At 25.0% G+C, this 57,671-nt stretch carries 53 protein-coding genes, 3 tRNA genes, 1 other RNA gene and 1 pseudogene (2 of these 58 cut by a window edge); 38 read left to right on the forward strand and 20 right to left on the reverse strand.

Annotated elements, in window-relative coordinates:
• From BUMPG002_RS00265 to cysE, 3 genes are all read left to right on the forward strand, one after another.
• A protein-coding gene (locus BUMPG002_RS00265) for a rhodanese-like domain-containing protein (RefSeq protein WP_025368709.1) crosses the window boundary here: on the forward strand, positions 1-113 show its 3' end. 322 nt of this gene lie to the left of the window's left edge; only the last 113 of its 435 coding nucleotides appear in the window; the start codon falls outside the window, past its left edge; it ends in the stop codon at positions 111-113.
• 75 nt (positions 114-188) lie between these two features.
• On the forward strand, positions 189-635 hold the full coding sequence (gene secB / locus BUMPG002_RS00270) for a protein-export chaperone SecB (RefSeq protein WP_025368710.1): 447 nt from the start codon (positions 189-191) through the stop codon (positions 633-635).
• A 98-nt stretch (positions 636-733) separates the two neighbouring features.
• Positions 734-1,558, forward strand: a complete 825-nt coding sequence (gene cysE / locus BUMPG002_RS00275) for a serine O-acetyltransferase (protein WP_025368711.1) — start codon at positions 734-736, stop codon at positions 1,556-1,558.
• A gap of 93 nt (positions 1,559-1,651) precedes the next feature.
• Here the strand turns inward: cysE and rpoD are convergent, their stop codons facing one another.
• From rpoD to rpsU, 3 genes are all read right to left on the reverse strand, one after another.
• Positions 1,652-3,493, reverse strand: a complete 1,842-nt coding sequence (gene rpoD, locus BUMPG002_RS00280; RefSeq protein ID WP_025368712.1) for an RNA polymerase sigma factor RpoD — start codon at positions 3,491-3,493, stop codon at positions 1,652-1,654.
• Between the two features lie 125 nt (positions 3,494-3,618).
• Complete coding sequence (gene dnaG, locus BUMPG002_RS00285) at positions 3,619-5,358, reverse strand: DNA primase (RefSeq protein ID WP_025384560.1); 1,740 nt, start codon at positions 5,356-5,358, stop codon at positions 3,619-3,621.
• A 75-nt stretch (positions 5,359-5,433) separates the two neighbouring features.
• Entirely contained in the window at positions 5,434-5,649 is a 216-nt protein-coding gene (gene rpsU / locus BUMPG002_RS00290) for a 30S ribosomal protein S21 (RefSeq protein ID WP_009874014.1), read from the reverse strand.
• 178 nt (positions 5,650-5,827) lie between these two features.
• On the opposite strand from rpsU, the gene tsaD reads away from it, so the two are divergent.
• On the forward strand, positions 5,828-6,832 hold the full coding sequence (gene tsaD, locus BUMPG002_RS00295) for a tRNA (adenosine(37)-N6)-threonylcarbamoyltransferase complex transferase subunit TsaD (protein WP_025368714.1): 1,005 nt from the start codon (positions 5,828-5,830) through the stop codon (positions 6,830-6,832).
• Positions 6,833-6,867: 35 nt separating this feature from the next.
• On the opposite strand, the gene ribB is transcribed toward tsaD, so the two are convergent.
• Positions 6,868-7,506 carry a 3,4-dihydroxy-2-butanone-4-phosphate synthase gene (ribB, locus tag BUMPG002_RS00300; RefSeq protein ID WP_025368715.1) on the reverse strand — a complete coding sequence of 213 codons (639 nt, stop codon included), beginning with the start codon at positions 7,504-7,506 and terminating at the stop codon, positions 6,868-6,870.
• 241 nt (positions 7,507-7,747) lie between these two features.
• Positions 7,748-8,695, reverse strand: a complete 948-nt coding sequence (gene rfaE1 / locus BUMPG002_RS00305; RefSeq protein WP_025368716.1) for a D-glycero-beta-D-manno-heptose-7-phosphate kinase — start codon at positions 8,693-8,695, stop codon at positions 7,748-7,750.
• Between the two features lie 215 nt (positions 8,696-8,910).
• Between rfaE1 and BUMPG002_RS00310 the strand changes: the two genes are divergently transcribed.
• The gene (locus BUMPG002_RS00310) at positions 8,911-10,149 is read left to right on the forward strand and encodes a tRNA CCA-pyrophosphorylase (protein WP_025368717.1); all 1,239 of its coding nucleotides are present in this window, start codon (positions 8,911-8,913) and stop codon (positions 10,147-10,149) included.
• A gap of 40 nt (positions 10,150-10,189) precedes the next feature.
• Here the strand turns inward: BUMPG002_RS00310 and BUMPG002_RS00315 are convergent, their stop codons facing one another.
• The 5 genes from BUMPG002_RS00315 to cysK form a co-directional block, all read right to left on the reverse strand.
• On the reverse strand, positions 10,190-10,990 hold the full coding sequence (locus BUMPG002_RS00315) for an undecaprenyl-diphosphate phosphatase (protein ID WP_025368718.1): 801 nt from the start codon (positions 10,988-10,990) through the stop codon (positions 10,190-10,192).
• Between the two features lie 82 nt (positions 10,991-11,072).
• Positions 11,073-11,576 carry a PTS glucose transporter subunit IIA gene (gene crr, locus BUMPG002_RS00320; protein ID WP_025368719.1) on the reverse strand — a complete coding sequence of 168 codons (504 nt, stop codon included), beginning with the start codon at positions 11,574-11,576 and terminating at the stop codon, positions 11,073-11,075.
• 54 nt (positions 11,577-11,630) lie between these two features.
• On the reverse strand, positions 11,631-13,337 hold the full coding sequence (gene ptsI, locus BUMPG002_RS00325; RefSeq protein WP_044006119.1) for a phosphoenolpyruvate-protein phosphotransferase PtsI: 1,707 nt from the start codon (positions 13,335-13,337) through the stop codon (positions 11,631-11,633).
• Positions 13,338-13,488: 151 nt separating this feature from the next.
• On the reverse strand, positions 13,489-13,746 hold the full coding sequence (locus tag BUMPG002_RS00330; protein WP_025368720.1) for an HPr family phosphocarrier protein: 258 nt from the start codon (positions 13,744-13,746) through the stop codon (positions 13,489-13,491).
• 132 nt (positions 13,747-13,878) lie between these two features.
• Positions 13,879-14,847 (reverse strand): cysteine synthase A, encoded by a 969-nt coding sequence (cysK, locus tag BUMPG002_RS00335; RefSeq protein ID WP_025368721.1) that lies wholly within the window; start codon positions 14,845-14,847, stop codon positions 13,879-13,881.
• 237 nt (positions 14,848-15,084) lie between these two features.
• Between cysK and ligA the strand changes: the two genes are divergently transcribed.
• Entirely contained in the window at positions 15,085-17,094 is a 2,010-nt protein-coding gene (ligA, locus tag BUMPG002_RS00340) for an NAD-dependent DNA ligase LigA (protein WP_025368722.1), read from the forward strand.
• A gap of 7 nt (positions 17,095-17,101) precedes the next feature.
• Here the strand turns inward: ligA and BUMPG002_RS00345 are convergent.
• A tRNA-Lys gene (locus BUMPG002_RS00345) sits at positions 17,102-17,174 on the reverse strand.
• Between the two features lie 16 nt (positions 17,175-17,190).
• A tRNA-Val gene (locus tag BUMPG002_RS00350) sits at positions 17,191-17,266 on the reverse strand.
• Between the two features lie 188 nt (positions 17,267-17,454).
• Here BUMPG002_RS00350 and gltX point away from each other — a divergent pair.
• Together gltX and BUMPG002_RS00360 are read left to right on the forward strand one after the other, a co-directional pair.
• On the forward strand, positions 17,455-18,864 hold the full coding sequence (gene gltX, locus BUMPG002_RS00355) for a glutamate--tRNA ligase (protein WP_044006120.1): 1,410 nt from the start codon (positions 17,455-17,457) through the stop codon (positions 18,862-18,864).
• A gap of 78 nt (positions 18,865-18,942) precedes the next feature.
• Positions 18,943-19,015, forward strand: a tRNA-Ala gene (locus BUMPG002_RS00360).
• 140 nt (positions 19,016-19,155) lie between these two features.
• On the opposite strand, the gene fliE is transcribed toward BUMPG002_RS00360, so the two are convergent.
• Complete coding sequence (fliE, locus tag BUMPG002_RS00365) at positions 19,156-19,467, reverse strand: flagellar hook-basal body complex protein FliE (RefSeq protein ID WP_025368723.1); 312 nt, start codon at positions 19,465-19,467, stop codon at positions 19,156-19,158.
• Positions 19,468-19,732: 265 nt separating this feature from the next.
• Here fliE and fliF point away from each other — a divergent pair, with 265 nt between their 5' ends.
• From fliF to fliR, 12 genes and pseudogenes are all read left to right on the forward strand, one after another.
• Positions 19,733-21,388 carry a flagellar basal-body MS-ring/collar protein FliF gene (gene fliF / locus BUMPG002_RS00370; protein WP_025368724.1) on the forward strand — a complete coding sequence of 552 codons (1,656 nt, stop codon included), beginning with the start codon at positions 19,733-19,735 and terminating at the stop codon, positions 21,386-21,388.
• Positions 21,385-22,380: a flagellar motor switch protein FliG gene (gene fliG / locus BUMPG002_RS00375; protein ID WP_025384561.1), complete on the forward strand. Its 996-nt coding sequence runs from the start codon at positions 21,385-21,387 to the stop codon at positions 22,378-22,380. The genes fliF and fliG overlap by 4 nt, the downstream gene beginning before the upstream one ends.
• Positions 22,373-23,041: a flagellar assembly protein FliH gene (locus tag BUMPG002_RS00380; protein ID WP_044006121.1), complete on the forward strand. Its 669-nt coding sequence runs from the start codon at positions 22,373-22,375 to the stop codon at positions 23,039-23,041. The genes fliG and BUMPG002_RS00380 overlap by 8 nt, the downstream gene beginning before the upstream one ends.
• A 5-nt stretch (positions 23,042-23,046) precedes the next feature.
• Positions 23,047-24,408, forward strand: coding sequence for a FliI/YscN family ATPase (locus tag BUMPG002_RS00385; RefSeq protein WP_025368726.1), 1,362 nt, complete (start codon positions 23,047-23,049; stop codon positions 24,406-24,408).
• A 29-nt stretch (positions 24,409-24,437) separates the two neighbouring features.
• On the forward strand, positions 24,438-24,881 hold the full coding sequence (locus BUMPG002_RS00390) for a flagellar export protein FliJ (protein ID WP_025368727.1): 444 nt from the start codon (positions 24,438-24,440) through the stop codon (positions 24,879-24,881).
• 8 nt (positions 24,882-24,889) lie between these two features.
• Positions 24,890-25,222: a hypothetical protein gene (locus tag BUMPG002_RS00395; RefSeq protein ID WP_025368728.1), complete on the forward strand. Its 333-nt coding sequence runs from the start codon at positions 24,890-24,892 to the stop codon at positions 25,220-25,222.
• A gap of 83 nt (positions 25,223-25,305) precedes the next feature.
• Complete coding sequence (locus BUMPG002_RS00400) at positions 25,306-26,049, forward strand: flagellar hook-length control protein FliK (RefSeq protein WP_025368729.1); 744 nt, start codon at positions 25,306-25,308, stop codon at positions 26,047-26,049.
• 108 nt (positions 26,050-26,157) lie between these two features.
• Positions 26,158-27,459 (forward strand): flagellar motor switch protein FliN, encoded by a 1,302-nt coding sequence (gene fliN / locus BUMPG002_RS03220; protein WP_079172787.1) that lies wholly within the window; start codon positions 26,158-26,160, stop codon positions 27,457-27,459.
• A 17-nt stretch (positions 27,460-27,476) separates the two neighbouring features.
• Positions 27,477-27,761: pseudogene (fliO, locus tag BUMPG002_RS03280) on the forward strand (flagellar biosynthetic protein FliO); the annotation flags it as partial.
• Between the two features lie 120 nt (positions 27,762-27,881).
• Complete coding sequence (gene fliP, locus BUMPG002_RS03285; protein WP_025384562.1) at positions 27,882-28,616, forward strand: flagellar type III secretion system pore protein FliP; 735 nt, start codon at positions 27,882-27,884, stop codon at positions 28,614-28,616.
• A gap of 66 nt (positions 28,617-28,682) precedes the next feature.
• Positions 28,683-28,952 carry a flagellar biosynthesis protein FliQ gene (fliQ, locus tag BUMPG002_RS00420; RefSeq protein ID WP_025368731.1) on the forward strand — a complete coding sequence of 90 codons (270 nt, stop codon included), beginning with the start codon at positions 28,683-28,685 and terminating at the stop codon, positions 28,950-28,952.
• The gene (fliR, locus tag BUMPG002_RS00425; RefSeq protein ID WP_025368732.1) at positions 28,952-29,725 is read left to right on the forward strand and encodes a flagellar biosynthetic protein FliR; all 774 of its coding nucleotides are present in this window, start codon (positions 28,952-28,954) and stop codon (positions 29,723-29,725) included. Before fliQ ends, fliR begins: the two co-directional genes overlap by 1 nt.
• A 163-nt stretch (positions 29,726-29,888) precedes the next feature.
• Here the strand turns inward: fliR and rpmG are convergent, their stop codons facing one another.
• Positions 29,889-30,056 (reverse strand): 50S ribosomal protein L33, encoded by a 168-nt coding sequence (gene rpmG / locus BUMPG002_RS00430; RefSeq protein WP_025368733.1) that lies wholly within the window; start codon positions 30,054-30,056, stop codon positions 29,889-29,891.
• A gap of 19 nt (positions 30,057-30,075) precedes the next feature.
• Positions 30,076-30,306, reverse strand: a complete 231-nt coding sequence (rpmB, locus tag BUMPG002_RS00435; protein ID WP_025404216.1) for a 50S ribosomal protein L28 — start codon at positions 30,304-30,306, stop codon at positions 30,076-30,078.
• Between the two features lie 286 nt (positions 30,307-30,592).
• Between rpmB and BUMPG002_RS00440 the strand changes: the two genes are divergently transcribed.
• On the forward strand, positions 30,593-33,499 hold the full coding sequence (locus tag BUMPG002_RS00440; protein WP_025384563.1) for a hypothetical protein: 2,907 nt from the start codon (positions 30,593-30,595) through the stop codon (positions 33,497-33,499).
• 25 nt (positions 33,500-33,524) lie between these two features.
• On the opposite strand, the gene ppa is transcribed toward BUMPG002_RS00440, so the two are convergent.
• Positions 33,525-34,064: an inorganic diphosphatase gene (gene ppa, locus BUMPG002_RS00445; RefSeq protein ID WP_025368736.1), complete on the reverse strand. Its 540-nt coding sequence runs from the start codon at positions 34,062-34,064 to the stop codon at positions 33,525-33,527.
• A gap of 219 nt (positions 34,065-34,283) precedes the next feature.
• On the opposite strand from ppa, the gene pmbA reads away from it, so the two are divergent.
• Positions 34,284-35,624, forward strand: a complete 1,341-nt coding sequence (gene pmbA / locus BUMPG002_RS00450; RefSeq protein ID WP_025384564.1) for a metalloprotease PmbA — start codon at positions 34,284-34,286, stop codon at positions 35,622-35,624.
• A gap of 95 nt (positions 35,625-35,719) precedes the next feature.
• Here pmbA and rnpB read toward each other — a convergent pair.
• An RNA gene (rnpB, locus tag BUMPG002_RS03160) (RNase P RNA component class A) lies at positions 35,720-36,106 on the reverse strand.
• 20 nt (positions 36,107-36,126) lie between these two features.
• The gene (gene rsmI / locus BUMPG002_RS00455; RefSeq protein ID WP_044006123.1) at positions 36,127-36,987 is read right to left on the reverse strand and encodes a 16S rRNA (cytidine(1402)-2'-O)-methyltransferase; all 861 of its coding nucleotides are present in this window, start codon (positions 36,985-36,987) and stop codon (positions 36,127-36,129) included.
• 111 nt (positions 36,988-37,098) lie between these two features.
• Between rsmI and BUMPG002_RS00460 the strand changes: the two genes are divergently transcribed.
• The 4 genes from BUMPG002_RS00460 (at position 37,099) to dapE (ending at position 42,587) form a co-directional block, all read left to right on the forward strand.
• Positions 37,099-38,325, forward strand: a complete 1,227-nt coding sequence (locus BUMPG002_RS00460; RefSeq protein ID WP_025368739.1) for a beta-ketoacyl synthase N-terminal-like domain-containing protein — start codon at positions 37,099-37,101, stop codon at positions 38,323-38,325.
• Positions 38,326-38,357: 32 nt separating this feature from the next.
• On the forward strand, positions 38,358-39,308 hold the full coding sequence (gene tal, locus BUMPG002_RS00465; RefSeq protein WP_025368740.1) for a transaldolase: 951 nt from the start codon (positions 38,358-38,360) through the stop codon (positions 39,306-39,308).
• 48 nt (positions 39,309-39,356) lie between these two features.
• A complete protein-coding gene (gene tkt, locus BUMPG002_RS00470) occupies positions 39,357-41,354 on the forward strand; it encodes a transketolase (protein ID WP_025368741.1) in 1,998 nt (665 codons plus the stop codon).
• 102 nt (positions 41,355-41,456) lie between these two features.
• Positions 41,457-42,587, forward strand: coding sequence for a succinyl-diaminopimelate desuccinylase (gene dapE / locus BUMPG002_RS00475; protein WP_025368742.1), 1,131 nt, complete (start codon positions 41,457-41,459; stop codon positions 42,585-42,587).
• Between the two features lie 393 nt (positions 42,588-42,980).
• Here the strand turns inward: dapE and dapA are convergent, their stop codons facing one another.
• Both dapA and aroC read right to left on the reverse strand, forming a co-directional pair.
• Positions 42,981-43,865: a 4-hydroxy-tetrahydrodipicolinate synthase gene (gene dapA / locus BUMPG002_RS00480; protein WP_025404217.1), complete on the reverse strand. Its 885-nt coding sequence runs from the start codon at positions 43,863-43,865 to the stop codon at positions 42,981-42,983.
• 620 nt (positions 43,866-44,485) lie between these two features.
• Positions 44,486-45,550 carry a chorismate synthase gene (gene aroC, locus BUMPG002_RS00485; protein ID WP_025368744.1) on the reverse strand — a complete coding sequence of 355 codons (1,065 nt, stop codon included), beginning with the start codon at positions 45,548-45,550 and terminating at the stop codon, positions 44,486-44,488.
• Between the two features lie 256 nt (positions 45,551-45,806).
• On the opposite strand from aroC, the gene smrB reads away from it, so the two are divergent.
• From smrB to metG, 12 genes are all read left to right on the forward strand, one after another.
• Positions 45,807-46,340, forward strand: a complete 534-nt coding sequence (smrB, locus tag BUMPG002_RS00490) for an endonuclease SmrB (protein ID WP_025368745.1) — start codon at positions 45,807-45,809, stop codon at positions 46,338-46,340.
• 283 nt (positions 46,341-46,623) lie between these two features.
• The gene (gene hisG, locus BUMPG002_RS00495; protein ID WP_025368746.1) at positions 46,624-47,523 is read left to right on the forward strand and encodes an ATP phosphoribosyltransferase; all 900 of its coding nucleotides are present in this window, start codon (positions 46,624-46,626) and stop codon (positions 47,521-47,523) included.
• Positions 47,524-47,529: 6 nt separating this feature from the next.
• Positions 47,530-48,834 carry a histidinol dehydrogenase gene (gene hisD / locus BUMPG002_RS00500; protein WP_025368747.1) on the forward strand — a complete coding sequence of 435 codons (1,305 nt, stop codon included), beginning with the start codon at positions 47,530-47,532 and terminating at the stop codon, positions 48,832-48,834.
• Positions 48,831-49,916, forward strand: coding sequence for a histidinol-phosphate transaminase (hisC, locus tag BUMPG002_RS00505; RefSeq protein WP_025384565.1), 1,086 nt, complete (start codon positions 48,831-48,833; stop codon positions 49,914-49,916). Before hisD ends, hisC begins: the two co-directional genes overlap by 4 nt.
• A gap of 13 nt (positions 49,917-49,929) precedes the next feature.
• Positions 49,930-50,991: a bifunctional histidinol-phosphatase/imidazoleglycerol-phosphate dehydratase HisB gene (gene hisB, locus BUMPG002_RS00510; RefSeq protein ID WP_025368749.1), complete on the forward strand. Its 1,062-nt coding sequence runs from the start codon at positions 49,930-49,932 to the stop codon at positions 50,989-50,991.
• Positions 50,991-51,581 (forward strand): imidazole glycerol phosphate synthase subunit HisH, encoded by a 591-nt coding sequence (gene hisH / locus BUMPG002_RS00515; protein ID WP_025368750.1) that lies wholly within the window; start codon positions 50,991-50,993, stop codon positions 51,579-51,581. The genes hisB and hisH overlap by 1 nt, the downstream gene beginning before the upstream one ends.
• Positions 51,582-51,585: 4 nt before the next feature.
• Positions 51,586-52,326: a 1-(5-phosphoribosyl)-5-[(5-phosphoribosylamino)methylideneamino]imidazole-4-carboxamide isomerase gene (gene hisA / locus BUMPG002_RS00520; protein WP_025368751.1), complete on the forward strand. Its 741-nt coding sequence runs from the start codon at positions 51,586-51,588 to the stop codon at positions 52,324-52,326.
• Positions 52,305-53,081 (forward strand): imidazole glycerol phosphate synthase subunit HisF, encoded by a 777-nt coding sequence (gene hisF, locus BUMPG002_RS00525; protein WP_025368752.1) that lies wholly within the window; start codon positions 52,305-52,307, stop codon positions 53,079-53,081. The genes hisA and hisF overlap by 22 nt, the downstream gene beginning before the upstream one ends.
• Positions 53,075-53,716: a bifunctional phosphoribosyl-AMP cyclohydrolase/phosphoribosyl-ATP diphosphatase HisIE gene (gene hisIE / locus BUMPG002_RS00530; RefSeq protein ID WP_025368753.1), complete on the forward strand. Its 642-nt coding sequence runs from the start codon at positions 53,075-53,077 to the stop codon at positions 53,714-53,716. Before hisF ends, hisIE begins: the two co-directional genes overlap by 7 nt.
• A gap of 350 nt (positions 53,717-54,066) precedes the next feature.
• Complete coding sequence (gene gndA, locus BUMPG002_RS00535; protein ID WP_025368754.1) at positions 54,067-55,479, forward strand: NADP-dependent phosphogluconate dehydrogenase; 1,413 nt, start codon at positions 54,067-54,069, stop codon at positions 55,477-55,479.
• A gap of 204 nt (positions 55,480-55,683) precedes the next feature.
• On the forward strand, positions 55,684-56,265 hold the full coding sequence (dcd, locus tag BUMPG002_RS00540; protein ID WP_025368755.1) for a dCTP deaminase: 582 nt from the start codon (positions 55,684-55,686) through the stop codon (positions 56,263-56,265).
• A gap of 85 nt (positions 56,266-56,350) precedes the next feature.
• Positions 56,351-57,671, forward strand: partial view of a methionine--tRNA ligase gene (metG, locus tag BUMPG002_RS00545; protein WP_025384566.1) — the 5' portion only. 326 nt of this gene lie beyond the right edge of the window; only the first 1,321 of its 1,647 coding nucleotides appear in the window; its start codon is at positions 56,351-56,353; its stop codon lies off the right edge, out of view.

Raw genomic sequence — 57,671 nt, forward strand, 5'->3', positions numbered from 1 at the left:
ACAAATACATAAGAGAATTTATAAAATCTGGTTTTAACGATATTTTTGTCCTAAAAAATGGTATATATAATTGGAATTTAGATTATTTACCATTAGTGACTAAAGAAAAATAATTTTAAATGAGCAATAGTCTAGTATTATTTTTCATTTATGAACACGTATATTCTTATCAATCTTATAGAGATATTATGTCAGAAACAAAAATAAATAAAAAATTTTTTGAAATTCAACGTATTTATATAAAAGATGTTTCTTTTGAAGCACCAAATACGCCCAATGTTTTTCACTTAAAATGGGAGCCTATTGTAAAATTTAATTTGAATACTTTTTCTAAAAAAATAGAAAAAAATATTTTTGAAATTATTTTACAAATTAAAGTTATTGTAAAAATTAAAGAAAAAATAGTATTTTTATGCGATGTAGATCAAGCAGGTATTTTTTTTATTTCAGATTATAATGAAAAAAAAATAAATTATTATTTATATTCTTATTGTCCTAATATTTTATTTCCTTATGCCCGTGAATGTATCTCTGGTTTAGTATCTCATGCTAGTTTTCCACAGATGAATATTATGCCTATTAATTTTGATGATATTTATAAAAATCATATAAAATTTAAAAAAAATAGTGTCTAGGCGTAAAAAAATAAAACAATACTTTTAATTTTTTATTCCAGATAAAAAATTATATTTAATTACATTTGAAGTACCATAAATATTATTTGGAGAAAACTATGTCTTTTTCAGAATCATCAAAAATATGGAATAAAATAGTTTATCAAGTATCTTGTTCATTAAAAAAAGAACCAATTTTGTCAGATTTTTATCAAAATAGTGTTCTTCAGCATAATAATTTGCTTGATTCTTTAAGTTATATATTAGCAAATAAATTGTCTACATCTAGTATTTCTGAAAAAAAAATGCAAATTATTTTTCATGATATATATATACATAATTCTTCCCTATTAAATTTCATCGTTAAAGATATCAATGCTATATTAAGTAGAGATCCAGTAGTAACAGATTACTTGACGCCTTTATTATATTTAAAAGGCTTTCATGCATTAGAAGCTTATAGATTGAGTCATCATCTTTGGAATACGAAAAAAAAATCATTATCTATATATTTACAAAATAGGATATCTACTGTATTCTCAGTTGATATTCACCCGGCTGCCTGTATTGGTTCAGGTGTAATGTTAGATCATGCTACTGGTATCGTTATTGGGGAAAGTGCAATTATAGAAGATAATGTTTCAATTTTTCATTCTGTTACTTTGGGTGGAACTGGTAAAAACAATAGTAAAAATAGACATCCTACTATTAGAAAAGAAGTCGTTATTGGTGCTGGAGCAAAAATATTAGGGAATATTGAAGTAGGTTTTGGCGCAAAAATAGGTGCTGGTTCCATAGTTGTAAAGAATGTTCCTTCGAATGTAACAGTAGTAGGAATACCAGCAAGAATTGTTAACTCAATAGGTAATAATAAGTTTTCTTCTAAAGAAGAAAAAAATAACTTATTCTATATTCATGGATTTCAGTATGGTGATGGAATTTAATTTATTTTTTTACTTCTATAAAATAAAAACTTCTGTTTTTAAAAAAACATTGAGAAATACTAGTACAGAAGTTTTATTTTATGTTAAATCAATTTAATCATCTAAAAAACTACGCAATATTTCTGATCTACTTGGATGACGTAGTTTTCTAAGTGCTTTTGCTTCTATTTGACGTATTCTTTCTCGTGTTACATCAAATTGTTTTCCAACTTCTTCTAAAGTATGATCAGTATTCATATCAATTCCAAAACGCATACGAAGGACTTTTGCTTCACGTGCAGTTAGACCTGATAAAACGTCATGTGTTGCTGATCTCAAACTTTCAGATGTAGCGGAATCTAGAGGTAGTTCTAAGGTGGTATCTTCAATAAAATCACCTAAATGTGAATCATCGTCGTCTCCAACAGGTGTCTCCATAGATATTGGTTCTTTAGCTATTTTTAATACTTTCCTAATTTTATCTTCAGGTATAAGCATTTTTTCAGATAGCTCTTCTGGAGTAGGTTCTCTACCTATTTCTTGTAACATTTGTCTAGAAATTCGATTCAATTTATTAATAGTCTCAATCATATGTACTGGAATACGAATAGTACGTGCTTGATCAGCAATAGATCTAGTAATTGCTTGTCGAATCCACCAAGTAGCATATGTAGAAAATTTATAACCTCGACGATATTCAAATTTATCTACTGCTTTCATGAGACCAATGTTACCTTCTTGAATTAAATCTAAAAATTGCAATCCTCTATTTGTATATTTTTTTGCAATAGAAATCACTAATCTTAAATTAGCTTCTACCATCTCTTTTTTTGCACGTCTAGCTTTCGCTTCACCAATAGACATCCTTTTATTAATATCTTTTACTTGTTCAATGGTTAAGCCGGTTTCTTCTTCTATTTCAATAAGTTTTTGCATACTGCTTAAAACAGAATCTTTTATTTTAATTAAATTTTTAGACCATGGTTGATTTTTATTTTGTTCTTTTATAAACCAACTATTATTAACTTCATTTCCTGAAAAAATTTTTATAAAATTTTCTTTAGGCATATTGCATTTTTCAACACATAATTTCATAATAATTTTTTCTTGTTTTCTAACTCTTTCCATCATATTACGCATATTATTAACCAAATGATCAAATTGTTTTGGAACTAATCTAAATTGTTTAAAAACTTCTGAAAGATGATAAATTTCTAATAACGAATCTTTATGTGTTCTTTTTTTGTTTTTAATAGTATTATTTGTATTGTGGTATTGTATTCGTAATTCAGAAAATTTTTCATTAGCTAGTTCTGGATCAATACTATGATCATCTTCGTTATCATCTTGATTATTTTCTTCATCTTCTTCAGAACTTTGTTCCTCATCTAATAGTTCTGAACCTATATGAATAGCAGTAGGAGAAAAAATTTCTTCTGCATTTGGATCGACGAAACCTGTTATAATATCAGATAATCGTATCTGTCCAGTTTTAATACGATCGTATTGTTCTAAAAGATAAGTAATAGCTTCTGGATATTCTGATACTGAACATTGTACTTGATTTATACCTTCTTCAATACGTTTTGCTATATCAATTTCTCCTTCTCGTGTTAATAATTCTACTGTTCCCATTTCTCGCATGTACATACGAACAGGATCAGTAGTTCTTCCTAGTTCTGATTCTACACTAGATAATACTTGTGTTGCTGCTTCAACTGCATCTTCATCCGTATCTGTATTTATTTCATTTAAAATTAAATCATCAGCATCAGGTGCTTCTTCAACTACTGGGATTCCCATATCATTAATCATCTGAATAATATCATCAATTTGTTCAGAATCAATAATTTCTTCTGGTAAATGATCATTAACTTCAGCATAGGTTAAATACCCTTGTTCTTTACCATGCGTAACAAGTAGCTTCAGTTGCGATTGTGGATTTTGTTGATCCATAAGGCGGTATCCAAATTCTGTTAATTTTATAAAATTAATTGACTATACTGTCAATAATGAATAATAATAAAATTATTTTAAATTTTAAAATATATATTTCATAATTAAATTATTAATAGAATTAATTATTTATTTTTTGATAATGCTTTATTAATAGACCAAATTTCTTTTTTTTCAGTCAGTGTTAATCCTGTTTTTCTCTCTTTTGAAATGAGGTACTCCTGTCTTTCTTGAAGAATTCTATCATATATATTCATTAATAAATCTAAAAACATATTTTGAATTTCTTCTTGAACAATCATATGATCCCAACTAGATAAAATTTTTAAAATATTGATAATTTTACTATTTCTGTATAATTCTAATAATTGTCCTGTACTAATATTGGGATTATTAATACATGTCTGCAATATTTCTAAAAAAATAGGCAATCCTTTTAACTTGAAGTTTTTAAATTTTATTACTGAAGGTGCAACTTTAGATAAGATTGGATTTTGTATAAGTAATGCGATAAGAGTTCGCATAGAAGTTCTTTTAATTTGGAATTGTTTTGATTGTTCATTCTTTTTGATTTCTTTTTCATACAAAAATTTTTCAAATTGATGATCATCTAAAATTCCTATCATTCGAGCTAATATTTGACGTAAATAAATTCGTACTGTATCACTAGAAATATTATTTATTAATGGTAGAGCACGTGAGCTTAAATAAAATTTATCATCATTAGATGATAAATTAACATTTTTTAAAAGACATCTGAAAAAAAACTTTGGCAGAGTAATTGCATTATCAATACGTTTTTGAAATGCTTCTGTACCTTCTTTTCTAATAATTGAATCAGGATCTTCATTATTAGGTAATAATATAAATTTTAATGTTTTTTTATCAGTAATATGTGGTAAAGATTTTTTTAATATTCGCCAAGCTGCATTTTTTCCTGCATCATCACCATCATAGCAGTATATAACGACATCAGTATTTTGAAACAGAATTTGGATGTGTTCGTTTGTTGTTGCTGTTCCTAATGAAGAAACTACATAATTAATATTATATTGTGTTAAAGTTATCACATCAATATAACCTTCAACAACTAATAAATATTTAGGTTGATTACATTTTTTTTTAACCTGATATAATCCATAAATATGCTTTCCTTTATGAAAAATATCTGTTTCAGGTGAATTAAGATATTTGGGAAAGATATTATTTATTGCTCGACTTCCAAAACCTACAATTCTACCGTGATGATCTTGTATGGGAAATATTATACGTCCTTGAAAGCGATCATATTTATATCCTTTTTCGCTAATAGAAATTATATTGTAATGTAATAGTTTTTGTTCTAATTTTTTACTTATATCTAGTTTTTTGTAAAAATTTTTCCACTGTAAACTAGAAAATCCAATGAGAAAAAAATCAATCATTTTTTTATTAATCCCTCTTTTAGCTAGATATTGATGAGCTAAATTAGTAAAAATTATATTTTTTTGATATAATTTACACATTTTTTCCATTAATAAATATAAATTTTGTTTTTTATTATAATGATTGTTTTTTTTTGTATTTTCAAATGGTATTTGCATACCATGAATCATAGAAAGTTCTTCGATACTTTCTATAAAACTTAAATGTTCATAATTGATTAGAAAATCAATAGCATTTCCATGTGCGTTACATCCAAAACAATAGTAAAATTGTTTTTCATTACTTACAGTAAAAGATGGAGTTTTATCATGATGAAAGGGACAGTTAGTTTGATAGTTTTTGCCGTATTTTTTTAATTTTATACGTGTATTAATCAGTTCTACAATATTAGTGCGAAATAGTAGTTCAGTAATAAAAGATTTAGGTATTTTTCCAGACATATAATTTTACATTATAGAATTCATTTCCGTTCTTAAAAAAGAACGGTTTTTAATATTTTTATTTTTTTCATATATTTAGTACATACGTATTCGTCTTGCATTTTCTCGTGTGAGTTTTTTTGCAAGTCTTTTAACTGCAGAAGCTTTTGCTCGTTTACGTTCAGTAGTTGGTTTTTCATAAAATTCTCTTCGACGAATTTCAGCTAGAATTCCAGCTTTTTCACAAGAACGTTTAAAACGGCGAAGTGCTACATCAAATGGTTCATTTTCACGGACTTTTATTATTGGCATTTAAGATTTACCTTAATAAGTTATCTTTATTAAATAGAAAAAATTCTAAAATATTTTTTAGGATAATAGATCTTATATTAATCAATGTGATATTATAAAGTATAATTTTTTACATTTACTATGATTTTTCAGAAACTCTTTATTAATTTAAAAAATTAGAATATAGGTGTAAATAATTATGAAGATCTTGGGTATTGAAACTTCTTGTGATGATACAGGTATTGCCCTTTATGATAGTGATAAAGGATTATTAATAAATAAAATATATAATCAAAAAAAATTGCATAATATATATGGAGGAATAGTTCCTGAATTAGCATCTCGTGAACATATGAAAGCAATAATTTCTTTATTAAAACAAACATTTAGAAAAAAAAATATGATTGAAGATATTAATCTTATTGCATATACTGCAGGACCTGGTCTAGTAGGTTCTTTATTAGTAGGTGCTACATTTGCATGCTCTTTGGGTTTATCTTTAAATATTCCAGTTCTTCCAGTAAATCATATGGAAGCACATTTATTATCACCTATGTTAGAATTTAAATCAATTAAGTTTCCATTTATTGCATTATTAGTATCAGGAAAACATACTCAAATTATTGCTGCTTATGAATTAGGTAAGTATGAAATACTCGGAAATTGTCTAGATGACGCAGCAGGTGAAGCATTTGACAAGACTGCAAATCTATTAGGATTGTCATATCCAGGTGGTGTTCAATTATCTAAATTAGCTTCTCAAGGAATTAAAGATTATTTTTATTTTCCTCGACCTATGATTAATCATCCAGGTCTAAACTTTAGTTTTTCTGGATTAAAAACTTTTACAGCTCAAATTATTAATAAATGTGGTCAAAGTATACAAGAAAAAGCTAATATTGCAAGAGCTTTTGAAGATGCAGTAATTGATATATTATTAATTAAAACTAAAAAAGCTTTAAAAGAAAAAAAATGGAAACGTTTAATTATAGCAGGTGGTGTGAGTGCGAATTATCTTTTACGAAAAAAATCAGAACAAATGATGGAAAAGTATTTTAATGGAAAAGTATTTTATTCTAGTGTAAAATTTTGTACAGATAATGGCGCGATGATTGCATATCTTGGTTTTTTACGTTATTTAGAAGCTAGAGACTCTCAATTAGAAATTTTAGTAAAACCTAAGTGGTCTATTAGTGATTTATAGTTATTTTTTTAAAAAAATTAATTTTAATAACTATTTTATGTATTTTTAACATAAAAAATGATGTCTTGTATAGTTAAAACTTGCATATTATTATTTTTAGAAAATTTTATTATTTCATTAGTACGAGCCATAGTTCCATCTTTGTTAGTTAATTCACATATTACTCCGGCTGGTTTAAAACCTGCTAATGAAACAATTTCGATAGCAGCTTCTGTATGCCCGGCTCTTGCTAAAATTCCACCACTGTCAGCTCTTAATGGAAAAACATGTCCTGGCCGATTTAAATCACTAGGTTTAGCATTATCAGCTATCGCTGTTTTTATAGTCGTAAGTCTGTCCTGAGCTGATACACCAGTAGATACACCTTTAGAAGCTTCGATTGTGACTGTGAATCCTGTACGATATTTACTAGTATTTTTTTTTACCATCATAGGTAAATTAAGTTTTTTTCTTCTAGATTCTGTGATACAGAGACATACGATGCCGCTACCATATCGAATGGTTAGAGCCATTTGTTCTACTGTCATATTTTCACATGCAAAAACTAGATCTCCTTCATTTTCGCGTTTTTCATCATCTAAGATGATAATACCTTGACCGGATTGTAAAGCAAATATTGCTTTTTTAATTCTTTCTATAGGTGTTCCAAATTCGTATAAGAGCGTTTGATTCATTCCTACAAACCTTCTGAATAAAATACATTATTGAAAAATAGAATTTTTAGATAAATGATATTTATAGTTAATATCGAATCCTTAAAATATTTTTTATAAAAATATTTATTTAGTATATTATATATTGAAATAAATTTAAGAGCAATGTACAAAATTGTACTTTTAAATTAGACATACGTTTTTCTTTTCAAGAAAAGAATTTATTGAATAGTTTGAAAAAACTAAATTTTATAAAAATTTTTTATTTAAAGCATAGTTTAAAATTTAACTCGTTAATTGTTAAAGTTTCAGTTCCAATTTTTTTGATAACTATACTAGCTCCTATATTAGCGTAAAAACATGCTTCTTCTAAAGAATATCCTTTAGCTAAAGAAGCAGCAATTATAGCAATTACTGTATCTCCTGCACCTGTTACATCACATGCTGTTTTTGAAATGGCAGGAAAATGTATTGGTTTTTTTTTATTTTGAAATAAAGTCATTCCGTGATGAGAACGAGTTATTAATAATGCTGATAGTTTCAGTTCAGATAATAATTTTATTCCTCTTTGTAAAATTTCTTGTTCTTTATAACATTTTCCGACTATTTTTTCAAATTCAGCAAGATTCGGTGTTAATAAACTCGCTCCAGAATATTTTGTAAAATCTATTCCTTTTGGATCCACAAGTATAGGGATTGACATTTTTTTTGCTAAATTAATTATTTTTTTAATATGAAATAAAGTTCCTTTTTCATAATCTGATAAAATTAAAATTTTAAAGTATGGGAGTGAATTAATTATTTTTTGATATAATAAATCATTTTGTTTAGCGATATATTTTTCTTGAAAATCTATTCGAATCAATTGTTTATTTTCCGATAAAATTCTAATTTTTGTGATGGTCTTATTTTTTTTTATAGGAATTAGATCACAATCAATTCTAATGTGATGTAAAAGTTTTTTTAATATTAATCCTTCATCATCTACACCAATAAAACCAATTATTTTAGAAGATCCACCAATTTCAGCAATATTTTTAGCTACGTTTGCAGCACCACCTGGTTGTTTTTTAACTTTATTGATTTTGACAATTGGTATAGATTTTTCTGATAGTATGGAATAATTTTTACTATACCAATAACAATCTAATATAAGATCTCCAACCACAAGAACAAGTGAGTTATTAAAATCAATAAATTTTTTTTTCATAATATTTTCTCTTTAAATAATCATAATTTTAAATATTTAATATATTTTGTAAAATTAAAAATAATTATATATTTTAAAACATGAACAATGTATTTTTTTATATATCTTATCTATAAAATAATTACAAGATTTAATTATTTATATTAATAAATAATTTATTTAATAGTATTTTATGTAATAGAATATAATATTATTTTAAAATATAAGAAAATAGCATGAAAATATATTTAGTAGGAGGAGCAGTTCGTGATTCTTTATTAAACTTACCTATTAAAGATAGGGACTGGGTAGTAGTAGGAGCGACAAAACAAATGTTATTAGAAAAAAACTTTCAGCCGGTAGGAAAAGATTTTCCTGTTTTTTTACATCCAGAAACGCACGAAGAATATGCTCTTGCGAGAAAAGAAAGAAAATCTGGAAAAGGATATACTGGATTTTATACTGATTCTAATTCTAGTGTCACTCTAGAAGATGATTTGATAAGAAGAGATTTAACCATGAATGCTATTGCTGAAGATCAAGACGGAAATCATATTGATCCTTTTAAAGGAAAAAAAGATATTCAATGTCGTTTAATAAGACATGTTTCTGAAGCCTTTATAGAAGATCCGTTACGAGTTTTACGTACAGCGAGATTTGCTGCTTCCTTAATACATTTAGGATTTCAAATAGCCAAGGAAACTATGGAATTAATGTCTATTGTAGTAAGAAAAAAAGAATTATTATATTTAACTGCAAATAGAATATGGAATGAAACTGAAAAAGCATTTAAAACTTATAATCCTCATGTATATTTTCAGGTTTTATATTCTTGTAAGGCGCTCCAACTGTTTTTTCCAAAAATGTATTTTTTTTATGAAAGAGATATTTTTTTAAAAAATAACCTATTAAAAAAAATATGTAATAAAGATAATATATTAATGGGATTAGCAAAAATATCAAATTTTGAAAAAAATGTTGATATTCGCTTTGCTTATCTCTGTCAATTTTTATCAATTAATCAACTGTTTTTTTTTCCTTCTAAAATATTTTATGATACTAATTCTGTTTCTATTGTACAGAGTTTATGTAAAAGTTTTCATATTCCATCTTCTATTCGAGATATAGCAGTTTTAAATACGGGTTTTTATATTTTTTTGAAAACGATTCAATCTCAATCATCCAAAAATATTGTCAGATTATTTTATAAAATTGATGCTTGGCGAAAACCGGATCGTATAAAAAAATTAGCGTTTTTAAATGACTTTAATTTTTTGAATCAAATTTCGACTAAGTTAATTAGTTTTAAATCTGGTTGTTTTCTAAAAAAATGTTTTTCTATTGTAAAAAATGTTTCTATTCAATTAATTTTAGATAAAGGTTTTAAAGGAAATGAAATTAAAGATGAATTAATGCGCATTAGAATTAAAAAGCTTCAACTATGGCGTTTAAAAAATTTTAAATCTCATATTTAATTTTATAAAAAAAGTATTTTTCTATAGTTATAAATTTAAATTAATTTATAAAATAAATTAGTAAAGCCATTATCAAGCGATATATTCCAAAAAATATTAGTGATGTTTTATCAATAAATTTTAATAATTTTTTTATACATATTATAGAAATTGTAAAAGATATTATAAATCCGATAAAAAAAACGGGAAGATCTAATATTTTTATATTATGAAAATTATTGATTAAATCATATAAAGATGCTCCTATTAATAAAGGAATAGATATAATAAAAGAAAATTCTATGGCAACCGAACGTTTGATTCCTAATAATATTCCAGTTCCTATAGTCATTCCAGATCTTGAAAAACCAGGGCATAAACAAAAAATTTGAAATAGTCCAATAATAATGGATTGTGATAAATTAATTTTATTAAGATTTGATATTTTATATTTTTTAGGTTTAAATATTTCAGAAATTATAAAAAACAAACTACCTAATATTAATGCATACATAACACTATTAATATTAAATAATATTTTAATTCTTTTATAAAATATATATCCTAAAATGATAGTAGGTGCAATAGAAAAAAAAACATGGATTACATTTGTTTTTTTATTTTTTATATTAATTTTTAATATTAGCATATTAATAATTTTTTTATGAAAAAAATATAATGTTCCAAATACAGAACCTAATTGAATAAATATATCTAATATTTTTGTGTTATTATTATTTTGTATTCCTAACCAGTGTGAAGCGATAATTATATGTCCTGTAGAAGAAATAGGAAGAAATTCTGTGATTCCTTCTACGATTCCAAGAATAATCGAAGTAATAATCTTATAGAATTCAATCATTTTTTTCTTATTTATGTGTTAGAATTTGATATGAATAAAATTAAAACGGTACTAAATAACAGCACCGTTTTTATATTGAAAATCAATTATATAGAGTTATAATAGTTGTTTCTCCAGCAACAGTATTACCAGATGATTTTTCTATTTTTTTAAAATTTTCTATATTAGATATTACAACAGGAGTTAAAATAGATTTAGATGCTTCTGTTAAAAAATCTAAATCAAATAAAATTATTTCATCTCCTATGTTTACGTTTTGATTATCATTAGCTATTTTTGTAAAACCCTTACCTTTTAACTTCACAGTATCAATACCAAAGTGAACAAATAATTCGACATTATCTTCAGAAATAATTGAAAAAGCATGTAGACTTTCAAATATTTTACCAATAGTACCGTTCACTGGTGCTAATATTTTATTTCCTGTTGGTTTAATTGCTATTCCATCTCCTACAATTTTTTTGGAAAAAACTAGATCTGGCACATCTTCAATATGAACAATATCACCAGATAAAGGTGCAACAATTTCTATTTTTTTAGAAAAATTAGATTTTTTACTATTAAATAAATTAGAAAAGAAATTCATTTTTTCTCCTAAGTGTTTTTTATTTTATTTGCGGTATTTTTACCTCCTAATATTTCATAAATTTTTTACTAAATGAAGTATTTCTTTTGTAGTTGATAATTTTAATGCTTTTTGTGCTATTTTTTTTGCTTTAGAAAAAGATGTATTACGAATTATTTCTTTTATTTTAGGAATGCTAATTGAACTCATACTAAATTCATCTAGTCCCATACCTAATAATAGAACAGTAGCACGTTCATCCCCTGCAAGTTCTCCACACATACCAGTCCATTTTCCATTTAAATGTGCTACGTCAATAACTGTTTTAATTAATTTTAAAACAGATGGATGCATTGGATTGTAAAGATGTGAAATTAAATCATTTCCTCTATCAACTGCTAAAGTGTATTGTGTTAAATCATTAGTTCCAATACTAAAAAAATCTACTTCTTTTATTAAATATTCAGCGATTATAGCTGATGCAGGTGTTTCTATCATAATGCCAATTTTAATATTTTCATCAAATAATATATTATTATTTTTAAGTTGTTTTTGAATATTATTGATTTCTAATTTTAGCATTCTAATTTCTTCAACAGAAATTATCATAGGGAAAAGAATGTATATTTTGCCAAAAGCTGAAGCCCTAAGGATAGCTTTTAATTGAGCATATAATATTTCTTTCCGATCTATTGAAATTCTGATTGCACGCCAACCAAGAAAAGGGTTATCTTCTTTTGGTAAATTCATGTAAGGAAGATCTTTATCACCACCAATATCCATGGTTCTTATAATAACAGATTTATTTTGCATTAATTCTGCAACTTTTTTGTATGCTTGGAATTGTTCATTTTCAGTAGGTAAAGAGTTTCTTCCCATAAATAAAAATTCTGTTCGATAAAGACCAATACATTCGGCACCGTTTTTTTGAGCAGAATAAATATCTTCTATATTACCAATATTAGAACCAATTTTAACATTATGTCCATCAATAGTAGTAGCATGTAAATTTTTTAAATTGATTAATTTATTTTTTTTTGCGGAATATTTATTTTTTACTTCTTTTTTCTGATTAATTAATTCATTAGATGGATTGATAAAAATTTCATTATGAATAGCATCTAAAATAATATAATCATTATTTTTGACCATACTTGTTACGTTACTAGTCCCTACAATTGCTGGAATTTCTAATGATCTTGCCATAATCGAAGTATGTGATGTCCTCCCTCCTAAATCAGTAATAAATCCTAAAATATATTTTAGATTAATTTGTGCTGTTTCTGAAGGAGTTAAATCTTTCGAAATTAAAATCACTTCACTTGTTATATTGTTTAAATCAATAATATTTAAATTAAGTATGTTTTTTAATAAACGATTTCCAATATCTCTTACGTCAATAGCTCTGTTTTTTAAGTACTCATCTTTGAGTTTTTCTAAAGCTTTTGCTTGACTTTCAATAATCAATTCAGTGGCTTCTGCAGCGCATATTTGTCTTTCTTTTATTAAAGAAATTATTTCCTGTTCTAACTCTTCATCTTCAAGAAGCATAATATGGCCTTCAAAGATGCTTTCTTTATCTTCTCCCAATGTTTCTCTTGCTTTAATTTTAATTTGTTTTATTTGTTCTATTGATTTTTTTCTGCCTTCAAAAAAAATTTTTATTTCTTTTGTAATATTTTCAATATGAATAATTTTGCGGTTAATAAGAATTTCTTCTTCTTTTAATAAAAGAGCCCGGCCAAAAGCTATACCCGGTGATGCTAAAATGCCTGAAATCATAACATTACCTTTAATAATAAAGTTTATCTATGTCAGAGAAGGACAATATGGTGGGTCAGGCAAATACATTTTTTCATATAATAATTCGGAAGTTATTTTTATATAACCTCCGATATTTTTAGAAAAATTAATAAATTATTTTTATGATAATTTATTCTAGTTCTGTCATTATGTTAGATAAATGCTCAATAGCTTGCTGTTCATCTTCTCCTTCAGCAGACAATGTAATAAGACTTCCTTTAATTAATCCTAGTGTTTGAATCTTGAATAAACTTTTGGCATTTACTGTTTTATCATTGTAAATAATATAAATTTCAGAAATAAATTTTTTTGCTTCTTTTACAAATTGAGCTGCAGGACGAGTATGTAATCCATGTGGAGCTGTTATTGTTATTTGGTTTTGAAACATTTTTTTTCCTTAAATTCGGTTTTATTAAAATGATTTTTCAAGTTATAATTTTATTATAAATAATTGAAATACAACTTCTGAAATAAAAAAGATCACATAAAAAGATTTTTTTATTGCAGAAATTGTATCATTTTAATGTTTTTCTTTATTTTCAAATAATGTAGAAAATAGTTCTGTACTTAAATAACGTTCTCCTGAAGAAGGTAATATAACAACTATTGTTTTATTTAAAAATTTTTTTTGTTTCTGTATTTTTAAAGCTGCAAATAAAGCTGCACCTGAAGAAATTCCTGCTAATATTCCTTCTTTTTTCATTAGTTTTTGAGCTGTAAATATTGACTCTTCACTTGAAACAGTAATTACTTGGTCAATTAATTTTAAGTCTAAATTTTTAGGAATAAATCCAGGTCCTATACCTTGAATTTTATGTGGTCCAGGTGTTATTTTTTTTCCTGATAAAAATTGTGTAATAACAGGTGATTCTGATGGTTCAACTGCAATACTAATTAATTTTTTTTTGCCTTGTCTTTGTTTGATATACCTAGTAATACCTGTAATAGTTCCTCCTGTTCCTACAGCAGAAATTAAAATATCTATTTTACCATCAGTATCATTCCATATTTCAGGACCAGTTGTTTTTTCATGAATTTCAGGATTAGCTGGATTTTCAAATTGTTTTAATAAAAGATATTTTTTAGGATTACATGATATAATTTCATTAGCTTCAGATATGGCTCCTTTCATGCCTAATGTTCCATCTGTTAATACTAATTTAGCTCCTAAAGATTTTAGCAGTTTTTTTCTTTCAATAGACATTGTATCTGGCATAGTAAGAGTTAAATCATAGTTTCGAGAAGCTGCAACATAAGCAAGCGCTATTCCAGTATTCCCGCTAGTAGCCTCGATTAATTCTATATTTTTACTAAGCCTTCCATTTTTTTCGGCATCCCAGATCATATTAGCACCAATCCTACATTTAACACTGAAGCTAGGATTTCTAGATTCTATTTTTACTAAAATATTTCCATGTCCTATATTTTTTAAACGAACTAGTGGTGTGTTTCCGATTGTTAAAGAATTATCTTCATATATTTTACTCATATTAATCCCTGTTTTTGAAAAATTTTTTTATTTTAATTAAGAGCTTTTACAATATGAAATATACTGTTATTTTTTTTAAAATTAAAATATTTATTATACTTTTGTTTATTTTTAAAAAAATCTATTTTTTTATTATAAGTAAAATTATATAATAAAAAATATTAAAAAATACTAATATTATTAATTTATAAAATTTGAGATAATTTTGAATCCATTATATATATATGTATTAAATTTATGACATCTATTAAAAACAAAATTGATAAATTGCGCAAAAAAATTTTAAGATATGAATATTTTTATCATCAATTAGATAAATCAATTATTTCTGATGCAGAATATGATTACTTACTTGATCAGTTATATAATTTAGAATTAGATAATAAAGAGTTTATTACTCCTGATTCACCGACACAAAGAGTAGGTTCAAATTTAACAAATAAATTCAAAAAAATTACGCATTTTTTCCCTATGTTATCCTTAGATAATACCTTTACTTTAAAAGGTTATTTAGAATTTGAAAAAAGAATTAAAAAATCTTTTAATAATATTCTAATATCTTTATGTTGTGAATTGAAAATAGATGGTATAGCTATTAGTATCATTTATGAAAAAGGAATATTTGTACGAGCTGCAACTCGTGGAGATGGTTATCAAGGAGAAAATATTACTTCTAATGCGCGAATGATAAAATCAATTCCATTAAAATTAACAGGACTCGATATACCTAAAAGATTAGAAGTTCGAGGTGAAGTATTTATGTTAAAATCTGATTTTTTAACATTAAACAAACAATGTAAAATAAAAAACAATAAATCTTTTTCTAATCCTCGAAATGCAGCTGCAGGCTCATTACGTCATATTGATCCTACAATAACAGCTGAAAGAAAATTAATGTTTTTTTGTCATGGTTGTTATTTTTTTAGCAAAAAAATAAAATTCACCACGCATTATGAACAATTAATACAGTGTCATACATGGGGATTACCAGTAAATCAAGATATGATAAATTGCCTACAATATGAAGAAGTTTTTCATTTTTATAAAGAATTTGAACAAAAACGACATCTTCTTGATTTTGATATAGATGGAATTGTTGTTAAAGTTAATTCAATAGATTTTCAAAATAAACTGGGTGTGCATACAAAAGCACCAAGATGGGCTATAGCATTTAAGTTTTTTTCTTCTGAAAGAATAACAAGATTAAACGATGTAAAGTTTCAGGTGGGTAGAACAGGAATAATTACACCTGTTGCTTATTTTGAACCTGTATATATATCTGGTGTGACAATTAAGCAGGCTTCATTACATAATAAAAGTGAAATAGAACGATTAGATTTACATATTAATGATCATGTTGTAATTTGTCGGTCAGGAGATGTTATACCAAAATTATTAAGTGTTGTTTCAGATTATCGTGAGAAAAATGCAACAAAAATTATATTTCCTACATTATGTCCTGTTTGCCATACAAAATTATTAGAAAATAAAGAAGAAAAAATAATTCGTTGTCATGCTGGACTAACATGCGATCCTCAAAAAAGAAAATCATTATGTCATTTTTTTTCAAAGAAAGCTTTAAATGTAAGAAGTTTAGGACCTAAAATTATTAATTCACTCATTAAAAAAGGATATGTTAACAATCCAATAGATTTTTTTTATCTTACATCTAATGATTTAATTAATTTGAGAAATATTGGAGATAAAAAAAGTATAGAAGTTATTGATTCGATTAATCAATGTAAGAAAACTACTTTCAAACGTTTTATTTATGCGTTAGGTATTTCTAATGTAGGTGAAATTGCTTCCGAAAAAATTGCAAATTATTTTATCACATTAGATCAATTACTCAATACTAATATTTCAGAATTAAAAAATATACATGGAGTTGGAAAGATAGTTGCAACTAATATATTAAACTATCTCTCTATTACATGTAATCGTGAAATGGTTATTAAACTAGTAAAAAAAATAGGTATTTTTTGGAATGATACAAGATTTCTGATAAAAAGTTATAAAAAAACATATTTTTTTGATAAGAGAATTGTATTAACGGGTGTTTTTACTTTTTATTCAAGAATAGAACTTAAGAAAATTTTAACTAATTTAGGTGCAAAAGTTTTTAGTACCATTTGTAAAAATACTGACATACTGATATATGGTAAAAAATTTGGTTCTAAATTTTTTAAAGCAAAATCGTTAAATATAAAATTGATAAGTGAAAAAGAATTAATTTCTTTAATTTAATTTTTTTTGGGTCGTGCAGGATTTGAACCTGCGACCAATTGATTAAAAGTCAACTGCTCTACCGACTGAGCTAACGACCCTTTTTATAATATGTTTTGGTGGGTGATGACGGACTTGAACCGCCGACTTCCTCCGTGTAAAGGAGGAGCTCTACCAACTGAGCTAATCACCCTTCAAATTACTATCTGTCATTCTTATTGTAATGGTAGAAGAAATAGAGTCAATCTTTTTTTAAAAAATAATATTTGTTTGTTGTAAATTTAATCATTATGATCAAAATAACATCTATATTTTTTATTTGAAATTAGTTCTGAATATTTTAAAAATATTTTTATTAACAAAAAATTTTAAAAGGAATACATGAAAATAAAAACTCGTTTTGCGCCTAGCCCCACTGGGGATTTACATATTGGTAGCATTCGCACTGCTTTATACTCTTGGTTATTTGCAAGGCATCATAATGGAGAATTTGTTCTTCGTATAGAAGATACAGATCTTCAACGTTCTCAAAAAATTTCTATTGATTCTATTTTACAGGGATTAGAATGGTTAGGATTAAATTGGGATGAAGGACCTTATTTTCAAACTAAGAGATTAGATCGCTATAAAGAAGTAATTAACATTCTTTTAGAAAAAAAAAATGCATATAAATGTTTTTGTTCATCTCAAGAATTAGAAGAAATTAGAACTAATCAAATTCAAAAAGGTTTAAAACCTCGATATCCTGGTACTTGTAGAAATTTAAAAATTAATCATCTTCATAATAAAGATTACGTAATACGATTTAAAAATCCAACTACTGGAAAAGTAATATTTAACGACAAAATTAGAGGAGATATTATTTTTGATAATTCAGAATTAGACGATCTTATTATTCAACGGTCAAACGGAATCCCAACTTATAATTTTTGTGTGGTTATAGACGATTTAGATATGAAGATTACTCATGTAATTCGTGGAGAAGATCATATTAATAATACGCCACGTCAAATTAATATTTTAAAGTCTTTAGGCGCGCAAATACCTATTTATGCTCATTTATCAATGATTTTAGATGAAGAAGGCAATAAAATTTCTAAGAGAAAAAATGCATTAAATATCATTGAGTATTATAAAAAAGGATTTCTACCAGAAGCATTATTAAACTATATAGTCCGATTAGGTTGGTCACATGGTGATAAAGAAATTTTTAGTCTATTAGAAATGAAAAAGTTATTTAATTTAAATTTTATTAGCAAATCTTCTAGTATTGTAAATATAAAAAAGCTTTTATGGATTAATAAGTATTATATTAATAATCTATCAGTACAACATATTTCTAGCCTTCTTAAAGATTATATGGAAAGAGAAAAAATTGATATTCATAATGGTCCTAGTTTAGAATTATTAGTAAAATTATTAAGAAGTCGTTGTCACACATTAAAAGAAATGACAGAATTTTCTCGTTATTTTTATGAAGAATTTGATTTTTCTGATCAAAAATTAGTAGAGAAATATTTGACATGTAATAATTGTCAGATTTTAGAAAAGATATATAACAAATTAGAAAAAATATTGGTTTGGAATCATTTAGTGATATCTGAAGTTATTAATAACTTATCAAAAAAAAATCAAATTAATACAAAAGAAATAAACATGATTTTACGTATTGTAATCACAGGTAATATTTACTCGCCGAGTATCAGTTCTGTGATTGATTTAGTTGGTCAAAAAAAAACTTTATTGAGAATAAAAAAAGCAATTAATTATATTAATACTTTATATATTTGACAAACATAAATAATTAAATTTAATTTTTTAAAGAAATAAATTGACAGAATTCATGTGTTTTTATATTGTAATATTTTTGGGGTTATAGCTCAGTTGGTAGAGTGCTTGCATGGCATGCAAGATGTCAGCGGTTCGAGTCCGCTTAACTCCAAAAAACTCATTCTTATCGGCATGATGAAGATTAAATTAAAAAATACTCAAAATAACATGAAATATTACTACTAAGTCCTTTAAATTCATTTTAAAATTATAGTACCGTGCTGTATTTTATTCAGCACAGTATTTTTAGAATTAAATTTGTTGATTCATTATTTCTTGATAAGCAGAAATAATTTTATTTCTTACTTGAATGGCCATTTGCATAGAAAGAGTAGACTTTTCTAAATTTATCATTACATCATTCAAAGAGATTCCTGATTGATTTAATGTAAATTTTTCAGAATCTTTTTTTGCATTGTTTTGAATATTGCTAATTTCTCCTAATGCCGTTTTTATATAGTCGATAAAATGATTTGATTCTATATTATTTTCTGTATTTATATTTTTATTTAAAAAATTAATTTTTGTGTGAATGTTGTGATAATTAATATTTTTAATAAACATAATTTTCCTCTTATATAAATTTTTTATTTTTTAAATGACTATCTTATTGTTTTTTGATAAACAATAAATAAAGATTTTTGATAAACAATAAATAAAGATAAATATTTTTATATTATATTAAAATACATATTTTTTAATATATTATTCATAATAATTTAATTAAAAATAATTTAACAGGAAATTTTTTTATTTCATACTATATTAGTGAAATTATTTAATAATCGCTAAATTTTAGTTAGAATTAACTATCAGACAGGAAGATTTCATGAATTTCAGTGCTATAGAAGATTCAGTTTTAGAAGAGAAAAAAAAATTTAATAATTTTTTTTCTCGTTTTTTAAAAAATTCTCGTGTTTTAATTATTTTATTAACAGCTTCAGTTATTACCGCTGTCTCTGTTTCAATATGGATTAAATCTCCCGAGTATCAAGTTTTATATAATCATTTATCTAATGAAGATGGTGGAGCTATTATTAATCAGTTAAATCAAATGAAAATTCCTTATCAGTTTACTGATGTGTCAGGTCAAATATCTGTTCCGAAAAATAAAGTTTATGATATTCGCTTACGTTTAGCAGAAAAAAATCTTCCTAGAGGTGGAGGAGTTGGTTTCGAACTATTAGATAAAGAGAAATTTGGAATTAGTCAGTTTAACGAACAAATAAATTACCAACGTGCTTTAGAAGGAGAACTCGCTCGAACCATACAAAGAATTAATATTATTAAAAATGCGAGAATACATCTAGTATTTCCTAAATCATCATTGTTCTTACAAGATAAAAAAAAATCTTCGGCTTCAGTTGTTTTGGAACTACAGCCCGGACAAGTATTAAATTCAGAACAAATTAATTCAATATTACATATTCTTTCGAGTAGTGTATCGAATCTTTCATCTCAAAATATTACAATTGTAGATCAATTTGGACAATTATTAAATCAGCCTTTTTTAGAATATCAAAAAGTTAATAATGTACAATTTAAATATTCTGAAGATATTGAATCTCGTTATAGTAATAGAATAAAAGAAATTTTAGAACCATTAGTTGGTATTGGGAATGTACATGCTCAAGTAACTGCTCAGATTGATTTTAATTCTCAAGAAGAAACACAAGAAAAATATTTACCGAATACTAATCATAAAAATCAAGCAATAAGATCCTATCAAAAAAGTATTCATGATCAAGTGCAAAAAAAAGAGATAGTGACATCTTTATCCAATAATACACCTTCTGATAGTCTGAAAAATAAATATACTAACACAATGAATAATGGATTTAATTTTGTCAAAAATAATACAAAAGTAAATAATTTTGATAATCCTATAAATTCTAATATTAATCGTGATAATACGATAAATTATGAGTTAAATCATAGTATTTCACATACTAAAATGAATGTAGGAGAAATTAAAAGATTATCTGCTGCAGTTATTATAAATTTCACTAAAGATAAAAATGGAAAATCTATTCCTTTTGCGACAGATAAAATAAAGAATATTGAACATTTAATACGTGAAACAATAGGATATTCTAAATCTCGAGGAGATAGTGTTCATGTCGTTAATGCATTATTTGCTAAACATCAAGAAAAAATGCCTATTCCACTAAAACATCCGAGTCCATTGCAATTTTCATATATATTATTTAGTTTAACACCTTGGTTTCTTTCTGCTTTATTTCTATGTCTTTTATTAAAAAAATACATTTGTCCTGTTTCAAGAAATAATGTTACAAACAATAGAATAAATAATGAAAAAAAGTATACAGAAAAATATGAAAATATAGAAAAAAATACTTTTCAAGAAAATATTAAAAATAATTTCAATACAGATACATTAATTCATCAAATTTGCAATATATCTAATCAAAATCCGCGTACTATAGCGTTAATTATTCGTAAATGGATGAGTGATAAAATATGATTTTAAATGGTACTGAAAAAAGTGCACTATTATTAATGTCAATAGGATCTGATCAAGCAGGAGAGATATTAAAAAATTTAACTCCTTTTGAAGTACAAGAGCTGATCACAACTATGTTAAATATGAAAAGAGTGTCAACTAAAAAATTAAACGAAACACTTCATGAATGTTATGATCTTGCAGTGAAAAACAATGCTTTTAACTGTAATAATAGTGATAATTATCTTATGGATATGTTAACAAAAGCTTTAGGAGAAAAAAAAGGTAATTCTTTGTTACAGGAAGCACTAGAAATTCGTAACGCAAAAATATGTATTGACAAACTAAATTATATGAAACCCAAGCAAATTGCTTTTTTATTAAATAATGAACACTCTCAAATTATTACAACTATACTTATTTATCTAGATCAAAATCATGCCGCTAAGGTTTTGTCGTTCCTTAGCAACAAAAAACGTGCTGAAATTATATTAAGAATTACGGAATTTCAAGGTATTGAAGAGTCTTCTTTAGTAGAGTTAACTAAATTCATTGATACTTTATTAAAAAATAAGAAATTAATTTTATCGGAAAAAGGAGGTATAAAAACCGCAGCTAAAATTTTAAATTCAATGAAAATTCAAGATGAAAAAGAAACAATAAAAAAAATTAGTATGTTTAATGAAGAATTAGCGAATAAGATTCTTAAAGAAATGTTTTCATTTGAAAACATAGTAGATTTAGATGATAATTATATTCAATTAGTGATTAAAAATATTGAAAAAGAAAAATTATATATTGCACTTCAAGATACAAGTGCTTCTGTAAGAGAAAAATTTTTTAAAAATATGACTAAAATAGAATCAAATGAATTATTGCTAAGTTTAGAAAAAAAATCTTATATTTCTAATGTTGCTATAAAAAACGAACAAAAATTAATTTTAATAATGATTAAAAATATGGCAGAGAAAAAATCTTTTTCATTAAAAAATTTAAGAGAATATTATGCCTAATTTGACATTAGAAAAAAAATGGACACGATGGTATCCTAAAAAAATATCTTTTAAAAATAAAGAAAAAAATAAGAAATTTTTATATTTTTCTTCTCAATTGACTCAAGAAGATTTTTTTATAGACCAAAATAATAAAGGAAAAAAAGACGATTCTCAAACTTATCAAAAATCAGAAATAATAGATTTAACAACAACAAAAGAATACAAAATAGGTTTCAAAAAAGGTTTTTTAGAAGCTTCACAAGATAATATTATATTGAAAAAAAAATTAAATAGTTTTTTGTTAGATTTTGAAAAATCTTTTTCTATCTTTCAAAATACACTTTCTTCTCGTTTATTAAAAATAGTATTAATAGTTACATCTTATGTAATCGGAAAAAAAACTGATGCGAATGAGTCATTTTTAATTAAACATATAAAAAAAATTATTCAAAAAGATGGTATTTTTTTAAAAAAACCACATCTTTTTATTCATCCGAACAATAAAGATTTAATAGAAAAAACATTTGAAAACTTTTTAAATACCTATCAATGGAAATTAGTATGTGATGATAGTTTAGAACTAAATAGTTTTAGAATTAAGTCAGCAAGTAGTAATATAGATGCTACCGTAGATGCAAGATGGCAAGAATTATGTCGTCTTATTGACTTAGAGGAATAATATTAATGAATTTAAAATTTACTCAATTTTTGAAGAATCTTTCTTCTTTTGAAAATAGAGTTAAAAAACTTCCTGATGTTATTTATTATGGTCGTCTTGTTGGTATTAATGGTTTAGTTTTAGAAGTTGTTGGATTAAAAATTCCTATTGGTACAGAATGTTCTATTGAGAGAATTATTAATGGTAAAGTCTTTAATATTGATGCTGAAGTAATAGGTTTTTCCGGTGAAAAAACATTATTACTATCTTTTGAAGAACATCACGGTATTTTCCCTGGATCGTGTGTTTTTTTAAAGAATAGTCAAAATATGAATGGTTTAGTAAAAAAAATACCATTAGATATATCATTATTAGGACGAGTAGTAGATGGAAAGGGGAATCCATTAGATAAGCTTCCTCCATTACAAGATAAATATTATCGTATACAAAAAAAACAATATAATATTAATCCATTACATAGAAAACCTATTACAGAAGTATTAGATATTGGTATACGCTCTATTAATGCACTCTTAACTATTGGACGAGGTCAAAGAATAGGAATTTTTTCTAGTTCAGGTATTGGTAAAAGTATTTTGCTTGGCATGATGGCAAAATATACTCAAGCTGATGTGATTGTTATAGCTCTTATTGGTGAAAGAGGACGAGAAGTAAAAGATTTTATAGAAAAAATATTAGGTTCAGAAGGATTGTCAAGATCAATAGTAGTTGCTGCTCCTGCAGATGTATCACCTTTAATGCGTATACAAGCAGCTTCCTATGCTACTAGCATAGCAGAATATTTTTGTAAGAAAAACAAACATGTATTATTAATAATGGATTCTTTGACTCGTTATGCAATGGCAGAACGAGAAGTTTCTTTATCTTTAGGAGAGTTACCAGTTTCCAAAGGTTATCCATCTTCTATATTTTCAAAAATTCCTAATTTAGTAGAACGTGTAGGAAATATAAATAATAAAGGTTCCATTACTGCTTTTTATACAGTTTTAACTGAAGGTGATGAAGAACAAGATCCAGTATCATATGTAGCACGTTCTATATTAGATGGACATATTATTTTATCTCAATATTATGCTGATTTGGGTCATTATCCTGCTATTGATATAGAATCTTCAATTAGTCGTGTTATGCCAGAAATTACAGATTCTAAACAGTATCAACAAGCTGTTTATTTTAAAAAATTAGTTTCTTCTTATCAAAGAAATCGAGACTTAATTAAAGTAGGCGCCTATATTGTGGGAACAGATTTAATATTAGATAATGCTATTAAACTTTGGCCAAAATTAGAGAATTTTTTAAAGCAAGAAACATCAGAAAAAATTAACTATTCTATTTCTTGTCAAGATTTAAATAAAATATTTCTTTAATATTAAAAGAAATTGGATATATTAAATTCATGAAAAGTAAAAAAATTTGTTTTTTGATTTTAGAGAAAATAGAAAGAAAAAAATCAGAAAAAATAATAATTGATATTCAGAGTATGTTTTTGAAAAAAAAAGAAAATGATGAACAATTAAAATTATTAGTTGAATATGAAAAAGAATATATAACGAAAATAAAAAATCAATTATTATTAGGAATTTTTGTATATCAATGGAAAAATTATAATAATTTTATTTCTGTATTAGGTATAATTATTCATAATCATAGAATTATGCTGGAAGAAAATAAAAAATTAATTGAAAAAAAAATGAGTAGTTGGTCTAAAAGTCAAAAAAAAATAAAAATTTGGAATCATTTAAATAGTATTAATAAAAAGAAAATATTAAAAATAAAAAAAATAAAAGAACAAATAATTAATGATTATCACGTTCAGTTAAAATTTTCAACAAAAGGATAAAAATCATAATGTTAGAAATGATTCATAATATAAAATTAAAACCTAGTTTTTTTCATAATCAAGATCATCATTCTTCTAATATTATAGACGAACTATACTTATATCAATCTATTTTTAATGAATTAAAAAAAACCGCATTAACTAAAAAAATAGAATTTGTTAATGTTATAACAGAAGAAAAAAAAAATGATGATAAAAATATTATATGTACTAATTTTGTAATTAATAATTTATTAAACATTTTCAATAACACAAATAAAGATGCAAAAATTAATCATTTTAATGATAGTAGAATTCAGAATAATAAAAAAAAAAAGATAAGTATGAAAATATTTTATTAGATCATCCTGATTTTTCAAAAAGAATAAAAACAGATTCATTTAAAAAAAATAAAAAAATATTTCAAACATTAGATATAAAACTGTTGTTTAATGAGTTTAAAAAAAATAAAAATTTATATGTTCAGAATAACAAATCAAATAATATAAATATAAAAAAAAAATTAGACTTAATCAAATTAAACCATTCGTATAATCATGAGCAAGTAAATTTTCGAAAGATAGACCAAGATCATATAAACGGTATTAAAAATCAAAAAAATATAATCTTGTTGACAGATTTTAAAAATTATAAAAATAGTTTGTTTTTATCTAAAAATATAAATCAAATTGATAATTTTTTACGAAATACAAACTTGATAAAAGATACTAATCAAAAAAAAACTCTTCAATTAAATACAGAACCGTCATTTTTTTGTCATTCGGAAAATTCTATGGAATGGAAAAAATCAGTTAGTCAAAAAATACTTCTCTCCATTTCCAACAAAGATAATCAAGCAGAAATATATTTAAAACCAGAAAATTTAGGATTAATATATATAAAAATTATTATGAAAGATGATGAGGCGACGTTAAATTTTATTTCTAATCACAACGAAGTTAGAATGTCTTTAGATAATTATGTGCCTTTTTTAAGAGATTCACTTAGGAAAAATGGTATTAAATTACGTGAAGCAAAAATTTCTAGTTCTTTAAAAAATAAAGAAGTAAAGAATTCTAAATTTTTTTACAAAAACATTTTAAATTCAGATGTATGTAATAAAACATTAAATATATATAAAAAAAATAGAGATATATCAAAATATAAATTGATTGACGTATATGTTTAATAAACAATATTAATATATATTTTAAAAAATATTAAATTATGCGAGTATAAATAAAAAAATAATTTTTTTATCTTATCTTACAATAACTTTTACCTGTGAGGTATATAAATGGGCAAAAGTAACAATCTACATCATGAACCTAAAAAAATTTATCAGAGAGAAAAAAAAATAAATAATTTTTTTGGAGAAAATGAAATTCAAGTATTAGAAGATATTACAAACTATTTTATAAAAAAAATTATAATAGATTTTTCTAATTTTTTAAAAAACAAGATAGAATTAGTGTCTTATAATATAAATATAGAATTTTATAACGAAAATAATATAAAAAATTTTAGTTGTCTGAATTTATTAGAAACATCTCCTGAGAATAATAAATTTTTTGTAATTTTTTCTTCAAGATTTTTATCTGTTATGATAGATCTTTTATTTGGAGGTCATAGTCATTATATAGATAAAATAAGAAATATAGAAGATATTACATCTTCTGAATTTTCTCTTAACAAAAAAATTATTACATTTATTACAGAACGTTTTTCCTATACTTATGAAAAATTTTTTTCTCGGAAAATAAAATTTATTAATACTCAAGTGTTCACAGATTTAAAAGCATTTAATTATAATTTAAATGAATTACTTGTAATCACTTCTTTTAATTTTAAGGTTAATAATACTAAAATGTTCTTTAGTATTTTAAGCTCTTTATCTACAATTAAACAGTTAAATAGAAAAACAGCTATTTCAACAAATACTAAAAAAGATAAAAATGTAGAAAGCAACATTTTAAGTACGATTTCATTTTCAGATATGTATGATATTAAACTAGATATTATAGCGAGAATCATAAATATTTCTATTTCTTATAATGAATTTTATAATTTATCAATAGGAAGTATTTTATTAATGGAAAAACCTGATAAAATTATTGCGTTTATAGGAAACAAATCTGTATTTTATGGTAATTACAAAAGATTTAATGAACAATCGATTATTTTTATAGACGAATTTATTAATAAAAATTTAGAGTCTAATCAAGATAAGGAAAACCATTTAATGAACCATATAGAAAAACGATCTGATAATAAATCATTAATTAATTCTGATAAAAAGATATCTAAAGATGAAAATATATCATATGAATCTGAAAATAATTTAGATAATAAAAATATTTTACTTGATACAGTTTTAAATGTTACTGTCGAACTAGGAAAAGCAAAAATAAAAATTAAAGATTTTCTTGGTTTTTCAAAAGGAAGTATGTTGATTTTAGATAAATTAATAAAAGAACCGTTAGATGTTTTCATAAATGGTCATTTAATTGCATCTGGTGAAATAGTTTTCTTAGATGATAAATATGGTCTTCGAATTATTGATATTAAAAATAATTTTAAAAAAATTATAAACGTTTAAGTTTAAATATAAAATTTATGGAAAAAAATACATCTTTTCAATCATTATCAAGTACTTTTATATCCATATTTGATAATGAAAAATTTTTTCAAATAATAAGTTCGTTATCTCAAATAATATTACTAATATTAGTGTTAAGTTGGATTTTAAAAAAAATTTCTTTTTTTAAAGTTAATAACATACTTTCTTGTATGAAAGTTTTAGATAGACTGTCTGTTGGACCAAATGAATCTGTTGTTTTAATAGAAATACAAAAAGTAAAATTAGTATTAGGTGTCACAACAAGAAATATTACTTATTTATATAGATTATCATCTATTTTAAAAGATACATCAGTACATCATACAGATGATGCTTTGTTAAAAAAAAATATATGTAATTATTCTTTACAAAATTTTTTTAAAATTTCCTGGAAAAAAAAAATGTTTTATCGAATTCTTCCATTTTTAGTTTTTTTGTTCTTTTGTCCTACAGTACATGCGGAAATACCTGGTGTAACAAGTCATATTTTAGATGATGGAGGACAAACTTGGTCTATACCAGTTCAAACATTAGTTTTATTGACATCATTAACTTTTCTTCCAGCTTTTCTTTTAATGATGACTAGTTTTACAAGAATTATTATTGTTTTTGGTTTATTACGGAACGCATTAGGTACTCCTTATGCTCCTCCCAATCAAATATTACTTGGTTTAGCGTTGTTTTTAACTTTTTTTATTATGTCTCCAACATTCGATAAAATTTATAAAGATACCTATATACCATTTAGTCAAGAAAAAATAAATATGGAAGATGCTATTATTAAAGGTTCAGCTCCTTTAAAAGAATTTATGTTAAATCAAACACGTATACCTGATTTAGAATTATTTTCAAAATTAGCACATATTGCTTCTTATGAAAATAAAAATGAAATACCAATGCGAATTTTATTACCTGCATTTATTACTAGTGAATTAAAAACTGCTTTTCAAATTGGTTTTACTATTTTTATACCTTTTTTAATTATTGATTTAGTTATAGCTAGTGTATTGATGGCTCTGGGTATGATGATGGTGCCACCTGCAACAATTTCTTTACCTTTTAAATTGATGCTTTTTGTATTAGTAGATGGATGGCAATTATTAATCACTTCATTAGCACAAAGTTTTAATACATAATGTCTTCATAAATATTTTTATATATTATAAATAATTTCAAGTTAATTTTAAATAATGGAGATGTTGATGACATCCGAATATGTAATGGAATTATTCCAGAATGCTATGAAAGTTGCATTAATTCTTGCATCACCATTACTACTAGCAGCTTTAGTTAGTGGTTTAATTATTAGTGTGTTACAAGCAGCTACACAAGTTAATGAACAAACTTTATCTTTTATCCCTAAAATTATTTCTGTGTTAGGTGTAATGGCAGTACTTGGACCTTGGATGTTAGGTGTTATGCTAGATTATATGCATAATTTATTTTACAATATACCACTGATTATTAAATAATGTTAACATTTAGTAGCCTTGAATTCATAACGTTAATTAGTAATTTTTTTTGGCCTATGGTGCGAATTTTATCTTTTTTTTCTACTGCACCAATTTTTAACGATAAACTTATAAATAGAAAAAATAAAATATTTTTATCTGGTATAATAAGTTGGTTAATATTTCCATTTTTACCTGAAGTTCATACTATTTTATTTTCTTATTTTGGAATATTAGTATTATTTCAGCAAATATTAATTGGAATTGTTTTAGGTTTTACTGCACAATTCTTATTTGTTACAGTTAATTTATCTGGAGAAATCGTAGGTTTACAGATGGGATTATCATTTGCAACTTTTTTTAATAATAGTCGTATGGGTACTTCTATAATATCTCGTTTATTAAATATTTTCGTTTTGTTTTTTTTCTTAGTATTTAATACTCATCTTTATTTGATTTCTATTTTAATCAATAGTTTTGACAGTATGCCTATTGACAGCTATTTTTTAAATAAGAATGTTTTTTTGTCTTTATTAAGTTTTTCTAGTCATATTTTTTTAAATAGTATTTTATTCATTTTGCCAGTAATGATCGTTTTATTAACAATCGGTTTTATAATGAGTTTGCTAAATCGACTATCTCCTCAGATATCTATTTTTTCTATTGGTTTTCCACTAAATTTACTAATAGGAATATTAGTATTATACTCTTTAATATCTTTTATGTTACCTTTTTTTAAAACATTATTATACGAATTGATTTTTTTTATATCTAATATTTTTAAAATTGTATAAAAAATAAATCTAGCTTGATATTAATTTTGATATATTATAAATAGTTGATTATCTATATATTTTGGAATAAAAAAAATAATCTTTATGAATAAAGTATAATTTTGAAAAAAATTATACTTTAGTTTATTTAGAAAAAGACCTTTAAAATAAAAATTAATAATTTTTATTTTATTTTTGCTTCATGATATAAAATATGTTTCCGAAGAACAGGATCATATTTTTTAAATTTTAACTTATCAGGTGTCTTTCTTTTATTTTTAGTTGTAGTATAATAGTGCCCAGTTCCTGCAGATGAAACCATTTTTATTTTTTCACGAGTTTTTTTGGCCATAAATTAACCTTTATTTTTTTTATTTATTTTTTTTATTTATTTTTTTTAATATTTTTTCAATACCATGTTTATCAATACAACGCATGCCATTAGCTGAAATACGTAATTTAATAAATCTTTTTTCATCAGAAAGCCAAAATCGATGATATTGAATATTCGTTAAAAATTGTCGTTTAGTTGCATTCATAGCATGAGATCGATTATTACCAATCATTCTTTTTTTTCCAGTAACTTGACATATACGTGACATAATTTTATCTCTCTTAATTAAAAAATTAAATATATTTAAATTAACAAATAATACCAAGATGATTTTTATATAAAAAATATTTTAACATATTATAAAAAACTATAATAGCTGTTTGATATTTGCTAATTTGATAAAATTAATTATTAATTTTCATAATAATAATTCATATATACTATTTAAAGAGATAAAAAAGTATCATTTTTATATAATGTATATTGAATATTAGTTCATTTATCATAAAGTACTTTTTAACTTGATAATCTAATATTAGATCAGGACAATTTTTATGAGTATATATCAGAGATACTTATCTAAGTCTTTGATTTTTTTTTCTAGTGTTATTATTATATTTTTTGTATTTATAGAAAGTAATACGGGATTCAAATTATTTTTTAACTTTACTAATCGACTTTTTTTAGGATTTAAAGTAGAAGAAATATCAGGGAATTGGCGTAATTTTACATTAAAAAATATTAATTATAATAATTCCAAAGTCTCTATTCAAGCTAACAGTATACATATAATATTAGATATTCCTTCATTATTTAATGTGTCAACAATTTTTAAGGAAATTGAGACAAATAATTTAATGATTTTATTTAAAAAAGAAAATATATCTACTCATTCTATAATACAAAAATTATCTTTTGATACTATAAAACAAAATATATTTATTAAATATCCTGTAATTTTTCAAAAAATACATTCTGATAAAATTTTGATTAAAACATCTAACATAAACATACTCTTATCAAATTTTTTTGGTGGTGTAAAATTAATTAATAATAATATTACTTTTTTCCCCACTAATATTGATACTATTCATGTAGTATCATCGAATATCACACTAAAAGAAAATCTTTTAAAAAATAATTTATCAAATTTTGATTATCTTTATAAAAAAAATAAAATCAATAATTTTTTACATTTTTTATCAACTCAATCAAACATTTTTATTCCATTTAATATTAATTTTATCTCTGTAAAATGTAAAAACGTAAATTTAATAGATCATAAAATATCTAATTTTTTTTCAGCAGAATTACGAGCTAAAATAGAAGATAATATTTTAAAAATAAAAAAAATAAAAATTTATAATAATATTATAAGTATTAAATCTTATGGGAAAATTATTTTTAGTCACGATACTATTATATGTAATATAAAAAATAAAATATTAATACCTAAATTTTATAAAAAAGTTATTAATTTTTCATTTAAATCTTTTCTAAATAATAAATTTATGTTTCAGTTAATTTTTAATAATTTATATAAAATTAATATACATGGTGAAATATTTTTAGATGATTTAAATCATCCGTTTCAAATATATTTTACTAGTAAAAATTTATTTTTTTCTATAAAAAAAAATATAACACTAGAAATAAAAAAATTTAAAGCTATTTTAACAGGAGAAATAGATAACTATTCTTTATCTTTTCAACAAATTTTTAAAATATGTGATATGCCATCAATTTTTATTGATATTAATGGAAATGGTAATTTAAAAAATATTTTTTTGAAAAAAATTAATTTTTCTCTTCTTAAAAGTACTATTTTTAATAAAAAAAAAAATGAATTAGCGAAAAATATTATACATAATCCATATATTTTAGAATTAATAGGAAAAACAAATATCATAGGTAAAACGATAAATAATACATATAATTTATGTGCTCCTAAAATAAGTATAGATACTAAGCTTATGCAAAAAAAATTATCTATATTAGGTTCTCTATGTTATAGAAATCTTAATGTTTTAGAAACTTCTGGAATAAATTTATTAGCAGGAAAAAATAAGCTATATTTAAAAGGTTTCATAGGGAAAAAGAATAATATTTATTCATCTATTCTAGCTAATAATTTAGATTATTTTTTTCCTAATTTGAAAGGTAAAATTGAATCTGTATTACATGTATATGGAAATTATATGCATCCTGTCATAATGAATCAAATTTCAGTAAATAATTTAAATTGGAAAGATAACTTATATTTAAAAAGTATAAAAATACTTTCTAACATGAATATAAAAAATAAATTTTTAGGGAATTTTTTATTAGATATTAAGAAAGCTCAATTTTTTCAATTTTATATAAATTCCTTACATATTTACGCTAATTGGAATAATAAAAATCAAAAATTTTGCTTTTTATTTAAAAGTCCTATTTTATATATGAATATCATGTTGAATAGTATCATTGATGATAAAACAGGACACTGGTATGGTTTTTTAAAAAAAATTTATATTAAAACTTTTTGGGGGAAATTCATTACTAAAAAAGTTCCTTTTTCTTATTTCTATAATTCACATAGTATAATAAATAATTTTTATACAAAAAAAATAAAAGTAGAAAATTTTTTTTCATCTTTGATATACAAGACAAAAAAATCTTTTTTAAATATACTTAATAAACCTTTTATAAATTTTACAAGTGAACTATTTATTCAAACAAAATTAAAATGGATATTAGGAAAAAATATTTCATATGGAAATATATTATTAAATAGTCAGAATATTAAATTAGAAAGAAAAAATAAAGAACTAACATTTTATGAAAATATAGATTATTTACATTTATCTTTAAATTTAATACATAATGATTTAAAAAGTAAATGGATCATAAAAAAATCTATTACTTCTCTAGAAAAACAAGATATTTCTGGTCAGTTAAATGTTTTAGACCTTTATAATCAAAAGAAATTAGAAGGTAAATTTGTAATATCTAATTTTCCTCTTTCTTTTATTAATCTTTTTACTACAAAGTTTAAACAAGTAAAAGGTAGATTTAATAGTCAAATTAAATTTTTTGGATCTTTATATTGTCCTCAAGTATTAGCTAATGTTAATTTTAAAAACATTTTAATTAAGAGTGATAATATATTAAGGTATATAAGTTTATTTTTTCCTTATTTCTTAGGTAAGCTAGATCATATAAAAATTAATCAAGAAATTATAATGGAGAAAGGTGACTTATTATTTACATTTAATAAATTATTAAGTAATTCTAATCATATACAATGGAATCTTTTATTTAAAAGTAAAAAAGTAGAAATAGTTTCTTTTTCTAAAATAAAATTCCAATTTTCTTCTAAATTAAATTTACATTATTTTCTTAAAAAATATGATTTAATAGGATATATAAAATTTTCTTTTTTTTATTTTAAAATTAACGAAAAAAATTTTATGATTTAATTATATTTAAAAAATAAAATATTTTTTAAGTACCATGTATTTTTTTTGCTCGATTATATGAAGTACTAATTTCTAATTTAGCATCAGTTTGATTTCCCCAACCTATAATTTTAACCCATTTTTCTTTTTCTAATTTTTTGTAATTTTGAAAGAAATGTGAAATCTGTTTTTTTAATAATGTTGATAGATCTGATATATCATTTATTGTTTCATATTCTTTACAAATTTTACTATTTGGTACTGCTATTATTTTAGCATCTTCTCCTGATTCGTCATGCATTTTTAACATTCCAATAGGTTTACAATGAATAACACAATTCGATTGTATAGGATAATAAGAAGGTACTAATGCATCTAAAGGATCACCATCTGAAGACAATGTTTGATTTATATATCCATAGTTACAAGGATAAAACATTGGAGTTGATATAAAACGATCTACAAATAGCATGCCAGATTTTTTATCCATTTCATATTTGATAGGAGATGAGTTTGATGGAATTTCTATGATGACGTATATATCATTTGGTATATTATCCCCTGCAATAATTTTGTCTAAGTTCATATAGATTAAGTCCTTAATAATGAGTATTTACGTAATTAATATAATTTTATATTATATAAATTATTTTTTTAAGTATGAATGAATTAACATCATTGATGAAATAAATTTTAATTTCAAAATAGAATTATATCTATTTTTTATGCATAAAGTAATTTATTTTAATTTTTTTTTATTTAATATATTATAAAAATATAAAAACATCTTTGTAAGGATTTATATATGCAATTCGCTAAAGATATAGAGAAAGAAGAATCTTTTCTTTTAAATACAGTAAAAGAAACATTAAATTTTGCTAAAAATAAAACAACCTCTATAGAGGTTTCCGTAAAAAAAACAATAGGTATCAGTGTTAATATTAGAAATAGTATTGTTGAAAACGTTGAATTTAATACTGATGGTGGGCTCTTTCTAACAGTATATAACAAATTTTCTAAAGGTAGTGTATCATCTAAAGATTTTAGTTTAAATGGCATTAAAAAAATGTTCAATATAGCTTTTGACATTTCTAAACATTCTTCTTCTGATTTTTTTTCCGGTTTACCGGACATAAAATTATTGTGCTACCGTACTATAGATCTTGATTTATTTCATCCTTGGGTTTTTAATGTAGAAAATGCAATCAAATTAGCTACAATTTCGGAAAAAGCAGCTTTTAAATTTGATAAAAGAATTGTGAATAGTGAAGGTAGTTTTTTTAATAGTCACATCACTATAAATGTTTTTGGAAATAGTTTAGGCATGTTGGGAAAATATACATCTACTCGTTATTCTATCTATAATTGTATGATTGCGAGAGATAAACATTCGATGCAAAGAGATTTTAATTATTCTATTGCAAGAAACATAGATGATTTAGAAAAATCAGAAACATTAGGTAAAAAAACTGCTGCGCGTGTTTTATCTAGATTAGGTGCACGTAAGATACATACTATGAAATCACCTGTTATTTTTTCATCAGAAATATCTCATATGTTTTTTTCTCATCTAGTGAGTGCTATTAGTGGAGATAATGTTTATCAAAAATCTACATTTTTAATCGATGATCTCAAGAAAAAAATTTTTCCTGAATGGTTGAATATTGAAGAAAATCCTCATTTAAAAAAGGGATTAGGAAGTAAACCTTTTGATAGTGAAGGAGTAGAGACAAAGAATAAATATATTATTCAAAATGGAATATTACAAACTTGGCTTTTAAATAGTTATAATAGTCGTAAACTTCAATTATCTAGTACAGGAAATTCTGGAGGTATTCATAATTGGTTAGTTTCTAGTAACAATATATCTTTTGAAGAACTATTGAAAAAAATGCATCAAGGTTTATTAATAACTGAATTAATGGGTCAAGGTGTTGATATTGTAAGTGGAAATTATTCACGTGGAGCAATAGGATTTTGGATTCAAAATGGTAAAATAGCCTATCCTGTTCATGAAATAACTATATCTGGAAATTTAAGAAGTATGTGGAATAATATTATTAATATTAGTAATGATGTGGATATACGTAATAATATACAATGTGGGTCTGTTCTATTATCTGAAATACAAGTTTCCGGTAATTGATATTTTATTTTTGATAAAATTTTACTGAATTTATTAAAGGTAATAAATTTATTACCTTTACGGTAAAATTATTAATTTTTTAACAAAATTTTATTAATTGAAGTTGACCTATAAGCCGGGTTCTGTTTAAAACAGTCATTCATCTAGATTAGCAATCACTTACTAATTCAAGCAGCCTACCCAGGTTTACATAGTACGAGCAATACAAAAAAATTTTCCTATATTTGGCTTTGCTCCGGGTGGAAGTTTACCATGCCATGAATTGTTACCAATTATGCGGTGTGCTCTTACCACACCTTTTCACCCTGGCCGTATTTCAATTACATTAAGTACTATAAAAAGAAATAGGTGGTTTTTTTTCTGTTGCACTAGTCATAAGCTTACGCTTTCCAGGTGTTATCTGGCACCCTGCTCTATGGAGCCCGGACTTTCCTCTTTTTAATTTTTTTAAAAAATTAAACAGCGACTGTTTAGTCAACTTCAAAAATAAATAATACATTATTTAAATAATTTTGTCATTTTTATTTTTTAATGCATATTGATATAAATTGTTCTTACTAACATTATGTATTTTAGAAGTAATTGAAACTGATTGTTTTAGTGAAAAAAAATTTCTTAATATCAATAAAGTATCTAATGTTTTCTTTGAGAAAACAGTTGTATTTAATTTTTTAAAGCCATCCATAATAATTACCATTTCCCCTTTATAACGATATTTATCTTTTTTAAGCCATTCAAACATTAAAGTTGCTGTTGCTCCAAAAATGGATTCCCATTTTTTTGTAATTTCTCTTGCTATTACTATATGTCTATTTTTATCTATTTGTTCTATTATGTCTTGTATACTTTCAAGTATTCTATGTTTAGTTTCATAAAAAATAATGGTGCGTGTTTCTTTTTTTAAAGATTGAAGTAAATTGCATCTTAATGTTTTTTTAGTAGGAAGAAAACCCTCATAGCAAAAACGATTGTTAGTGATTCCAGAAGCACTTAGTGCTGTAATAGCAGCACAAGCTCCAGGAAGAGGAATAATTTTAATATTATACAAATGACATTTTTTGATTAAAATACTGCCAGGATCATTGATGATTGGGGTACCTGCATTAGAAACTAAAGCAATTTTTTTTCCTATTTGGAGTTCTTTAATTAAAATATCACTTTTTATTTTTTCATTATCTTTATTCATCGATGTTAGATTGTTTTTAATATTAAAATGTTGTAGTAAAATATTAGTATGTCTAATATTTTCTGCTGCAATTAAATTAACATTTTTTAAGACTTCTAATGCTCTATGAGTAATATCTGATAAATTACCAATAGGAGTTGGTACAATATAAAGAATACCATTATAAAATGTATGCATTTTTTTATCCATAAAATATTTTTATATAGGTGATAATCATAAAAAATTTATTTTCTCATGAAATTAAATTTAAATTATATACATAATTTTTTATAGTTGTAAGGATTATAAGTGAGACGAGTAGTTATTACCGGTTTAGGTATTATTTCTAGCATTGGAAACAATAAAAAAGAAGTATTAAATTCTTTATATAATGGAACTTCAGGTATTGTGTTTTCAGAAGAAATGAAAGCGTTAGGCTTACACAGTCAAATTCATGGAAGTATTAAGTTAATAAACAAAAATATTTTAACTCATAAGATAACTCGTTTTATGAATGATGCTTCTATTTATTCATTTTTATCTATGATTCAAGCTATTAAAGACGCTTCTATAAAAACTAAAGAATATCAAAATAATCCTCGTGTAGGATTAATTGCTGGTTCTGGATGTAGTTTTTTAAAACATCAAGTATACCAATCTAGCGTAAAATCTAAAAAAAGAAGTACGAGTGTTTTTAATTCTATGAATCCTTATTTTGCAATAAAAACTATGCCTTCTGGAATATCAGCATGCTTATCTACTTTATTTAAAATTCATGGTGTAAATTATTCAATAAGTTCAGCTTGTGCTACTTCTGCTCATTGTATTGGGAATGCATTTGAATTAATTAAATTTGGTAAACAAGATCTTATTTTTGCAGGTGGAGGTGATGAAATTAGTTTAGAATTAGCTAGTGCATTCGATACCATGAGAGTACTTTCTTCTAATTTTAATAATACTCCTAGAACAGCATCAAGAGTATACGATATTAATCGTGATGGTTTTGTTATTTCTGGTGGTGCAGGTATATTAGTTCTTGAAGAATTAAATTTTGCTTTATCTCGTTCGGCGCGTATTTACGCTGAAATTATCGGATACGGAACAGCATCTGATGGTGAAAATATGGTTTTACCTTCAGAAAAAGGTGCAGTTCGTTGTATGAACTTAGCAAGAAAAGAAAAAAATACATCTATTGATTATATTAATGTACATGGTACGTCTACTCAAATGGGTGATTTAATAGAGTTACAAGCTATCAAAGAAGTATTTCATAATGAAAAAAAACCAATGATTTCAGCAACAAAATCAATAACAGGTCATGCATTAGGCGCATCAGGAGTACATGAAATTATTTATACATTACTCATGTTAAAATATAATTTCATCGCTCCAACAATTAATATTCAAATATTAGAACCTAATGCAGCAGATATGAATATTATTCAAAAAACTATAAATACTCCAATCAATACAGCGATGTCTAATAGTTTTGGATTCGGTGGTACTAATGTATCGTTAATACTTCAAAAGTATTAATATTTTTATATTGAAAATAAAGAGAATAAAATATGAATCAATTAAATTCATTAAAAAGATTTACAACTATTGTTGCAGATACTAGTAATATTGAATCTATCTGTAAGTATAAGCCAGAAGATGCTACGACTAATCCGTCCTTAATTTTACAGGCAGTAAATCATAGTTTCAATGAATGTTTTATTAATCAAGCAGTAGAATATGCAAAAAAGAAAGGTGGTTTATATAGGGATCAGATTGTTAACGCTAGTGATAAAATATTAGTTGATCTTGGAGTAGAAATTTTAAAATATATACCAGGTTATATTTCTAGTGAAGTTGATGCTCGTTTATCATTTAGTAAAGAACAATCTATTTTAAAAGCAAAAAAAATAATTAATTTATATGAAGAACAAGGAATTTCTAGAAAGAGAGTTTTAATTAAATTAGCTGCTACATGGGAATGCATAAAAGCAGCAGAAGAACTTAAAAAAGATAATATTTTGTGTAATTTAACTCTTTTATTTTCTTTTGCTCAAGCACGTGCTTGTGCAGAATCAGATGTATTTTTAATTTCACCTTTTGTTGGACGCATTTATGATTGGTATATTTCTCAAAAATTAATATCAAATTCTTCTAATGAAAGAGATCCTGGTGTTAAATCTGTTTATAAAATATATGATTATTATAAAAAACATAATTATAAAACTATAATTATGGGAGCAAGCTTTCGTAATATTCAACAAATATTAAATTTGTCTGGATGTGATCGATTGACTATTTCACCTGTTTTATTAAAAGAATTAGAATCTAATGATGAGATAGTAGATAGAAAACTTATTCCTCCTAGTATTTTTTCAACTCCTCCTTCAGAACTTTCTGAAGAAGAATTTAGATGGGACCATAATCAAGATGTAATGGCTGTTCAAAAATTATCAGAAGGTATAAGAAATTTTGCAAAAGATCAGTTGGCTTTAGAAAAAATACTTTCAAAAAAAATATAATTTTTTAAAAATAAATTTAAAATTATATTTTAATTACAAGGAAAAAATATGTGTTCACGAAGAGAATTAGCTAATGCAATTAGAATGTTAAGTATAGATGCTGTTCAGAATGCAAAATCTGGACATCCTGGTATGCCTATGGGAATGGCAGATATTGCTGAAGTTTTGTGGCGAGATTTTTTACAACACAATCCAAAAAATCCTAATTGGAATAACCGTGACCGTTTTATACTCTCTAATGGACATGGTTCTATGTTGTTGTATAGTTTATTACATCTTACCGGATATAATCTATCAATTCAAGAATTAAAAAATTTTAGACAACTCAACTCAAAAACTCCTGGACATCCTGAAACAGGTGAAACACCTGGTGTTGAAACAACTACTGGCCCACTAGGACAAGGATTAGCAAATGCTGTTGGTATGGCTGTTGCAGAAAAAACCTTAAGTGCATATTTTAATCGACCAAACTATAATATAGTTGATCATTACACTTGGGCTTTTGTAGGCGATGGTTGCTTGATGGAAGGTATTTCTCATGAAGTATGTTCTTTAGCTGGAACTTTAAAACTCGGTAAATTAATTATATTTTATGATAAAAATGGTATTTCAATAGATGGAGAAACATCTAATTGGTTTACAGATGATACAGTACAACGTTTTAAATCTTATAATTGGCACGTATTAGATAATGTTAATGGTCATGACGCAGAATCTATAAGAAAAAATATAGAAGAAGCAAAATTGATAACAGATAAACCTTCAATTATTATTTGTAATACTATTATTGGTTTTGGTTCTCCTAATAAGTCAGGAACTGCAGAATCACATGGTGCCCCTTTAGGAGAAAAAGAGATTAATTTAACAAGACAAAAATTAGATTGGAAATATCCTGCTTTTCAAATACCAACTAAAATTTATGAGAAATGGGATTTTAGAAAAAAAGGTTTAGAACTTGAAAAAAAATGGAATAAAAAATTTTCTTCATATCAATCTGAATATCCTGATTTATCAATTGAATATTTAAGACGAATCAATAAAGAATTACCTATTAATTGGCATGAAAAAACAAATAATTATATTAATTTTTTACAAGATAACCCAAAAAATATTGCTAGTCGTCAAGCTTCACAAAATTCATTAGAAGAATTTAGTAAGATATTGCCTGAATTAATAGGTGGATCAGCAGATTTATCACCTAGTAATTTAACTAAATGTTCTCATTCTTCTTCTATTACTGATAATTCATCTGGAAATTATATTCATTATGGAGTACGTGAATTTGGAATGACAGCTATAGCAAATGGTATTTCTCATCATGGAGGTTTCATTCCATATACTGCTACATTCTTAATTTTTGTTGAATACGCACGTAATGCAGTTCGTATGTCTGCTTTAATGAATACTAAGCATATTTTTGTATATACGCATGATTCGATTGGATTAGGAGAAGATGGTCCGACGCATCAACCAATAGAACAACTATCTAGTTTACGTATGACTCCAAATATAGATGTATGGAGACCTAGTGATCAAGTAGAAACAGCAGTGGCTTGGAAATATGCAATTGAAAAGAAATCCGGACCAACTGCATTGATTTTATCACGCCAAAATCTATTTCAATTTGACAGAGAACCTAAACAATTAGATGAAATTTATTATGGAGCATATATATTATATGATTCTAAAAAAACACTTGATATTATTTTTATATCAACTGGTTCAGAGTTAAATATTACTTTATTAGCTGCAAAAAAAATTGCTTCTTTAGGTTATTCTGTACGTGTTATTTCAATGCCTTCTACTAATGTTTATGATCAACAAGACGATTCTTATAAAGAATTTCTATTACCATCTTATGTAACTAAAAGAGTTGTTGTTGAAGCTAGTATAGAAGATTTCTGGTATAAATATGTGGGAATTAATGGTTTAATTATTGGAATGAAAACTTTTGGAGAATCAGCTCCAGCAGAAGATTTATTTGAAAAATTTGGTTTTACTATTGACAATATAGTAAGTAGATCTTTAAATTTACTAAAGTCTTAAGTATTATGATTTTTTGAATAGTTATGGGGCTTTTTATAAAAGCCCCATTTATTTTTTTTAAAAAAGTGAAATATATAAAATTAAAATAAATTAGGAAAAGAAATGATTTGTTCAATAACAAAATTAGCACAAAAACTCATTCGAATTCCTTCTATTAGTCCGCAAGATTTAGGTTGTCAGGATATTATTATAGAACGTTTAAATAAAATTGGATTTAAAGTTAAAATTATCAATATAAATGATACAAAAAATTTTTGGGCTGTAAGAGGTAATACTGGAAAGACATTAACATTTGCAGGGCATACAGATGTAGTATCGCCTGGTTTAAAAAAAGATTGGAATACTGATCCTTTTGAACCGATAATTAATAATGGATTTTTATTTGGTCGAGGATCCTCAGATATGAAAGGTGCCTTAGCTGCCATGATTGTAGCAGTTGAGAGATTTGTTAAAAAATACCCATTTCATGTAGGACGTTTATCTTTTCTTATTACTTCAGATGAAGAATCTAATGCTATTGATGGAACTGTGAAAGTAGTAGAGTATTTAATGTCTAAAAATTATACAATTGATTATTGTTTAATAGGAGAACCATCTAGCAATACCAAAGTTGGTGATGTTATTAAGAATGGTCGACGTGGTTCTATCACAGCTAACTTAACTATCCACGGCGTACAAGGTCATATTGCGTATCCTGAGTTAGCTGATAATCCTATACATAAAGGCTTGCCTATTATTTTAAAGATATTATCTATTAGTTTCGATCATGGAAATGATTTTTTTTCTCCAACTACTATTAATATTGCTAATATTCATGCAGGAGATGGAACTAATAATATTATTCCGGGGTCTTTATTTGTTCAATTTAATATTCGGTTCAGTACTGAAGTGTCTGACATAGAGATTAAATCTAAAATTCAAAAAATATTGAATCAAAATAATATAAATTATTCTATAAAATGGTATCTTTCAGGTCAACCGTTTATTACTAAAACAGGTGTATTATTAGATACAGTTATAAAGTCGATTGTACATTTTAATAAAATAAAACCTATTTTGTCTACTTCAGGTGGCACTTCTGATGGTCGATTTATTTCATTGATGGGTTCTGAAATAGTAGAATTAGGATTAATTAATCGTACTATTCATAAAGTGAATGAATGTGTAAAGATAGCTGATTTACAATTATTAACTCTTATTTATGAAGATGTTATGAAAAAACTATTCGTTTAATTTTTTAAAAATTTAATTAGACAGTAGTTATGATAATGAATGCAGATTATCATAAAGATAATCTGCCTTAATAACCATTAATCATGCTTTATTTAATAGAAAAATATTATTCAATATTTTTTATTATTCTTTAAAAATTATTTATATAGGAGGAAATATATTATAATTTTCTCTTTGTAAATCTTGTTTTGTATAGGGAATATTATATTTTTTGTCTTGATCAGGGATAGTAATACCTTTTGGAACTATTAATGTTTTAAATTGATTTTCTTTTTCATCAAATAAAAAAAACTTGTTTTTTTTAAAATCTTCTAAGGTACAAGATGTTATTAGAAAAAAATTAATAATTTGAAATGTTATAATGATAACTTTAAAAATTTTTTTTTATATGTTTTATAATTTTTGTAGATTAGCATATTGAAGTGCTTTTTCAAGTTGTAAGCGTGTGGAATTTAAAATTGGAGTTAACGGTAATCTAAGTGTATCATTTTTTATTAATCCAATTTTTTTGGCTAACCATTTAACTGGAATAGGATTAGGTTCTATAAACAATGCTTCATGTAATAACATCAAACGTTTATTTATAGTTCTAGCATTTATAAAGTCTCCTTTTAATGCATAGGAACAGATTTGCATCATTTCTTTTGCAGCAATATTAGCTGTTACTGAAATAACACCTTGACCACCTAATTGCATAAAATCTAATGCTGTTGCATCATCTCCGCTAATTAATAGAAAATTTTTTTTGACTAGTTCTTTGATTTTATTGATTCTAGATAAATCACCAGTTGCTTCTTTTATTCCTATAATATTTTGAAATTTAGATAGTTTAGCTACTGTTTCTGGAAGTAAATCACATCCAGTACGACTAGGAACATTATATAAAATCTGTGGTAATTCAGTATTTTCTGAAATAGCTTTAAAGTGTTGATATAATCCTTCTTGTGTTGGTTTATTATAATATGGAGTAACTGTTAAACATCCTGAAATTCCAGATTTTTCAAATCTCTTTGTTAAAGATATAGCTTCTGTTGTAGCATTTGCGCCTGTTCCTGCAATAATTGGAATACGTTGGTCAGCTAATTCCAAGGTCATCATAACAATATTTATATGTTCTTCTTGACTTAGTGTTGCAGATTCTCCGGTTGTTCCAATGGAAACAATAGCTCTAGTTTCATTGCAAATATGGTAATTGATCAATTTTTTTAAACTGGTACGACAAATCTGACCTTTTTCGTCCATGGGTGTGATTAGTGCAACGATACTTCCTGTGAACATTAGTTTGCCTCCATAAAAATTACTTTATGGTATGTTTTGATATATATCTACAATAAAGTATATCAAAATTATGAATGTAATATTTTAAAAAATTATTTCATTTTAAATATAAAAGTATTATAGGATATAATATCTATCATACATTATGAATAACTTTATATTATAAAAAATATATTTGATGAATTTGTAAAAAAATAAATAAAATTTCTGATCTCATTTATTCTTATAAAGAATACATTATATAATGAACATATTTATAAATAGAACTATTGTCGTCTTATTTTTAGTCCCTAATTTTATTATAAAATTAGCATATTTTTATCGTAAAAAACTGTTTTTTTTATTATGCGTATAATAATGTTTATAATATGAGAGATAATATAGAGTTTTGTAATAATAAAAATATATAAATTTTGATTATTAGTTTTTAATCACATTGAGAGAATTTTATCTTTAGAGAAAAAATTAAAAATCAATTTATTCATAAATGATAAATATATTATTAAAATATTATGTTTTGCATCACACTAATTTTATATCAGAAATTTTTTTATTCAAGAAGCTACTAAATAATATATAATTTAGTAGCATTACTATTATTAAAAATATTTTAAAAACAACTATTTTTTACCACATTGAGCTCGAAATCTTAATAGGTGATCCATTAATATAATAGCAACCATTGCTTCAGTTATCGGTACAGCACGTAATCCTACACATGGATCATGTCGACCTCTGACAATAATTGGTGCAGTTTCGTTTTTATCATTTATTGTTTTACCTTCTTTCTTAATACTTGATGTTGGTTTAAATGCTGCTTGTAAAATAATTTTTTCACCATTACTAATACCACCTAAAATACCTCCACAATGATTACTTAAGAATCCCTTTGATGTCATTTCATCACGATGTTCGCTTCCTTTTTGATTGACTACTAAAAATCCATCGCCAATTTCAATTCCTTTTACTGCATTGATACTCATTATAGCATGTGCTAAGTCAGCATCAAGGCGATCAAAAACTGGTTCTCCTAATCCTATAGGGACATTTTCAGCTATAATAGTTATTTTAGCTCCAATAGAATCTCCTGTTTTTTTTAAAACTTTCATCATATTTTCAAGTTCTGGAACTTGTTTAGAATTAGGACAGAAAAAAGGATTTTTTTCTACTTCTTCCCAAGATTGAAATAAACATTCTATATTACCAATAGATGATAAATATGCTCGTACGGTTATACCATATGTTTGATTAAGATATTTTTTTGCAATTGCACCTGCAGCAACCCGCATAGTGGTTTCTCGAGCGGAAGATCTTCCTCCTCCACGATAATCTCTAATTCCATATTTTTTTTCATAAGTGTAGTCAGCATGGCCTGGTCTAAATAAATTTTTTATGACGCTATAGTCTTCTGAACGTTGATCGCTATTATGAATTATTAAACCAATACTTGTCCCCGTTGTAACACCATTGAAAACTCCAGAAAGTATATTAATTTCATCTAATTCACGACGTGGAGTTGTGTAACGAGAAGTTCCCGGTCGTCTACGATTTAAATCGTATTGTATGTCTTCTTTAGAAATTTGTAGACCTGGTGGTGTTCCATCAATTATACATCCTAATGCTTTACCGTGTGATTCACCAAAAGTAGTTACACAGAATATTTTACCAATTGTATTTCCAGACATTTATATTCTTCTATCTTATCAAAGTGAAATAATATAACTATACAGAATAAATACACAAAAATGCTTTTTTATTTTTTAAAAATTAAAATAAATAGAATTTTAATAAAAATTAATCTATAAAAATTTACTCATTTATCATTTTTTATTTGTTGTTTTTATAAAAACTAAATTATATAATTATTAGAAAAAAATAATAAAAAATTTAAATCAAAAAATGTATGTTTTACATTTATTAATTTTATTGGTAAAAATAACTATGAATAAAAATAGCGGATGTACTATTAATTCTAGTATTTTATTTCGTCAATGGTTAAATGGTACTCGCGAAATAGTGCAAGATACTATTTTCCATTCTAGAATTGATAAAAAAGATAATACTAACATAGTATATAAGCGTATAGTTTTTGAACAAGATGCTCATAGTCATTATTTTTCTTGTAGAAATAAAAAAGATTTATTTAAAGATGATCCAGTTTCTTATGTTCGTCATAAAAATTCGTATAATATTTTAAAAAATTTAAAAAAAGGAAAATATAATCCAGATATTTCTCTTGATTTACATGGATTAACACAATATGAAGCACAAAAAGCATTAGGTGAGTTAATTACAACATGTCAAAAAGAAAAATTTTTTTGTGCACATATCATGCATGGATATGGTAAACATATTTTAAAACAACAGACACCTTTTTGGTTATCTCAACATCCAGATATCATAGCTTTTCATGAAGCTCCTAAATTTTTTGGAAGCGATGCTGCAATTATAGCCATCATTGAAATTAACTCTTAATTTTAAAAACATAAATATTTCAAGTAAAGATGCTTTTATTACTTTAATAAAATTAATGATTTTATTATTGTAAATTTGATGAAGCATATTTTTTAGTATTTATCAAGAATTTTATGAATAATTTTTATTTATTATATTTAAATTTTACGATAACATCATTGATAGTTCATATGTTATATAATAAGTTTTCTAATTAAAATAGAAAAATTTTTTTTAAAAACCCGTATTTTTTGGGTTTTTTTATTTTTCATAATATATGAAAAATTTTTAAGGAATTTGAAATATGTTTGATAATAATCGTGTACGTATAGCGATGCAAAAAACTGGTCGTTTAAGCAGTGATTCTATAAAATTACTGACATCTTGTGGAATTAAGATTAATTTAAAACAGCAAAAATTAATAGCTTTTGCTGAAAATATGCCTATTGATGTGATGTTAGTACGTGACGATGATATTCCTGGATTAGTAATGGATGGTGTAGTAGATCTTGGAATCGTCGGAGAAAATGTTCTTGAAGAAGAATTATTAAATCGCATATCTCAAAAATCAGAATATTCTTATGTCACTTTAAGACGACTTGATTTTGGGATTTGTAGGTTATCTTTAGCTTTACCAGTTAGTACTGTATATTCTGATATAAGATGTTTCAGAAATATTAGAATTGCTACTTCATATCCTCATTTGCTAAAAAAATACCTAGATAAAAAAAATGTTTCATTTAAATCATGTATGTTAAATGGTTCAGTAGAAGTTGCACCAAGAGCAGGTTTAGCTGATGCTATTTGTGATTTGGTTTCAACGGGAGCAACATTAGAAGCAAACGGTTTACGTGAAGTACAGGTAGTATATCGTTCGCATGCATGTCTTATTTGCAAGAGTGGAGATATTAATGATATAAAGAAAGAAGTTATTAATAAATTGATGACACGCATTAAAGGTGTAATTAAAGCGCGTGAATCTAAATACATTATGTTGCATGCTCCTGTAAATAAATTAGAAGAAGTAATATCTTTATTACGTGGAGCGGAAAGACCAACTGTTTTAAAATTAGCCGGTGATAATAATCGCGTAGCAATGCATATGGTAAGCAGTGAAACACTATTTTGGGAAACAATGGAAAAATTAAAATCTTTAGGAGCTAGTTCAATTTTAGTATTACCGATTGAAAAGATGATGGAGTAAAAAATAGTGGAATTTTTTAAAAAAATTATATATTGGAATAAATTAGATTCTAATACTCAAAAAAAAATATTATTAAGACCTGTATCAAAAGATAATAAGATCAAAAAGATTGTTCAAGATATTATAGAAGAGGTTAAAAAAATAGGTGATGAAGCTCTAAAGAAATATACTTTTATATTTGATAAATACAAAATAAATCAATTTCAAGTACTTGAAAAAAAAATTTTTGATGCTTCTAATAGTATTAGTCAAGAATTAAAAGATGCCATTTTAGTTGCAAAAAAAAATATTACAAGTTTTCATCAGGCTCAGATACCATATAAAATAGATCTTGAAACTCAAATTGGAGTGCGTTGTCAGCAAATTCATTTGCCTTTAAATTCTATAGGAATTTATATTCCTGGTGGAACAGCACCTTTGTTTTCAACTGTTTTAATGCTTGCTATACCAGCTAAAATTGCTGGTTGTAAAGAAATTGTTCTTTGTTCTCCACCTCCTATTAGCAATGAAGTACTTTATACAGCTCATATTTGTGGTGTTAAAAAAATTTTTCAAATTGGAGGTGCTCAAGCTGTAGCAGCACTTGCTTTTGGTACACAAACTATTTCTAAAGTAGATAAAATTTTTGGACCAGGAAATGCTTATGTAACAGAAGCAAAACTACAAGTTAGTTCTCTTTTTGGTGGACCAGCAATAGATATGTTAGCAGGACCTTCAGAATTATTAGTAATTGCAGATCACCTTGCTAATCCAGATTTTATTGCGGCAGATCTATTATCACAAGCGGAGCATGGTGTATCTTCTCAAGTAATTTTATTAACACCATCTGAAGATTTAGCACAAAGAGTTATTATTTCTGTTAATGAACAGTTAAAAAAAATACCTAGATTACAAGAGCTATTAATGTCATTAAAAAATAGCGCTATTATTGTTGCTAAAAATGTATTGCAATGTGTTCAAATATCAAATAAATATGCACCCGAGCATTTAATTATTCAAACAGAATCACCTAGGAAAATACTAGATCATATTTTTAATGCTAGTTCTGTTTTTTTAGGTCCATGGTCTCCTGAATCTGTAGGTGATTATGCGTCTGGAACAAATCATGTTTTACCAACATACGGAAAATCAACTACTCATTCTGCTTTAGGATTATCTGATTTTCAAAAACGTATACTTATTCAAGAACTTAGTTCAAAGGGATTAATAGAACTATCTAATACTGTTCAAATTTTATCTTCTTCAGAAAAACTAGAAGGCCATAAAAATGCTGTAAAAGTTCGAATAGATTTTTTAAAGGAGAAAATATGATAGATAATATGCTTAAATTAGCTAGGATTAATATACAAAAATTAAAACCCTATCAATCTGCAAGACGCATAGGAGGAGAACATGGTGACATATGGTTAAATGCAAATGAATCACCAATATCTGTTCTTTTTAAATTAAAAAAAAAATCATTTAATCGTTATCCAGAATGTCAGCCACTTAATTTAATATCTGCTTATGCAAATTATTCTAATTTATGTAATGATCAAATTTTAGTTACAAGAGGTGCAGATGAAGGGATCGAATTATTAATTAAAGCTTTTTGTGAACCAGGAAAAGATGCAATTATTTATTGTCCTCCTACTTATGATATGTATCGCATAAATGCAAAAATATATGGAGTGGAAGTAAAAGAAGTTCCTACTATTAAAAATAGTTGGCAATTAGATATATTAAATATTAAATTGAATTTAGATAAAGTAAAGTTAATATATATTTGCAATCCTAACAATCCCACCGGTAACGTTGTTTTTAAAAAAGATCTTTTATTTTTGTTAAAAATAACTTTAGGTACTGCTTTAATTATTATAGACGAAGCTTATATTGAATTTTTTCCTCAAGAAAGTATGTCTTTCTATTTAAAAGATTATCCTAATTTAATTATTTTGAGAACATTATCAAAAGCTTTTGCTTTAGCAGGAATAAGATGTGGTTTTACTTTAGCAAGAAAAGATGTTATTGATATTTTAAACAAAGTAATTAGCCCTTATCCCATTCCTGTACCTGTTTCTGATATAGCTATTCAAGCTTTAGAAAAAGATGCTATTAAAACTATGAAAAGTAGAGTGTCAGATCTAAACGCCAATCGTACTTGGTTAGTTAATAAATTAAAGAAGATAAGTTGTGTAAAAAAAATTTTTGATAGTAGTGCTAATTATATATTGGTACAATTTTTTATGTTTGAAAAAGTATTTTGTACTTTATGGGAGCAAGGTATTATTGTAAGAAATCAAAGTGATAAAATTAATTTGAATCAGTGTTTGAGAATATCTATAGGAACACGTATGGAATGTGAGCGTTTGATTGAAGAGATTCAATTTTTTTCTAAAAAATTTCATTTTTAAAAAAGAGGTATTAATGAAAGAAAAAATATTATTTATTGATCGTGACGGCACATTAATAGACGAACCTATTAAAGATTGTCAAGTGGATGAAATTACTAAACTAGTTTTCAAAAAAAATGTAATTTCTTCATTGTTTAAATTAATACAATTGAACTATAAATTAATTATGATTACAAATCAAGATGGACTAGGTAGTGAAAAATTTCCTTGGGTAAATTTTAATATACCTCATTCTTTTATGTTAAATATTTTCCGTAACGAGGGCATAATATTTGAAGATGTATTAATTTGCCCTCATTTTTTGGAAGATAATTGTGAATGTCGCAAACCAAAGACAAAAATGATAGAACCATGGTTGAATAAAATCGATCTCAAACATAGTTATGTTATTGGGGATAGAGATACAGATTTAGAAATGGCTAAAAAAATTCAAGTAACAGGTATCAAATATAAAGAAAATACATTTAATTGGATTCATATAGAAAAAGAAATAATTAAAAAAAATCGATATTCAGAAATTTTTAGAGAAACAAAAGAAACTAAAATAAATGTGCAAGTATGGTTAGATTTAGAAGAACATAGTAAAATTAACACTGGTATAAAATTTTTTGATCATATGTTAGAACAATTATCAATTCATAGTGGCATTTGTATGCATATTGTAGCTAAAGGTGATCTGCATATTGATGATCATCATACAGTAGAAGATATAGGAATTGTATTAGGAGAAGCTTTATTAGAGTCTTTAGGTCAAAAAAAAGGTTTGTCTAGATTTGGTTTCTATCTGCCTATGGATGAGAGTAGAGCAAATTGCATTATAGATATATCTAATCGTCCATATTTAAAATTTCAAGCAAATTTCAAGCATAAAATGGTTGGTGATCTTAGTACGAATATGATAGAACATTTTTTTTATTCTCTTTGTTATTCTATGAAAATAACATTGCATTTATTTTCAGAAGGTACAAATGATCATCATTGTGCTGAAAGTATATTTAAAGTTTTTGGGCGTGCATTACGTCAAGCTATTAAAATTGAAGGAAATATGTTACCTACTTCTAAAGGGATTTTATAATGGATATAGTAATAGTAGATACTGGCTGTGCTAATTTAACTTCGATTCAAGTAGCAATTAAAAGATTAGGTTATAATTCTATAATAACTTCTCAACCTTCTATACTATCAAAGTCTAAAAAAATTTTTTTACCTGGAGTCGGTACTGCTTCTGCAGTTATGAAAGTATTATCTGAAAAAAAACTAATTAATATTATTAGAGACTTTAAGAAACCAATTTTAGGAATATGTTTAGGAATGCAACTTCTTTGTAATTTTAGTGAAGAATGTCAGGGAGTTAAAACTATTGGTATAATTCCAACAGCTGTCCTACGTTTAAAAACTAATAACTTACCGCTACCACATATTGGATGGAATCAAATTGCATTTGATACATTTCATCCTTTATTTGAAAAAATATCAAATAATTCTAGATTTTATTTTGTCCACAGTTATATTGTACCTATTAATCAATATACATTATCTACTACAGATTATGGTATAAATTTTAGTTCAGTGATACAAAAAAATAATTTTTTTGGTGTCCAATTTCATCCGGAAAAGTCTGGTCATGTAGGATCTCAATTGTTAAAAAATTTTTTGGAGATGTAATTTAATGATTATACCTGCGTTTGATTTTATTAATGGTCAAGCAGTGCGTTTGTATCAAGGTGATTATTCTAATAAAAAAAAATATGATGTAAATCTAAAACGTTATTTAGAAGAATATAAATTAAAAGGAGTTAAAATTATTCACTTAGTAGATTTAGACGGAGCTAGAAATAGTAAAAATAGACAATTAAAATTATTTAAAAATATATTATCTTATACTACTATTCCATTGCAAATAGGAGGTGGTATAAGAAGTGTAGAAGATATTAATATGTTTTTAGATTTAGGAGCTAAAAGGATAGTTATTGGATCTTCTATTATAAATAATAAAGTTGAAGTAAAAAAATGGCTTAAAATATATGGGTCAGATGCAATTGTTTTAGCATTAGATGTAAATATTGACAGCTATAATAATAAAGTAATATGTATTAACGGTTGGCGAGAAAAATCAAAGATTACTTTAGAACAAATTATTGAATATTTCTCACCATATGGATTAAAACATGTATTATGTACTGATATATCTAAAGATGGAACATTGCTAGGTCCTAACATTGAATTATACAAAGAAATTTCGAATTCTTTTCAACATATAAAATTTCAAGCCTCTGGAGGCATAGGAACATTGCAAGATATTATTTCTTTAAGAAAAACTAAAATTACAAGTGTGATTATTGGTCGCAGTTTACTGGAGAAAAAATTTAGAATAGAAGAGGCCTTAAAATGTTGGCAAAACGGATCATAGCATGTTTAGATGTTAGTGACGGTGTAGTAGTAAAAGGCGTTCAATTTAAAAATCATCAAATCATGGGTAATATAATCCCTCTTGCTCAACGTTATGCAGATGATGGCATAGATGAATTAGTTTTTTATGATATTACTGCTGCCACAAAAAATACATTAGTTAATCGAAACTGGATAGAAAAAGTTGCTAAAGTGATAAATATTCCTTTTTGTGTTGCTGGAGGAATTAAAAGTGTAGAAGACGCAAAAAATATTTTATCTAGTGGTGCAGATAAAATATCAATTAATTCTTCAGCTTTAATAAATCCGAATTTAATCACTAAAATTTCAGAACGTTTTGGTGTTCAATGTATGGTAGTAGGAATTGATTCTTGGTTTGATGAAGAAAAAAAATGCTATATGGTACAACAATATACAGGAGATGTTAATAAAACCTATCAGACTAACTGGAAAACATTTGAATGGATTAAAAAGGTTCAAGAAAAAGGAGCAGGTGAAATTGTTTTAAATATGATGAATCAAGATGGATTACAAAAAGGTTATGATCTTATACAACTGAGTCAAATAAGAGATATTTGTAAAGTTCCATTAATTGCTTCAGGAGGTGCTGGAAAAATAAAACATTTTTATGATGCATTCTATAAATCTAATGTAGATGGTGTTTTAGCTGCTTCTGTTTTTCATAAAAATTTAGTAAATATCAAAAAATTAAAAGATTTTTTAATTCAAAAAGGAATGGAGATCAGAACGTGTTAACATCACAAGATTTATTAAATCTAAATTGGCTTAAAACTGATGGTATGATACCAGTAATAATACAAAATTTTTTTTCAAATAAAATTTTGATGCATGGGTATATGAATAAAGAAGCATTATTAAAAACTCAAAAAAATGGTTTAGTTACATTTTATTCTCGTACTAAAAAACGTTTATGGACTAAAGGAGAAGAATCAGGAAATTATTTAAAAGTAATTGAAATAACTACAGACTGTGATTATGATACATTATTAATTTTAGTTGAACCATTAGGAAAAACCTGTCATTTAGGGAATTCAAGTTGTTTTCTTTTAAAGAAATCTAATATGACTTTTCTTGTTGAATTAGAAAATATTATAAAAAAGAGAAAAAAAATATATAAAAATAATTCTTATACATCTGAATTATATAAATCAGGAACTAGTCGAATAGCACAAAAAGTAGGTGAAGAAGCTATAGAAACAATTTTAGCAGTGATGAAAAAAGAGAAATTAGAAATAATTAATGAATCTTCAGATTTACTTTATCATTTTATTGTTTTATTACATGATCAAAATTTAAATTTAAATATTATTCTTGATAATTTGCAAAAAAGAAATATTAAAAAATTATCAACTGACTCTCAATTAATTTAATTATTATTTTAATTAAATAAGACACTCGTTATTCAAAGAATAAATTTATAGTGTTTCAATTTCAAAAAAAATTCAATAATATTAAACACATATATCTTATAATCAATCATCTTTATTTTTTAAAAAAATTTATTAGATTAACATACAAGTAAATTTTTTTTATTTAAATGTCAAACACAAATATAAAAAACATTTATCTGTATTTAAATTGATAGAAAAACTATTTTTTAAATTTTATTTTGCTAAATGAAAAATTGAAAATAGTCATAATATCATTTATTGTGTAAGAGAGTAAATAAAGAATATTAATTTAGAAATGTTTTTAGTATATTTTTTAGTTGGAGAGAAAAATGTCAAAACAACAAATTGGTGTTGTGGGAATGGCAGTAATGGGGCGAAATTTAGCATTAAACATTGAAAGTAGAAATTATACTGTGTCTATATTTAATAGAACATCTTCTATAACAAAAGATGTAATTAATCAAAATAAAGGAAAAAATATTTTTCCATATTTTACTATAAAAGATTTTGTTAACTCATTAATTAAACCTAGATGTATTTTATTGATGGTGAAATCAGGTCAAGCAACTGATGATACTATTAAATCAATTATACCTTATTTAGAAAAAGAAGACATATTAATTGATGCAGGAAATACTTTTTATAAAGATACTATTCGACGAAATGATGAATTATCTCAATACGGAATTAATTTTATTGGAATGGGAGTGTCTGGGGGTGAATTAGGAGCATTACATGGTCCCTCAATTATGCCTGGCGGTCAAAAAGAAGCATATGAACTTGTTTTTCCAATGTTGAAAAAAATATCAGCCAAGTTTCAAGATGATCCATGTGTAAGTTATATTGGTCCAAATGGAGCAGGGCATTATGTTAAAATGGTTCATAATGGTATTGAATATGGTGACATGCAATTAATTTCAGAAGCATATTTTTTATTAAAATATTTATTACGTATGAACAATAAAGAATTATCAGATATATTTTCTAAATGGAATAAAGGTGAATTAAATAGTTATTTAATTGAGATAACAAAAGATATTTTTCTTGAAAAAGATAGAAATAACAAATATTTAATAGATTTCATTTTAGATGTTGCAGAAGACAAAGGTACTGGTAAATGGATAAGTCAAAATGCTTTAGAACTTCGAGAACCTCTTTCGTTAATAACTGAATCTGTTTTTTCACGTTATTTATCTTCTCTTAAAAAACAACGAACAGTAGCATCGAAAATATTAAAAGGACCTATAATAGAAGAGTTAATTAAAGATAAAGATAATTTTACTGAAGAAATTAGACGTGCTTTATATTTAGGGAAAATAATTTCTTACGCACAAGGTTTTTCCCAATTAAAAAAAGCTTCAGAAAAATATTCTTGGAATTTAAAATATGGTGAAATTGCTAAAATTTTTAGATCTGGTTGTATTATCCGAGCTAATTTTTTACAAAAAATAACAGAAGAATATTCTAATAATAAAGATATAGTTAATTTATTATTAACACCTTATTTTTCAAAAATAGCTAATAAATATGAAAAATCACTACGTAAAATTGTTATTTATGCAATAAAATATGGAATTCCTATTCCTACTTTTTCTTCAGCTATATCTTATTATGATACTTATCGTAGCTTAAATTTACCAGCTAATCTTATCCAAGCTCAAAGAGATTATTTTGGTTCACATACTTATCAAAGAATTGATGAAGAAGGTTATTTTCATACTAATTGGGCTATTAAAAAATGACAGTAATCTTAATGATATTGAAATAATTCATATCGTTATTATACTTATAATCTCATTTATATCGCTCGATTATTAAAAAAATAAATAGCAGACGATTTTAAAAAATATCTCTGCTATTATAATCTATCAATTTTCTAATATATTTATTATATTTTTATAGTGGATAATTTTAAAAAATATATCTATTATATAACGGGAATAAAAATGCGTTTATGTGATAAAGATATTGAAGAATGGTTAACAAGAAAAGAATTAATTATTGAACCCTATCCAAAAAAAGAATTAATTAATGGAATTACTGTTGATATACATCTTAGTAATAAATTTCGTTTTTTTTATGATCATGTTAGATCGCATATTGATTTAAGTGATTCAAAAAAAAATACAGCTTTAGCATTATCTGAAGTTATGAGTACTGAAAGATTATTTTCTAAGGAAAAACCATTATTTTTACAACCAGGTTCTTTAGTTTTATCTTCTACTTTTGAAAATATTATTATTCCTAATAATTTAGTAGGTTGGTTAGATGGTCGATCTTCTTTAGCTCGTTTAGGCTTAATGATTCATGCTACAGCACATCGAATTGATCCAGGATGGAGAGGAAATATTGTTTTAGAAATTTTTAATGCGGGAAAATTAACTTTAGTATTACGTCCTAAAATGAGAATTGCGGCACTTAGTTTTGAACTTCTTTCTCAATCAGTTTTACGTCCTTATTATTCTCGTTATGAAGCTAAATATAAAAGCCAAAATGGAGTTGTTCCTAGTCGTATTGATGAAGAATAGAATATTTTTTTTATTTAAAAAAGGAATAGTTTACGATTAGTTTTATTTTGTATATCATATTACTTATTTAAAGAAATATAATATTATGTTAAGTACTGTATTAAGAAAAATTTTAGTAACTTGTGCTTTGCCTTATGCAAATGGTCCTATTCATATTGGTCATATGCTTGAGCATATTCAGGCAGATATTTGGGTTCGTTATCAAAGAATGCGAGGGCATGAAGTTTGGTTCGTTTCTGCAGATGACGCACACGGTACTGCTATCATGTTAAAATCTGAAAATTTAGGGATATCTTCGAATCAACTAATTAAAAATATTAGAAGAGAACATCAAAGAGATTTTATTAATTTCAAAATTTCTTATGATAATTATTATTCTACACATAGTATAGAAAACTTATATCTACTAAGAAAAATATTTTCATCTTTAAATACTAACGGTTTAATTCAAAAAAAAATTATTTCTCAATTTTATGATAATATAAAAAATATTTTTCTTCCTGATAGATTTATAAAAGGTACGTGTCCACTTTGTAAATCACGAGATCAATATGGCGATAATTGTGAAATATGTAGTTCAACTTATGATCCTATAGATTTAATTAATCCAATATCTGTGATCTCAGGAACTAAACCTATTTTAAAAGATACAGAACATTTATATTTTAATTTACCTCTTTTAAGTGATTTTTTAAAAAAATGGATACATTCTGGTGTATTAGAAAATTCAGTTATTAAAAAAACAAAGGAATGGTTTCAAAAAGGTTTAAAACCATGGGGGATTTCTAGAGATGCACCATATTTTGGATTTAAGATTCCTGGTTTTCCTAATAAATATTTTTATGTATGGTTAGATGCACCTATTGGTTATATAAGTGCTTTTAAAAATCTTTGTCTTAAGAATAAAAAATTAAATTTTAATAGTCTTTGGCATAAAAAATCTAATTATGAATTATATCATTTTATCGGAAAAGATATTATATACTTTCATACTTTATTTTGGCCTGCGATACTAGAAGCTGTTTATTTAAGAAAACCGAACGGTATATTTGTTCATGGCTATCTTACAATGAACGGATTAAAATTATCAAAATCACGTGGAATGTTAATTACAGCTAATGATTGGTTGAAATGCTTTGATTCGGATAGTTTGCGTTATTATTATGCTAGTAAATTATCTAATAATATTAATGATATTGAAATGGATTTAGAACATTTTATCACTAAAATAAATAGTGATATTGTAAATAAACTCGTAAATTTAGCTTCAAGAAATGCTTATTTTATTAATAAATATTTTAATGGATATTTATCTAATGAATTAAGTGACGATAAATTATATCAATATTTTATTAATAGTAGTAGTAAAATTGAAGATTGCTTCGAAAACCGTGAATTTAGTACTG

Source organism: Buchnera aphidicola str. G002 (Myzus persicae) (assembly GCF_000521565.1).
Lineage (GTDB): Bacteria > Pseudomonadota > Gammaproteobacteria > Enterobacterales > Enterobacteriaceae > Buchnera > Buchnera aphidicola_C.

What these genes read in the sequence shown, in the direction of transcription:
- secB (WP_025368710.1), top strand. Translation starts at nt 189, where the DNA reads ATGTCAGAAACAAAAATAAATAAAAAATTTTTTGAAATTCAACGTATT.
- cysE (WP_025368711.1), top strand. Translation starts at nt 734, where the DNA reads ATGTCTTTTTCAGAATCATCAAAAATATGGAATAAAATAGTTTATCAA.
- rpoD (WP_025368712.1), bottom strand. Translation starts at nt 3,493, where the DNA reads ATGGATCAACAAAATCCACAATCGCAACTGAAGCTACTTGTTACGCAT.
- dnaG (WP_025384560.1), bottom strand. Translation starts at nt 5,358, where the DNA reads ATGTCTGGAAAAATACCTAAATCTTTTATTACTGAACTACTATTTCGC.
- rpsU (WP_009874014.1), bottom strand. Translation starts at nt 5,649, where the DNA reads ATGCCAATAATAAAAGTCCGTGAAAATGAACCATTTGATGTAGCACTT.
- tsaD (WP_025368714.1), top strand. Translation starts at nt 5,828, where the DNA reads ATGAAGATCTTGGGTATTGAAACTTCTTGTGATGATACAGGTATTGCC.
- ribB (WP_025368715.1), bottom strand. Translation starts at nt 7,506, where the DNA reads ATGAATCAAACGCTCTTATACGAATTTGGAACACCTATAGAAAGAATT.
- rfaE1 (WP_025368716.1), bottom strand. Translation starts at nt 8,695, where the DNA reads ATGAAAAAAAAATTTATTGATTTTAATAACTCACTTGTTCTTGTGGTT.
- BUMPG002_RS00310 (WP_025368717.1), top strand. Translation starts at nt 8,911, where the DNA reads ATGAAAATATATTTAGTAGGAGGAGCAGTTCGTGATTCTTTATTAAAC.
- BUMPG002_RS00315 (WP_025368718.1), bottom strand. Translation starts at nt 10,990, where the DNA reads ATGATTGAATTCTATAAGATTATTACTTCGATTATTCTTGGAATCGTA.
- crr (WP_025368719.1), bottom strand. Translation starts at nt 11,576, where the DNA reads ATGAATTTCTTTTCTAATTTATTTAATAGTAAAAAATCTAATTTTTCT.
- ptsI (WP_044006119.1), bottom strand. Translation starts at nt 13,337, where the DNA reads ATGATTTCAGGCATTTTAGCATCACCGGGTATAGCTTTTGGCCGGGCT.
- BUMPG002_RS00330 (WP_025368720.1), bottom strand. Translation starts at nt 13,746, where the DNA reads ATGTTTCAAAACCAAATAACAATAACAGCTCCACATGGATTACATACT.
- cysK (WP_025368721.1), bottom strand. Translation starts at nt 14,847, where the DNA reads ATGAGTAAAATATATGAAGATAATTCTTTAACAATCGGAAACACACCA.
- ligA (WP_025368722.1), top strand. Translation starts at nt 15,085, where the DNA reads ATGACATCTATTAAAAACAAAATTGATAAATTGCGCAAAAAAATTTTA.
- gltX (WP_044006120.1), top strand. Translation starts at nt 17,455, where the DNA reads ATGAAAATAAAAACTCGTTTTGCGCCTAGCCCCACTGGGGATTTACAT.
- fliE (WP_025368723.1), bottom strand. Translation starts at nt 19,467, where the DNA reads ATGTTTATTAAAAATATTAATTATCACAACATTCACACAAAAATTAAT.
- fliF (WP_025368724.1), top strand. Translation starts at nt 19,733, where the DNA reads ATGAATTTCAGTGCTATAGAAGATTCAGTTTTAGAAGAGAAAAAAAAA.
- fliG (WP_025384561.1), top strand. Translation starts at nt 21,385, where the DNA reads ATGATTTTAAATGGTACTGAAAAAAGTGCACTATTATTAATGTCAATA.
- BUMPG002_RS00380 (WP_044006121.1), top strand. Translation starts at nt 22,373, where the DNA reads ATGCCTAATTTGACATTAGAAAAAAAATGGACACGATGGTATCCTAAA.
- BUMPG002_RS00385 (WP_025368726.1), top strand. Translation starts at nt 23,047, where the DNA reads ATGAATTTAAAATTTACTCAATTTTTGAAGAATCTTTCTTCTTTTGAA.
- BUMPG002_RS00390 (WP_025368727.1), top strand. Translation starts at nt 24,438, where the DNA reads ATGAAAAGTAAAAAAATTTGTTTTTTGATTTTAGAGAAAATAGAAAGA.
- BUMPG002_RS00395 (WP_025368728.1), top strand. Translation starts at nt 24,890, where the DNA reads ATGTTAGAAATGATTCATAATATAAAATTAAAACCTAGTTTTTTTCAT.
- fliN (WP_079172787.1), top strand. Translation starts at nt 26,158, where the DNA reads ATGGGCAAAAGTAACAATCTACATCATGAACCTAAAAAAATTTATCAG.
- fliP (WP_025384562.1), top strand. Translation starts at nt 27,882, where the DNA reads ATGTTTTATCGAATTCTTCCATTTTTAGTTTTTTTGTTCTTTTGTCCT.
- fliQ (WP_025368731.1), top strand. Translation starts at nt 28,683, where the DNA reads ATGACATCCGAATATGTAATGGAATTATTCCAGAATGCTATGAAAGTT.
- fliR (WP_025368732.1), top strand. Translation starts at nt 28,952, where the DNA reads ATGTTAACATTTAGTAGCCTTGAATTCATAACGTTAATTAGTAATTTT.
- rpmG (WP_025368733.1), bottom strand. Translation starts at nt 30,056, where the DNA reads ATGGCCAAAAAAACTCGTGAAAAAATAAAAATGGTTTCATCTGCAGGA.
- rpmB (WP_025404216.1), bottom strand. Translation starts at nt 30,306, where the DNA reads ATGTCACGTATATGTCAAGTTACTGGAAAAAAAAGAATGATTGGTAAT.
- BUMPG002_RS00440 (WP_025384563.1), top strand. Translation starts at nt 30,593, where the DNA reads ATGAGTATATATCAGAGATACTTATCTAAGTCTTTGATTTTTTTTTCT.
- ppa (WP_025368736.1), bottom strand. Translation starts at nt 34,064, where the DNA reads ATGAACTTAGACAAAATTATTGCAGGGGATAATATACCAAATGATATA.
- pmbA (WP_025384564.1), top strand. Translation starts at nt 34,284, where the DNA reads ATGCAATTCGCTAAAGATATAGAGAAAGAAGAATCTTTTCTTTTAAAT.
- rsmI (WP_044006123.1), bottom strand. Translation starts at nt 36,987, where the DNA reads ATGCATACATTTTATAATGGTATTCTTTATATTGTACCAACTCCTATT.
- tal (WP_025368740.1), top strand. Translation starts at nt 38,358, where the DNA reads ATGAATCAATTAAATTCATTAAAAAGATTTACAACTATTGTTGCAGAT.
- tkt (WP_025368741.1), top strand. Translation starts at nt 39,357, where the DNA reads ATGTGTTCACGAAGAGAATTAGCTAATGCAATTAGAATGTTAAGTATA.
- dapE (WP_025368742.1), top strand. Translation starts at nt 41,457, where the DNA reads ATGATTTGTTCAATAACAAAATTAGCACAAAAACTCATTCGAATTCCT.
- dapA (WP_025404217.1), bottom strand. Translation starts at nt 43,865, where the DNA reads ATGTTCACAGGAAGTATCGTTGCACTAATCACACCCATGGACGAAAAA.
- aroC (WP_025368744.1), bottom strand. Translation starts at nt 45,550, where the DNA reads ATGTCTGGAAATACAATTGGTAAAATATTCTGTGTAACTACTTTTGGT.
- smrB (WP_025368745.1), top strand. Translation starts at nt 45,807, where the DNA reads ATGAATAAAAATAGCGGATGTACTATTAATTCTAGTATTTTATTTCGT.
- hisG (WP_025368746.1), top strand. Translation starts at nt 46,624, where the DNA reads ATGTTTGATAATAATCGTGTACGTATAGCGATGCAAAAAACTGGTCGT.
- hisC (WP_025384565.1), top strand. Translation starts at nt 48,831, where the DNA reads ATGATAGATAATATGCTTAAATTAGCTAGGATTAATATACAAAAATTA.
- hisB (WP_025368749.1), top strand. Translation starts at nt 49,930, where the DNA reads ATGAAAGAAAAAATATTATTTATTGATCGTGACGGCACATTAATAGAC.
- hisH (WP_025368750.1), top strand. Translation starts at nt 50,991, where the DNA reads ATGGATATAGTAATAGTAGATACTGGCTGTGCTAATTTAACTTCGATT.
- hisA (WP_025368751.1), top strand. Translation starts at nt 51,586, where the DNA reads ATGATTATACCTGCGTTTGATTTTATTAATGGTCAAGCAGTGCGTTTG.
- hisF (WP_025368752.1), top strand. Translation starts at nt 52,305, where the DNA reads ATGTTGGCAAAACGGATCATAGCATGTTTAGATGTTAGTGACGGTGTA.
- gndA (WP_025368754.1), top strand. Translation starts at nt 54,067, where the DNA reads ATGTCAAAACAACAAATTGGTGTTGTGGGAATGGCAGTAATGGGGCGA.
- dcd (WP_025368755.1), top strand. Translation starts at nt 55,684, where the DNA reads ATGCGTTTATGTGATAAAGATATTGAAGAATGGTTAACAAGAAAAGAA.